Here is a 47,128-nt window from a genome sequence, read left to right as displayed (position 1 = left end):
GAGCAGACCCATGCAGTGGGATTTTAACCCTTTGAACATACATTCTTTTTTTTTTTTTCCTCCAAATGTTCTGTTTGTTATTCTTTCCTTCTTGTGCTTCGGGGCACGCAACGCAGATGAACGCAGATTTATTGCATCGATATTTATTAGCGTCCATGGCTAAATATATTAAAGGAATAAATGCTAAAGGATAGGAATAACAGTTAAAATAAGCATGAGCCATAAATTAGAAATTAACAACGAACTAAAACGAATCCGGACGAACTCCGTGAGTTCGTTTCAGTTCGTTTACGTTCGTTGTTTTTATTAAGGAAATATGTTCGACCTCCAAACCCCCAAACAACCATCTGAAGACGCAATCATAGTCCAGAACGTCTCCAAGCACTTCCGCATCCCCCACGAAAAGAAAACAAAGCTGTTCGAACACATCACCGGCGCACTCAAAGGTACAACCTCAACCTACGAAGAATTCTGGGCAGTAAAAGATATCTCCTTCACAGTAAAAAAAGGCGAAACTTTAGGTATTATCGGTGAAAACGGAAGCGTGAAGAGCACTTTATTAAAGATCATTGCAGGCGTATTAACTCCTGATTCAGGTAGCGTAAAAGTGAACGGCAAAATTGCTCCCTTCCTGGAACTTGGCGTTGGCTTCAACCCGGAACTAACAGCAGAGGACAACGTGCAGCTTTACGGCGCCATCATGGGGATGTCGAAAAAGGAGATGGAGGATAAGTTCGAGGAGATATTCGAGTTCGCAGAGCTTCCGAGGTTCAGGAACATGAAGCTCAAGAATTTTTCAAGCGGGATGTACGCCCGGCATGCAAATGAGGCGGCGGTTGTTCCGCTGGCAATGATTACTAGGGGATAAGTTAGTGGTGAGGGGGATGGATTACTGATATTATGGCACATTGTAAATCCTGTCAGAAATCGGTTTTTTTTATTTCATCGCTACTATAATGCATAATGGTTGAATGGGGTTCTGAGATCGACCATACCTATTGAATTTTAAAGAGCATCAATAGAAGCTGGCAACTTATAAATACTATTAAATCACTATAAATTTTTATGACTGAAACTACAACATTAACACTAAAATTCAAAGGAATCGAGGCACATCTTCTTAAACAGATGGTTGATCTGGGCTTATTCAACAACAAATCAGAGGCAATCAGATCAGCATTAATAAAATATGCTATAGACCTTAACCTGCTTGATAAAAAAACAATATGGCAGGAGATACAGGCAAATAAAAAGAGAAAAGTCAGCCCCGAACAACTTATTGTAGATGTTCGGAGTATACGTGATGAAGCATAGAATTTTTCTGGATACAAACGTTTTCATATTCGCATTTGAATATTCCGACTCAAATTCGAATACTATCATAGAACTGCTAAACGATGAAAAAATAGAGGTAATAATTTCAGAACGCGTAATAAAGGAAGTGTATTGTTATTTTAAAAAGTATCATGATAAAAAACTTGCAGACAGCTTCAGGAATTATCTATATAAAGCCTGCATGATAATACTTGCCAGAGACGTTGAAGATGCTATGAAAAAATACAGTGGACAAATAAAAGAAAAAGACCTTGAACAATTAGCTGTTGTGAAGAAATATGGAATTAAATATATCATAAGCCTGGACAGGGATTTCATAGGTCAGGAAGAATACAGAACACCCAGGCAATTTGTAGAGTTAATATATGGTAAAAGTAAAGAGAGTGAATTCTGAATTTATTCTTTTTACTTTATGATGAACCATTTGCTTTAGACGCATTCGGTATTCTCTGTGCACTGAGATTTTTTTAATCATGAAATTAAAAGATAAGCTTTATGAATTATGTTATCGAATAATGATAGGTCATTCTGAAAAAAACCAAACTGCAGATGAACGCAGATAAACGCAGATTTAATGCATCGGTATTTATTAACGTCTTCTGTTTATAAAAACTAAACTCATCAATGTTCTACCTCCAAACCCCCAAACAACCATCCGAAGACGCAATCATAGTCAGCAACGTCTCCAAGCACTTCCGCATCCCCCACGAAAAGAAAACAAAGCTGTTCGAACACATCACCGGCGCTCTCAAAGGGACAACCTCAACCTACGAAGAATTCTGGGCGGTGAAAGACGTAAGCTTCACTGTAAAAAAAGGCGAGACACTTGGCATAATCGGCGAGAACGGCAGCGGAAAAAGCACTTTACTAAAGATAATTGCGGGCGTACTTACCCCCGACTCAGGTTCTGTCAAAGTGAACGGCAAAATTGCTCCCTTCCTGGAGCTGGGCGTGGGTTTCAATCCGGAACTAACAGCAGAGGACAATGTCAGGCTCTACGGCGCGATCATGGGGATGTCGAAAAGGCAGATGGAGGATAAGTTCGAGGAGATATTCGAGTTCGCGGAGCTTCCCAGGTTCAGGAATATGAAACTTAAGAATTTTTCAAGCGGGATGTACGCACGACTTGCAAATGAGGCGGCGGCTATTCCGCTGGCAAGGAGTTCTGGGGTAAGTTCAAAGTGAGGGGGATGTGTTCTTGAAATAATCCACTTAAAAATCAGTAAATATGAACAGAAATGGTTTATTTATTCGTTGAACGAATTTTTCGTACATTTTTTTTCTTTGGTGGATAACGTACTGAGCTCAAATTCGCTTCTATAGGACCTTCCCATCCCTTGAATTTATCCGGATCATCATCAATTAGCTTGAGAAGATCATCCTCATCTTTTCCTTCATATTTCTTGGCTTTCATAATATTCATTTCGCCTTGTAATCATATATCTCTTTGTATTCAGAAGCTATCCTTGCACTAAAGACTTTAAGTTTGTTTCCGCCTAACGATGCTGCTATAACCATTATGAGTCTGCCAAATGCACGGCCAATTATCTGATAGCGTAATTCTTTGTTGAAATAGATTTTTCTTTTATAAATCTTGCCTTTAAAAATTTGTTCTATTTCATAATCTTTGACCCCATGTTTAAAGGCATGCTCGTCAAATTCCAGATCTATTTTTTTCCAATTGACCATAAATCATTACCTTAATGTAATGAACTATTAAAAATGGTTTCTGTCGGCTTTTTTATGGTTTTCAGATAAATTATGGCTAAATTTATAATTATTCTCCAAAGCTTATCATAAAAATTAAAGATAAGCTTTATACTGATGATATCAAATTATGGTTAATAAAATCAGAAAAAACCAAACCGTAGATAAACGCAGATGAACGCAGATTTATTGCATCGATATTTATTAGCGCCCATGGCTAAATAAAATAAAGGAATAAATGCTAAAGGATAGGAATTACAGTTAAAATAAGCATGAGCCCTAAATTAGAAATTAACAACGAACTAAAACAAACACGAACGAACTCCGACCCCATGAGTTCATTTCAGTTCGTACCAGTTCGGTGTTTTTATTAAGGAAATATGTTCTACCTCCAAACCCCCAAACAACCATCCGAAGACGCAATCATAGTCAGCAACGTCTCCAAGCACTTTCGCATCCCCCACGAGAAGAAAACAAAGCTCTTCGAACACATCACCGGCGCACTCAAAGGCACCACTTCAACCTACGAAGAATTCTGGGCAGTAAAAGACGTCAGCTTCACAGTAAAAAAAGGTGAGACCTTAGGTATCATTGGCGAAAACGGCAGCGGAAAAAGCACTTTACTAAAGATAATTGCGGGCGTACTCACACCCGACTCAGGTTCTGTCAAAGTGAACGGCAAAGTTGCTCCCTTCCTGGAACTTGGCGTTGGCTTCAACCCGGAACTAACAGCAGAGGACAATGTGCGGCTTTACGGTGCGATCATGGGGATGTCGAAAAGGCAGATGGAGGCTAAATTCGAGGAGATATTCGAGTTCGCCGAGCTTGAAAGGTTCAGGAACATGAAACTCAAGAACTTCTCAAGCGGGATGTATGCGAGGCTTGCTTTTGCGACTGCGGCGGCGACAGATCCTGATATTTTGCTGATCGATGAGGTTCTGTCAGTGGGTGATGCAGGATTTCAGAGAAAATGTAAAATAAAAATGGATGAATTTATTTCAAATAATAAGACTATTATTCTGGTATCGCATGCTTCGCAGTCAATTACTGATATGTGTAAGACTGCTTTATTGTTATCAAAGGGTTCGATGGAAAAGATGGGGTTTTCTAAAGATGTGATGGACCATTATAATACGAAAGTGCGTGCAATTGAAGAGAAGAAGCTGGAAGAGAGGTTCGGGGATAAGTCTAAAGAAGATGGGCATATTTCATCTGTTGCAAGAATAACAGACGTTAAAATGTATGATGAAAATGGTAATGAAACTAAGAAATTTTTGACTAATAAAAAATTTACTGCTAAAATTAAATATTTTTCCAATAAAAAAATTAATGACCCCATATTTGGTTTTGCGATCCATAGAAATGATGGCCTATTGATCATTGGTCCAAATACGAGAGCGCATAAGGTTTCAATACCTGCGATCGATGGGGGGGGAATAATTGAATATACGATTGATAATTTGCCTCTGTTGAAGGGATTATATGTAGTATCAGCAGGAATATTTAATTTTGTAGATGGAAATTATATTGCATTAGATTACCATGATAAAAAATACTATTTTGAGGTATTTGATAATTCAATTGAGGAATATGGATTGATATATACCAGATCCGAATGGAAAACAACTTGACTATATTACTTAACACATACTTATAGAAATTTATATTCGAAAAAAACTTTATAGATCAAAAAAAATAAAAGACAATCTAATTGATTAAATGGATTAAAATAAAAAATAGATGGAATTATGCTGAATGATAAACTCGATTTGCCTTTTGATTTATATACAAGAAATAAAATAATAAGTGATTTGATAGGCAAATTGCGAAATAATAATCAACCGTTAAGAATCTTAGATGTAGGTGGAAGAAGCGGAGACTTAAGGAAATTTCTTCAAGAAGATGATGATCTATACATCCTTGACATCAGAAATACCGAATATAATGAAAAAAATTATTTTATAGGTAATATTATAAATGCTCCCTTTAAAGATTTCACGTTTGATGTAGTTGTTTCTTCAGAACTTTATGAGCATATTGTGCATGAAAATCGAGAGAGATCGGTATCAGAAATGTTGAGAGTTAGTAAAAATTATATTATTTTGGGGGCACCTTTTTTTTCAGAGGAAGCGAAAGAAGCAGAAATAAAAGTAAACGAGTTTTTCCATAAACTTACAGGTAACGACCATCAATGGTTGGCAGAGCATATAAAAAATGGATTACCATCCGAAAAACAACTTAAAGATTTTTTGAAAATAAATTCATTTGATTATGTAGCAATAGAAACAAATAATATCTCTAACTGGGTCTTGATGCAACTTTTCATTTTTTATTCATACAAATACGGTATTCCTGAAAAAAATATGGGCAAGGTACATAGATTTTACAATGAGAATTTTTCTGAGCTAGGCGACACATTTGGTCCAACATATCGAAAAATATACTTAATCTGGAAAAACAAAACTGTGAGTAAAGTTGATATTAAATTCAATAATATAATGAACTTGTCTAAATATCATTTTCTTGAAACACTTATCTTTGAGACAATTGGACATTCGACAGATAATCTAGAAAAACAAAAATTAGAAATTATTAAATATAAAGACAATGAAATACAAAATCTCAATGCTACAATTGCAGAAATCCATAAAAGCACTGTCTGGCAATTATTATCAAAATATCAAAGATTTGTAGATATGATATTTCCTCATGCCACGAAAAGAAGGCTTGCGTATGATAAAGGAATTTTAGGCATCAGGATGATTGTAAATGATGGTTTTGGCGCGTTCTTTTTTAAACTTGAAGAGATATTCTATGAAAGTGCTCTCAATGCCTCAAAAATATCGATTGTGGAAACAAAAATAATTTCACCACAAGTTCCTTTGCCTCTTTTGAAAAGTTTAAGCGGAAGTTTTACATTTCCATCAGATAATTTAAATGAGATTAAAATACTTACTGCAACATTTATACGAAAAAATTCAGACCTTATACTTCAAATAACAGACACAAAAGGGCATGTAATACGAAATAAAATAGCTAAAGGCTATAGAATTCAAGACAATAATTACACATCATTTAGATTCAAACCAATTAAAGATAGCAAAGAGAAAACATTTTCATTTAAATTAATATCCAAAGGGGACCCTAGTGCTGCTGTTCTGTTTAATGAATCGATAACCTTGCCTGAATTAACATTATATTACGATGAAAAACCTATAAAAGGCTCAATAGGCTTTCAAGCATTTGCAGATATTGGAATAACAAACAAATATTACCTATGGATACTGAAAAATGAACCGACGTCTTCAAAACTCGAACTATACAAAAAGGAAGTAAAAAGCTTTGAATACAAACCAAAAATCAGTATTGTAACTCCAGTTTATAATCCTGATGTGGCATGGATCAAGGCGGCGGTAGAATCAGTAATAAACCAGGTATATGAAAACTGGGAACTATGTATTGCTGATGCTTCTACAAGAGATGATGTTAAAGAATATCTTGAAGCATCCACAAAGAAGGATTTGAGGATTAAAGTCAAATTCCTGACAAAAAATGAAGGAATAGCAGGAAATTCCAATGAGGCTCTATCCCTTGCCACAGGAGATTATATCGGTTTACTTGATCACGATGATGAACTTTCCCCAGATGCACTTTATGAAGTAGTTAAATATCTTCAAGCAAATCGCAATGCTGATATAATTTACAGTGATGAGGATAAAATTGATCTTAAAGGTAACCGAAGTAATCCATTCTTTAAACCGAATTGGTCACCTGATATGTTTTTATCTCATAATTATTTGTGTCATTTTACAGTTATTAGAAAAAGCCTTATAGATAAGGCAGGAAATTTTAGAGTGGGCTTTGACGGTTCTCAAGATTATGATTTGTTTTTAAGAGTCACGGAAATTAGTAAAAATATTACACATATACCAAAAATTTTATATCATTGGAGAATGGTGGCAGGGTCTTCATCAGATGTTCTTTTAAATAAGCCTTACGCATTCATGGCCTCAAAAAACGCTTTAAGAAGTGCGATTAAACGAAGAAAACTTGATGTTGAAGTTATGGATGGCCTATTCCCTAATTCATTTCGATTAAAATATAACATAATTAAAAATCCAAAAGTATCAATAATAATCCCAACTAAAGATAAAGTTGATATCTTGAAAAACTGTGTCAATTCAATCTTTACACGAACTAATTATTCCAATTATGAAATTCTAATTGTGGACAATCAAAGCAAAGAAAAAGCCACTTTTAAATATTATGAAGAACTAGAAAAGAATTCAAAAATAAAAATCGTAAATTATCAACAACCTTTTAATTTTTCAACAATAAACAATTTTGCTGTTTCCTCGCTTGATTCAAAATACATTCTATTCCTTAATAATGACATCGAAGTCATATCTTCCGAATGGATTACTGCAATGCTAGAACATGCTCAAAGAAAAGAAGTCGGTGCAGTTGGAGCAAAATTAATCTATCACAATAATACAATACAACATGCCGGTGTCGTTATTGGCATAGTTGGAAATCCACCAGTCGGCGGACATGCCCATAGACATTTTCCAAAAGAAAGTCCCGGTTATTTTGGAAGACTTAAACATATAGACAATGTGAGCGCTGTAACGGCTGCTTGCATGATGTTAAGGAAAGATGTGTTTGAAGAAGTCGGTGGTTTCGATGAAAATCTTGCAGTTGCTTTTAATGATGTTGACCTGTGTCTAAAAATCAGAGAAAAAGGATATCTTATTGTTTATACTCCTTATGCTGAACTATATCATCATGAATCGTTAAGCAGAGGTTATGAAGATACGCCAGAGAAAAAAGAACGATTTTCTAAAGAAGTAAAATATATAAGGGAAAAATGGGGGGCAGTTATTGATAGGGGAGATCCTTATTATAATCCTAATTTAACTTTGGAAAAAGAGGATTTTTCGATACGGATTTAATATGTGCTTTCATTAAGATTTAATATGGCATTGTTCTAAATATCCTATATTCCGCACATGAGGTTATAGTTTTTTAAATATCCAATGCGTATTCTTATAACTATCTAATCTCATGAACTTTGCAAGTAAAAACGTTGACCATCTTGGCATAGTAGCCGGTGTATGCCATGAAATAGGATTGGTCGAAGAAATAGACAAACTGGTAGGAACAAAAGACAAACAAATAGTAACCACAGGCGAAGCTGTTATGGCTGTGGTGATAAATGCGTTAGGTTTTGTAAATAGGCCGCTTTATCTTTTCCCGGAATTTATGAGAAATAAGCCTACTGAGCTTTTTTTTCGTGAAGAACTAAAACCGGAAGATTTCAACGATGACACTATTGGTAGAACTCTAGAAAGATTGTATGAGAATGATCCCACAAAAATTTTCATGCATATTGCCCTTAAGGTGGCCGACACACTTAGAATTTCGAGAAAGTTTCTCCATTTAGATACAACCACGATGAGTGTACATGGAGAGTATAAATTCGAAGATAACGACCAAGTTCCAATAAAAATATCACCATGTGATAAAAAAGTTCTCAAAAGAACTTTCCAAAGAGAATGATGAGGCTTATTTTGTCATGGACTCTGCCACGTACATCGAAGACAATGTAAAAGAAATCTCACCTCTTGTAAAATGGATAAGTAGAGTTCCCGAAACCATTTCAGAGGCTAAAAAGCTAGTAGAAGAGACAAGCATTGAAGAGATGAGTAAAAGTAGCATCGAGGGCTATAGTTATAGGGGATACACAAATTCGTATGGTGGTGTGGAACAAAAATGGCTGGTTATTTTCTCAGAAAAAGGTTATGATCGAGAGATCAAGACTTTAAATAAAAGTATAGGGAAAGAAAGGGAAAACATAGAAACAGGATTGTGGCATTTTATGAATACCGAATTCAACTGCCAGGAGGATGGGATTTCTGAACTTAATAATAAGGCAGCGAAGTGGAAGTATCATAAAATTAGTGATGTCAATGTCGAAGAAGTTAACAAAACAGGAAAACGGGGAAGACCGAAAAAGGATACACAGGATTTAAAAAAGGTCTATAAAATAAAAGTTGGATTTGAGAAAGATGAGATGAGAATAGGGCGTGAGAAAAACAAGAAGGGTAAGTTCATTGTCGCTACGAATGACATTAAATTGGATGATAATGAAGCTTTAAAGGAATATAAAGGTCAGCAAAGCGTAGAAAGAGGTTTTAGATTTTTAAAAGACCCATTATTCTTTGCATCATCGGTATTTTTGAAGAAACCTGAGAGAATTGTAAGTCTGGGAATGGTGATGGTTCTCAGTTTACTTATCTACTCGGTTGCACAGTTTAAATTGAGAAAAGCTCTGAAAGAATGCGGGGAAACTATTCCTGACCAGAAAGGAAAGCCTACAGCGAAACCGACGATGAGGAGGGTATTTCAGATGTTTGAGGGAATTAGCTTATTAATCAAACTTAGAAACGGGGTTGAGAGGATCGCGGGTATGTTGAACCTTAGAGAAATTCACAGGAAGATATTGGCACTTTTGGGCAAAAGTTATGAAAAAATGTATTTGTGTTAAAAGGATGTGAGGAATGTAGGTTCAATGGTTGTTTTGAACATATTTTAACTTGCGCCGCCGGTCATCAGACATTTCATGCATGCAAATTAGAGCGGATTTATTTAGACCAGATCGACAGGATTTACAGGATTTGTCAATAAAATCGTATCCTGTCGATCCTGTTCATCCTGTCCAAATGCGCTCTTTCCCTAGTTTTGTTACATTTCGCTGCTTCGGGAACATGTCTGCGCGCCCAGTATAATTATATTAAAATGTTGATAAATATTTCGCGCTTTTCACTGCAAAGAATGAAAAGCAGGGATGCTTTTTACGTTATGTATTTGCTCCGGAATGTTAATTAAATCTGCGCGCATCTGCGGTTTCAAATTGCTGAGGCACTCTTTTTTTTGCGACTACCAGGCGCGCATCTACTCGGTTGATTCCTGGCGAGTCACGATGCTTCGGACGGAAACCCGGGGACCATGGTTGTTGAAGGGGATTTATTGTGCGCCTATACTATTATTACTTAAATATGATACTTAATCTATTATCTCAGCAAGGCGCCGGTTGGTTGATCCATGCGTATCCGCACCATCCGTTTCCTAGGTCATGGTTTTTCTCTGAGCAGAAGACAGATGGAACTTTTTTTTCAACTTCTATCCTTTTCCATCCAGTTTTCAATCTTTATTTCATCTATTCTTTCAAAATGAATCGGATTGTTAGTAACAAGAATGCATTCATTTGCATATGCAATACTGGCAATCAAAATATCAAAATCTTCAATGATCTGCCCCTGCGCCTTTAATTTTGATTTAAATCGTCCAAATGCTTCTGCAGAAGCGCTACTGTCTGAATAAACTATCAAATTCTTTTTGAAGGTTTCAATTCTTTTCATATTGGCACTTACATTCCGAGAATTATATGCTCCAAAATATAGTTCTGCAAGAGTTGCATTTGATATAGAAAGGGAATAAATACCAATTTCGCCTATTTTCTTTTTCAATATTTCATTTCCATTTAAAAGATATATGCAAATATTAGTATCCAATAAGAATTTCAAAACATTTTCTCCGTTCTGCTGGTAGACTTTCTGCTGGAATAAATATCTTCTATTTGCTTTTCAACTGATCTATTGTCTTCCCATGTGCCACAAACAGATAAAAATTCAGCTGTTGCTTTTTCCTCGGAAGATCTACTTTCGATAATTTCAGATCTGAAAAAATGGATTATCTTCAATATCTTTTCCTGTATTATTTCAGGTAGATCTCTAATTTCTTTTAAAACTGCTTCCTCCTGTTTAGACCTTGTTTCCATTAATTATACTCCATTTTATATTGTTGTATCTTATAGGATAATCATATCTATGAACTTTCCCATATATAGATTACCTTTGTATTTGGTTTATTCTTTAATATATATTCCAGCTAATATAAGAGTTACTGAAGCCATCCTAAAAGAATCTACCAGCGAGACGCCCATTGAAAGCGGTAGCCAAGATTTTTTGAACTCAATGGTGGTTTTGAACATATTTTAACCTGCGCCGCCGGTCATCAGACATTTCACATGCCAATTAGAGCGGATTTATTTAAACCTTGTCAAAAACGCATTGGAAGAGCTCTGAAAACAAATAGTTTTCAAAGAGACATTACTTTTTTTGACCGGATCGACAGGATTTACCGGATTGTTACTAAAATCGTATCCTGTGGATCTTATAAATCCTGTCAGAAATCAGATTTTTGATTGCATCGGTACTGTGGAGCATGGTGGTTGCATGGGATTCTGACAGGCGCCATGGCTAAAAATATATGTATTAATAGTTATTACTTCTATCCAATAGCTGCTAATCTTACTGAGGAATCAAATTTATTGTTTTTTTCTTACCCACCTACCTTTTTCTCTCTCATTCTCATAATATCCATATTTGAAGTATCAATGAAGGTAATTAATTTAATTCTTTCGCCCGATGAATATACTATTATAAGCTTGTGACCTTTAATAGATGATCTTGCGCCTACTACCACAAGATATCCTGTTTCGATATCCAGAAACATATCGTTTGGGTTAGTATTCTAATATATCCAAATAGATATTGCTTTGTTCCCAAAAGATCCATGATGGTACAATGTCCTGCCGATAGATTTTTTTTGAACTCAATGGTTGTTTTGAACATATTTTAACCTGAGCGGCCGGTTATTAATAGATTCATTTGTTTCACCATAAATATCTTCTTTGGTTTGCGATCAGATTATTTTGGCAAGTATATTTATATACTTTCAAGTAATATACTCTAAAGTATATTATGTTTATAGGTCGAGAAACCGAACTCAAGCTTCTGGAAGAAAGAATCAACAGCAACAAAGCTGAATTTATGTTGATCTTCGGACGCCGAAGGATCGGTAAGACCGAGCTCGTCAAGAAGATAATAACCCTGCATGGAGGGATCATTTTGATGGGGCGGGAGGAATCAAAGAAACTGCAGCTTGAGCATTTTTCCAGGTTGCTTGCCGAGCATTACGATGATGATTTCCTTAAAAAACAAAGCTTCACAAATTGGGATGCTTTCTTTGAGTACGTTTATGAAAAATCCAAACTCAGCAGGACAATTATTGCCCTTGATGAGTTCCCGTACCTTATAAAAGAAGAAAAGGCTCTTCCTTCTATACTTCAGGATTACTGGGACAATAAACTGAAAAATACCCACATATTTCTGTTCATCATGGGATCAAGCATTTCCATGATGGAACGCCTTATGGGATATAAATCACCCATTTATGGCAGGCGCACAGGACAGCTCAAGCTGCAGCCTTTTCAATTTAAAGATGTTGCAAAATTCATTAAAAATACACAGAGGGCAGTCGAGCTTTACTGCGTATTTGGCGGAACCCCTGCATATATTACCGATGTTGATCAATCAAAAAATATTGTAGATAACATAAAGGAGAAATTCCTGCGTATGGACTCCTATATTTACCAGGATGTGCGGTTTGTCTTGATGGAAGAACTCAATGAGCCAAGGTATTATTTCTCGATCCTGGAAGCTATAGCAGCAGGTAACGCCTCACTGGGAGAGATAATCAACTACACAGGACTTGAGAGAAGCCTTGTCGGGAAATACCTTAGTGTTCTTATGGAGCTTGATCTTGTAAGAAGGGAGATCTCGATTACTGCGATCAAGAAGACTAAAAATGGGATATATTCGCTCAAAGACAACATTTTTACTTTTTGGTTCAGGTTTATTTTCCCTTATGAAGACTTGATCAGCCTGGGAAGAAGCGAAGAAGTTCTAAGTAAAATTTCAAGGGACTTAAATGCGTATATCGGAAAAGCATTTGAGGAAATAGCAAAGGAGTTCCTGTGGGAAACAAGTAAAGGTAACTTTTCTAAAATGGGACGATGGTGGCATAAAGGTGAGGAAATAGATATAGTTGCTTTGAATGATGAAGGGGAAGATATTTTCTTTTTTGAATGCAAATGGAGCAAACTTAATGAGCGAGATGCTTTAAAGATCCTTACAGACCTGAAACAAAAAGCAGCATTGGTACAATGGCATGACTCCATGCGAAAAGAGCATTATGGAATTATCGCAAAAGAAATCGCAGGCAAAGAAAAGTTAAGGGAAAAAGGCTATCAGGCATTCGATCTATCAGACCTTAATGAGACCTTCTCTTCTTAAAATACAAATCCGAAAAGTATCAGAGGAATTCCTGTGTCTAAATTTCCTGGCTGGGAAAGAACAAACCTGCTTCCAGAAATTCCCTTCAATTGTTTTCTTGTTTTCCCCTCACCACCAATTTCAAATATAATTTTATCGTTTTTATAGAACACGACATAATCCGGCAGTTTTTCCCCTCTTACGCTTTTCAGATAATTCATTTCCACATCAATATTCGAGAGATGGTGAACAAAAAATTCTTCCCTGATCGCTCCTATTATCTTGTCATCCTCTGTTCCTTGGGAAAAATATGATCTGAAAGGGAGTCTGTATAGGATTTTCGGCTCTCGGGTCACATTAGATCCATATGGCAGCATGACCTTCAAAAGAAATGTCTGTTCCAATAATCCGATATATTCCTGAACTTTATATTTTGTTATTCCTGTATTATGGGATATAACAGAGTAATTGCAGACATCAACCGGGGAGCGACTCATGAACCGGAGAATATTGCCGATATTAATTATATCCTCCCGGTTCAGTTTTCCATATATCAAAAGGTCGTGGTTGATTATTTTCTCGACAATATTGCGTATGGTCTGCACAAACGGGGCATCTATTGTTGACGGAAGGGCTCCGCGTATGCAAAAATCGTTAAACTCCGGCTCAAAAGTATATACTTTCAGGTAAAGTTCCCGGTATTTTGTCAAAATATCATCAAGGCTCATCTTGTCCACAAGAGTATTTTTCTTAAAAAACAGGTACTCCCTGAAAGAGAAGGGGAACATGTTTATGATCGCAACTCTTCTTGAAAGGTCATATTTGCTGCGAATGATGTCGATGAATGCCGAAGAGGTGAATACAAGCTTGATATCCAAAAAATCGTATATTTTTTTTATTTCCATCTGCCAGTTCACATGGTTGTGTATCTCATCTATCAGGAGGTATTTTATTTTATAATTGCTGCTCAGATCCTTCGCAAGCTCGAAAAGGTTTATGCCAGCGTCAAGAGCATCCATGCTTATATAAATCGAGTTCTCAAGTTCTCTTGAAAGCTGCCTGAGCAATACTGTTTTCCCCACACCCCGCAGCCCTGCAACTCCTATGAACAATCGGTCTTTTAGAACCTTTTTTATATCTTCATAGATAAACCTCTTTTTGTCAAACTTTGCTGCGCTTTCCTTTGCCAGATTATGCAATTCCAGTATCTTTTCCATCTGCATCGGTTGAATCATGTAATAATTATGGGTTGATAAGTATATAAGCATTTTGTCAAATTTATTTTCCAGAATGTATGCATTTTAGAAAATAGTTATTCCGAAATGCATATTGCTACTTCTGCTTAGTAATCCACATCAACCTCTTTCTTAAATGATCGACCAGCGAGATGCACTTTGAAAGTAGCCCAAAGATTTTTTTGAACTCAATGGTGGTTTTGAATTTTAACCTGCGCCGCCAGTCATCAGACATTTCACATGATCGACAGGATTTACAGGATTTGTCAATAAAATCGTATCCTGTCGATCCTGTTCATCCTGTCAGAAATCAGTTTTTTTAATTTCAGTCTGAAGTTCATCTGCGGCCGATCCTGAAAATCCATACCCCGTCTTTGCTATAAACAGGTTCAAGATACGGATTATTCTGTAAATTCTGCAATTTCAATTTACCCCAGTTTTTCCCTCCGAAATAAACATAGCTAACGTTATTTTCATTAAAAAACTGTATCGAAGATTCAGAATTAATTGATTCCGACGCTTTGAATATTGCTTTTACTTTTTCAGTATAATTATTTTCGTATGCTGTTTCTGTAGCAAAAACCATTGGTGGTATAATCACTTTCCTGCCTGTCAATAAAGGAATCCAGCTGCCACCGTCTATTCCCATTATAAAATCGCGGTTCCAGTCAAAGTCAATTGAATCTATTAAGAAAACCGCATCTTTAGAAGTGTTGGACTTAATCCAGGTCATTGCTTCAATATCGCCATTTTTTACAAAAACGCTTTCCGATTCAAATAATCCAGCCATTTTAATAGCAGAAAATGGAATTAAAACCAGGAGGATTATAGATAAAACAATCAAACACCTTGATTTTGTCAGTTTAATTTTATCTGATAAATATATTATAAAATAGCTGCAGGTCACAGATACAGGAAAAAACAACATCGTCACTACGGTCACAAAATCAAGGCGGCCTGAACCTGGTAATTTAATCCAATAAGGATTCGAAAAGGCAATTAATATTGAAACCCATATAGAAATTATGATAATATATTTATTTCTCTTTAAAATTCCTACGGATGCCCCGCTTAAAGAAAGAACCAGTAAAAGGGTATTAGAGTAGTAACTTCCGGCAGTTCCGATCCTTTCCAGCGAGTAGTAATTAGCCGTATTTACCCATTCAGATAATATCCGGCTATTATTCAAAAGATGAATAAACCATGGAATCAGCAAAATGATCGCTGTAATACCAATAACTGCACATCTAAAAATGATCTCTTTTTGTATTTTTAAATTTGTTCTATTTGAATATAGTTCATATAAAATATAAACCAACAAGAAACATAGAGCAGCGATAATAATACGGTAATGAGTTACAAACAATCCTGATAAGATCAGACCAGATAAGATCAATATCTTAATATCCCTCTTTTCCAGTTTAATAGATTCTATCACCAGAAGAAAAGCTATCGGAAGAATAATCATTCCTGTTAATGAAGTAAATCTTCCCCAGTTTATCAAATAGGCAGGAAATACCGATATCAATCCCACTATAAATGAACTTATTAATGCCATTTTCCGGTCTTTAAATAGCCTGTCCGCAAATAAGAAAATCGGAAGTATTGCAAAGGCATTTAAGATCTGTCCTGTGTACAGAACGAGCTTTGCGACATCTAATCCCGATACCCAGTAAATGAATGCAACTATAGTATGGAATCCAAAATGATACGTAAAAGAGCTAAGTTGAGCATACGGTTCATAAGAATGCGGGATTCCTCCATTTTCAATGATTAACTGCACTATTAATGTATGATGGTAGCTGTCGCTTCCCGGCCCTACAAGCATATCCTTAACAGGAATCAACCGGACAAATAAAGAGATTAACAATATAGCAAATAATATGAGGTAGGATAACAACTCATATTTTTCAAACGAATTTTTGAATTTTTTAAAATTGAAAAAATTCTCCTTATTTTTTCTATGTTCCAGAATGTATTTCAATAAAATTATTGCTGCTAAAATTAAAAATATTAATAATATTAAAATAGTATTTAATTTCATTCCGATCAAAGTAAAAAAATAAGTAAGAAGAGGTATGAACGATAAGCTTAGACCAGGTGATATGATCAAACGCTGGAAAAAATCCATGTTCAATTTTTTTAAAAACATATTGTATAGAAAATAACCTGGTAAAAAGAGTACTATAATAGTACTAATAACAAGTTTTAATGCTAATATGGTATCCATATATTGAACAAGCAGTGTTTACGTACGTTATTTCTTATATATCTTTATCAAAACTATATGAATATATTTAATTATTGGCACACAAAACTCTCACTGAGTAAGGTCGAAAGGAGTTCAGAATAAGATATTAATAATATTATGTATAATAGAATCATAGTGTTTATAATACGAGGAAAAATATGCAAATATATGAAGATGTGGCGCATGTTCTCCACTTGAGCAAGGAAAAATTGGAAATCGAAAGCATTAGAACCTTTCTGGAAAAGGAATTAAGAAATATTGAAGCAGAAATATTCAAGATTGGTGCAAAACATGGTATAAAATCAATTTTTGAATTGGATGAAAAGTTAAAAATTGGGGAAATCAAAGAAAAAGATATGATAGAAGACTTTATGGAACTTGATTATCTTGAATCAAGAAGAGATGACATGTTAAAGGCTCTGGAGAAAATTAATTGGCAGAAATCCTGAAGCTGAAAAGAATTGTTGATATCGAGTATAATGATATTACAATAGATTCGAATATATATCATGATAAGCTAAGAGTTTTTCTAAAAGATGGATCTGTTGCTGATATCTGGTTCTCAAATAAGATACCTGGTCGATTCTCATATCACTGGGAAAGAAGGCAAATCGATGGAAAAATGTATCGCCATGATAATTTTCCTGATCCATGTTGGAAAGAAGTTTCTACATACCCCAAGCATTTTCATAATGGCTCGCAAAACAATATTGAAGAGAGCAGAATAAATGACGATCCTATTTCAGGTATTCGTGAATTCATGAATTTTATAAGAAATATATTAGAATTGGATGAATAATTTACCATATATCTAACAAAATGAAATACAGATACATAAAACGATCAAAATATGAAACTCATAGCCATAATCCCGGCCTATAATGAAGAATCAACTATAGAAGACGTGATCAAAGCCACCTCCCGCTTTGTTGATGAGATCCTTGTGATCAACGACGGCAGTAAAGATTACACATCCGAGATCGCAAAAAGCGCCGGCGCAACCGTCATAGACAACATCGTAAACCGCGGTCTGGGCAGGACCATCCAGCGAGGCTATGATGAAGCAATTAAACGCGGCGCCGATATCGTTATCCAGATCGATGCTGACGGCCAATACGACCCGAAAGAAATACCCAAACTCATTCAACCCATCATTGATAACAAAGCCGATCTCGTCCTTGGTTCAAGGCTTGAAAACCTTAAATATGAGATGCCTTGGATCAAAAAGCTGGGTAACAAAGCTTTCACATGGCTGCTTCGCAGGTTAACTGGCGCTGATATAAGAGACGGTCAAACAGGTTTTCGTGCAACGCGCAAAGAGGTTTTTGAGACACTCAAGATACATGGGGATTTTACTTATACTCAAGAGATGATCGTAAAAGCATCCAGGGAAGGATGGAGAATAGCAAATATTCCTATAAATTTTTATCAAAGAAGCGCTGGAGATTCACGCCTGATGTCTGGCCCGCTTTCGTATGCCTGGCGCGCGTGGATAATAATCCTCAGGACAATTAGAGATTATGATCCCTTGAGGTTTTTTGGTGTCCCTGGTATTATTTTTATCGTACTCGGCATTATATTTGGAACTGCATTCGTTTATAAATACGCTTTAGTTGGATTTATTGGTCATACTCCTGCGGTTATATTGACTTCCTTGTTAATTATCGTAGGCGTGCAGATGATCTTTATGGCATTGATGGCTGATATGATGAGAAAATGAAAATATAAATTACCTATCAATGAGTAAAAAATTTGTTTTGAAAGTTTTAGCAACTATATTGCTGTTTTCTTTTGTGCTCCTTAAGCTGGATTTTTCCAAAGTGTATGAAGTAATGATTAACAGTAACATATTTTTAATACTCCTCAGTTTACTCTTTGTTCCGTTATTATATTCGATCAGGGTATTAAAATGGGATACTTTACTGCGTTCGGTAGGGATCCAATATGATTTTTTTAAACTATTTAGGGTTTTATTGATAGGCAATTTTTATGGAATGATTACACCTGGAAAAGCGGGTGAAGTGGCAAGAGCGTATTATTTGGATTCTGAAAAATCAATAACTATTCCAACAATTATCTGGGATAAAGTAATTGATGTTTTTGTGTTGATCATATTAAGTATATTGTCTATATTATTTCTTTTTAAGGATACTAATTTATATTTAGCATCTGTTTTTTCATTTTTTATTTTTATTGTTTTAAGTGCTATTTTTTTAAATAAAAAAATAATATCTTTTTTGCTAAGTTTAATGAATTTGAAAATCAGTTCTTCAAAACAATTCATATACACTATTCATTTTATTAAGAGCGATATTAGACTTTTATCTAAACTTATTATCTTGTCGATATGCTATTATTTAATAAACATAATTCTGGCAGTAATAATACTAAAAGCTTTGAGCAACGGAGCAAATCCATACATCGCATTCACATGGCTAATAATTGTGCTCATTGGGAATATTCCGATCACTATATCCGGGCTTGGATTAAGGGAATATATTGCCATTATGAGTTTCAAGGCATTGGGTGAAAATGCAGAGATAGGATTTTCTTTTTCAACATTACTTTTTTTAATGATCACTTTATTTCCCAGCTTAATTGGATATTTATTCATTTTAAGATCCGGGCATGAAAAGAAAAACACATAATCCTAAAAGAATTTTGGATTATTATTTTGGATTGTTTTTTATTTTAAATGAAAAACATACATTTTCAGTGTTTAGATCGATAATTTTATTTATTTCAATTTCATTAAAATTCTTAAATGTCTTTGACAAATGAGGTTTCAATTCATTTTGATTAAAAAATTTGGATGAAGGAACATATCTTAGAGAATAACGATCTGCAAAGGATAATTCTTTTATTTTCTTTTGTGAATCTATAGAATCATTGATTTCTATGGAATCGTCTTTAAAAATAACTTCCCTGTTAAAAAGTATGTCAGTTTTCTTATTTCCCTTAATTAACTGGTCCTTCAGCATCGGTATTAACCGATGTCCCATTGAAAATGATGCAATTCGTAATCCGATATGTTTCAACGGCGTAGGTTCAAGGAATCTGGCCTGATGAAAGTGACCATTTATCTTGATGCGATTATCTTCGACATTAACAGCCTGGCTGCTATCGATCCAGTTTGTTACATAAATATTATCATCATCTTTTATTCTATAACCGCAATCACAGGCGAGTTCTTTATCTTTTTCATCCTTTTTAAAGATTTTCAATAATCCACCTTTAGATGTGGAAAGGATAGAATAATACTTTTCAGAACTATTTATAAATAAATCAGCATTTTTAAAATATTTATGAAATTTTGATTCGTATGGTAGAGCAATATTATTGTTATTTCTTTTTTTATAAAATATCAGCGCATTGATATAAGAAGGCAATATAAAATGATTTAAATAACGATCATCAATAGAATGATGAAATATTGGTGGATTTTTAAATATTTTATCTGCAATTACACCAGCAAGTGGAATTCTGGTGGCGAGAATTTCAAGCCCGGCCGGCATGAAATATTCAGTATTCCTGCTTCCGTATTCTCCCCCAATGCTTCCATCAGGATGGACAAAATACTGAATAAAATCAAGGATTTTCTCCAATGGACGGGTCACATTCTCATTTCCGCTTAATGTATAGTATTCAGCCAGACATGCAAGAGAAACACTTAGATATCCAATATCAGCTCCCCCATATTCTGGAAAATAGCCGTCCCCGGTTTGAAGGGAGAAAATATTCCTGATATTCTCATTTAGTTGATTGAGTATCCACTTTTCCCGGGTCAAGAGATATGCACTATACATTGCAGCAATAGCCGCAATATCTTGATTCAAGGCGCCATGACTTCTCAGCTTTGAGATGAATTTACATGATCTTAATATCGCCTCTGTAACATCAGGATTAACAATATTGAGCAATCTGCAGGTCTCAGATACACTATAGAGGGAAAATACTGTTGGCGGGTAACCATGTTCAAAAGGATAATATTCATTAAAAGACCCATCGCTTAACTGTACGCGCTGCCAAAAATCTACGGCACCAGCTGCCCAATTGCATATTTTTTCATTTTTAAAATAAATATTACCTTCAAAATTATTTGAATATAACCGTGCTAAAGAAAGACATCCCTGCTGCAGTACTATTGAAGAGAAATCTCTTATCTTATAATGCCAGAAGTCCCTGTCAAAAGAGCCATAAGTTGGTGAATCTTTATCCCGGTCAAGTTGAGTTAACATTCGAGGAGTATTTTCAAGAATAAATAACCTATAAGTCTCATAAACCATAATTCTGAACATAAGTAATAACTATTTAATACTTATGATTATCAATAGATAGATTTGTAGCAATTCTAAATTTAGATTTATTGAGGTATTTATATTACAGTAGAAAATCCAATATTCGATATAATTAAAACCAGAAGAAGTGTAAGATCTTTTTTACCCATAAAGATACCTGATGATTGTTTGAATTTGATTTTAGAAAGTGCTCAATGGGCACCTTCTGCCTGCAATCAACAATTATGGCAATTTATCATTATAAAGGATAATGATCTGAAAATAAGATTGACCACGGAAGCTGGTGCTTCAAAGCTTATTTTGAAAGCACCTATTGCAATTGCTGTGTGTTATCATTCAGGAAATATCAAAGAAGGGATACAAAGTGCATCTGCTGCTATTGAAAACATGCTCCTCGTGGCGACTTCATTGGGGATTGGTTCACTATACCTTAATAGCTTCGGAAAAGAGATAAAAGTCAAACAAATACTGAATATTCCAGATGAGCTTTTTATAGTGGCCTTCATACTGCTGGGATATCCTGAAAAACAGCTACCTCCACCAAAAAGAAGAGCACTTGAAGAAATTGTACATCAAAATTATTTTTCTAAATATAGCAAAGAGACATTCTCCCATGATGCCAATAAATGGACACTCAGTTCAGTGAGAGATTTCCAGGAACGTTATTGCAGAAAAACCGATCTTGGAACAAGAATGGACATTGTCAATGAAATGGAAATAAAATTAATTCAAAATATACTTTCAAGAGAAAAATATGATAATATCCTGGATATATTTTCTTATGACGGCTCATTACTTAATAATTATCCTGACATGAAGATTTTTAGTTTAAACCTCGGAAGCGAAACATCACTGTTCACAACATATGCTGTTAATAGAAAAATCGAACCGCTCATTTATGATGATTTTATTCCATTAAAAGATAAAAGTATATCTAATGCGATTTGTGTTTTCAAACTTGAACGAATTCCGCCCCAAGCTTATGATAAACTATTTTCAGAGATCAAACGTGTTCTCGAGGATGATGGTAGATTCATAATTGTTTTCAGGTCCAGGAATTCTCTTTATGGATTGATTCATAGATTAATTAAAATAAAATTTGATGATGATATTCGAAAATCCGGGATATATTCTTTTTTTGGCCCATATAGTCCTCTTAAATCCGCAGATATAATATCCAGTCTAAAACAAGCTGACTTTTCTTCTGTTAGTCAGGAGAGATTTTTTGTAATACCACCGTTGATCGATGATTTTTATCAATTATTCCTCCATTATTTTACGTCCGGGGGCGGAGCTTTTTATCATAGGGAAAAAAGAAAATCAATCGTTGGAAATCTAATTCATAAAATAATTAGGCTACAAAAAGAATATAATACAAAATTTGGATCGGTTATTGTTTTAACCGCAAAAAAATGAAAATAAAGTGAATAATAATTCACTTTATTGTCCGGCTATTCCTTTGAACATACCCATTTTGCTTTCTGTATCACTTGCGAAGCTTGCTGTAACACTGATCCTGTCTGTTGCTTCCACAGTCACTGAACCTGAAGGTTCTGTTGTATACGAATTCCAGGCAAGATATGGCGATCCTTTCGCAGGAACACTAAAACCGGTTTCAGTTCTTAGAAGTCCTCCAGTGGCGTTATAGAATTTGATAGTAGCAGTTATTGGCGAATTCCCTGGATTTGCAATCTTGAATCCACTTCGCTCACCGCCTCCAAATTTCAGGTTAATGAGGCCAGCAGTCTTATTTCCATTAATTTCTACACCCTGATAGAAATCAATAAACCCTGAAACTTCACTGGCCTGGCTTTCTACCACATATATAGGTGTACCATTATTTGATACTACCCTGACAGTGCCGTCGCTTGCAACATTTCCGCTTGGAACAAATCCATATGTATACCAATCAAAGTATGGTGATGCTTTTGGTGATACAATTCTGTTGACAGTATTTATCAAAGTGCCTGCAGAATTATAGAAATACATAGTTACATCAGCATCAACTGAACCAATGTTCGCTACTTTAAAGCCTGATCTCCATGCTGGATTATACCATAATTGACCTGTAACAAATACATCAGTTTTCTGGTCATTCATATAAATGCCGTTCCAGAACCCAAATTTCCCTGCGGTTTCACTTGCCTGGGATGCGGTTACACTGAGGGGTTGAGCATTGTTAGAGACGATAGTAACAGTACCTTCAGCTGCTTGTGGTGAGTTACCGCTTGCAATTAACCCATATGTATTCCAATCATAATATGGCGCAGCATTTGGGGGTATTGTTCTGGTTATTGTGTTTATCAATTCACCGGTTGAATTATACCAATACATAGTCACATCCGCATCAACGGTTCCAAGATTCAGAACTTTAAACCCTGATCTCCACTGGCCAGAGAAGATCATACCTGGCATAAACCATTGGGTTTTTTCGATGTTCAATGGTGTTCCTTCAAAGAATCCTATTTTACCTGCTGAACTACTTCTCTGTAAGGTTACTGTATCAATTAACTGTTCAGAAGTTATTGTTCCTGATCCTTCAATAGCACCTGCTCTATCAAACCAGGTGTAATCTTTTGAGGCCATATTTGAAATTACATCCTCTGAATTATTCCTGGTGATACCTGACAAATCAATAAAGTTAACATCTAAGGTTGTATCTTGGGTCCCCAGATTACCGACTATGAAATTAGTTCTCCACTGGCCCCCGTATATCTGGCCAGCCGCCGTGTATTTATAACCAGGTATTAATTGAATGTCTTTAGTCGCACTCGCTCCGTTAATAAAAACGGTGGTAGTATTTAGAGCATATCCGGTCGCACGAGTTCTCATTGTATAGGTCGATCCTCCTGCTATTGCATCATACGGCACATTATTCAATGTATATTCCCCAAGTGGACCCGTTGATGTAGCATTATACTGCGGATAATCCACAAGCTTAATGAATGCTCCGATTATCGGGTCGCCACTGACTGCGGTAACGAATGATGTTGCCATTGTTCCGCCCGGGATCAATGCGAAGTACATTAATGTTAAAAATGCCACTATTGCTATTCCTGACGCTATCTTCCGATAGCCGTTTGTCATATTTTCAATTATTTTCATTAAACTCTCCTATCCTAAAGTGGATAAAATATCTAAGATTCATTATCTTATATACCTTTCGTTCTTAATTTCATATAGTATTCTTACTATATTATACATATATATATATATAATATATATCTTGTTGTTATTCCAGGGTGCCCGGCTGTTATGCCAGGCCTCCCGGAATTGCCTTTATTATTCGCACCGTTATCCGCTGACAGTCCCTGTTATATTCCCCGTAGGTTTCAATTCAAGTTCGATATCCTGTATCGTAACAGCTCTCAATTCTGTTGACACCGATACCGAACTGTTAGTATAGTACCCTGGCTCAAGCATTGCCGTAAGGTCAAACGAGCCTGAAGTAAGGGACAGTGAATAGAATCCTGTTTCATTCGTCATTGTTGAAACTAAGGTATTGGTGGTCACTGTTACACCAGAAATGCCGTTTGTGGTGCCTTTTTCCATTACTGTACCGTTAATGTACCTTTCTGCCGGAAGAATTGTGGCTGCTGTATGCGTCCTCAGGGTCGCATTTTCAGTGCCATTGATATCCACTGTTCTTGTACCGATAGTGTATGTTGCCTGTTCCAGGCCAGTAGCGTTGTAATACATCACTCCTTTTGGAACCTCACCCTGCGGGACACCATCAAGATACACAAGCACCTTTTCGAAATCCTCATCTGCCGGGTCAGCCCATGTCCAGTTGATATAATCAAGGGCATAGCTTACATTCTGAAGGTTATCCACAGACGCCGGAGGTATCGAATCCACAGAAAATGAAACCGAACTTGAACCCCAATTGCCTGTTGAATCCTGTGCATATACGACCAGGTTATTCTGTCCCTGTGAAGCTGTTATAGTGATAGGTGGTGTGAATGTGACATTAACTGCACCATTCAAGCTATATTGCCATAAACTGATTACTTTATCTGCTGAAACAATTAATGGAATATCAGTTGTGTGGTAAAAGATATTTTCAGGCGAAGATATTATAATCGTACTGTACCCGGACACCTTACCTGTTATCGTTCCTGTTGGCTTCTTAACAAGTAAAATGTCCTGCTCCACAACAGGATTTGATACTGTCGAAACGATTACCGAATTATTCGTATAATACCTTATATCAAAAGTCGCCGTAATTTCAAATGTACCTGGCTCTACCACGAAAGAATAGAACCCCATTGCATCGGTAATAGTTGAGTTGCTGTTATTAAGAGATACATTCACCCCTGCAATACCCATTTTAGTAACACTGTCCCTCACCGTGCCGGTAATGAACCTTTGCGTTGGGAGTAATTTCGTAAGCGGCAGGAAATCTTTGTTGGCAGAATTGATAATGTATGGTGAATCGCACATCCCATAAATATTATTGACCGGGCATGTCTGGCTCCAGCCGTTACCGCCCGGGTCTGCCCAGAAGTTGCCTCCCATATAAGAGCCATTGATAATGTTTTTTCCCGATAGTTTTGTTGTATTCCAATAATTTACACTTGAGTCAATTATAACATTATTTGTATTGTTAAAATAATTGTTATAGATAAAATTATTGCTGGAATTAAACAATTTTATCCCATTTGAGTTATTTGAGGCATTGTTGCCTGTGACATTATTATCAGATGAATCCTTTAGATAAATTCCAGAGTCCCACCGGGTAACGTTCACATTTTTTACAGTTACATTTATAATAATGCTTGCCGGATTATTTACGTAAACCCCGATCGTACCAACCTCTGCTGAATTGCCAATAATATAATGGCTTTCACCATCAAAAACCACATTGCTTGAGGTTATATTAATGCAAGACGAAACTGCCATGTTCCCTGTGCTCCAGATATCCTGGCCAAGTACGTAGTCCCCTGATGAGTCAATATTGCCGCATTGAGTTATTGTTGCACCAAGAGCCCCGCCATATCCCAGGATCAGGAACAAAATAGTTATTCCGATCGCGTTTCTTAAGACTTTCCACCGTTTATTTTTTTTATTTTGAATCATTTCTCCCTCTCATGGATTTCTGAAAAAATATAAAACCTCATTATCCTATTTTAACACTTCCGGATATTGTTCCTGTAGGTTTTAATTGAAGTTTAATGTCCTGCACCACAACAGTTTCCCCTGTCGTTGAGACCGGGATCGAGCTATTGGAATAATATGTGGGATCTAATGTTGCTGTAAGGCTGTATGAGCCATCAGGAACCGCGAACGAATAGAAGCCTGTTGCATTCGTTGTGGTTGTTTGGCTGCCTATAGTGATGGTCACTCCAGGGATGCCAGCGAGGGGATCAGGACTTTCAAATACTGTGCCGTTGATGAACCTTACCAATGGAAGTATCGTGGTTGCAGTATGCGTCTTCATGGTAGCATTGATATTTCCTCTCTCATCAACTGTTTTTGTCCCGATGGTGTAAGTTCCTGGAGAAACTATTGCATTGTAGAATTGAACTCCTATTGGGACTTCACCCATTGAAACCCCATCCAGGTATATCAACACTTTTTCAAAATCCAGATCGGCTGGATCAGTCCATGTCCAGTTGATATAGTTCGTCGCATAGCTCATATTCACAAGGTCTGTTACACTTGCGGGAGGGGTGAGATCAACGGGAAGCCATGGATCATAAAGGACATTGATGCTTACATTATCTCCACTTCCCGGTCCAACATGTCCGGGGCCTGAATCGCTGCCCCACCAGTTGAGTGTGGCGTCAACAGTTGCATTTGTGCTGTTTACACCTTCACCATTGCCAGTGAGATTATTATAATGCGCAATAACTGTGCTTGCATCTGCGTCATTGTATCCAACCGCGATGCCGACAGAGTTATTGCATATATTATTGCCAGTGATCGTGGCAGATGTTCCGGGGTTATAATAAGTCGTTACCAGAATGCCTGCTGATGTCGATCCGTCCACGGTTGCAACGCCTGTACAATTACAGACCGTATTATCGGTAATTGTGGCATTCCCTCCTCTTCCCACTTCAATTCCGTAGTCGAGCCAGTTGCCATTTCCTTTACCAGTATATGTATTTCCGCTGATCACCGAGTTCGTAACACCTGAGCCTACGTAGATGCCGATCCTGCCAATGTTCGATAATTCGTTGTTTCTTATCAACATATTAGCATCAAACGTAACAATGCCCATGCCTTTGTAGGCAGTTGAAGGATTATACCCCATATTCTTTATAATATTGTTCTGGATCGTCCCTGAACCATGCGAACGAATAGCCTGGGATATATTCTTTCCATCACCATCCAGAGTCACATTGCTTAGATCAAAAGTAACTCCCGGATCAATAAGGAACCATCCGTTGACATCATTAGTTGTAAGTCCGACTCCTGTATCAGCCGAAGGTTTAATTATTGTTGTAGTTTTATCCGCACCCACTATCGACAAATCCTTGCTTATCGAAATCTGTGGACCGATCGTCGATGGTTCCGTATACGTCCCTGGAGCCACGTTAACTGTGCCGCCGATGGGGACTGCATCAATACCGCGCTTGATAGAGCCGCTGGCAGGAGTAACATAAACATTGTTCGGCTTGATCGTTACCAGGCCAAGAGTTAGGGTTGCATTATCGATTTTATGGTAGATCATGTCCTCGATGGCAAATAGCTGGGCATCTGTGGCGCTGCTTGCTGCAACTCCATCGAATGTGTTGCCAATGCTTGCATCGATATTTTCACTTGCGTAAATATCTAACTCAACATTTGAGAATACGCTATTAGATATCGAATCCGGACCACCTACGAAACCCAAAATTCCTGATGCTTCATTGTCTGTGGGAGTATAATCTAAATTAGAAATGCTCACTCCATTGATGGAACCGCCAACTGTGCCCCCGGCGCGTTCCCAGAAGAGAATACCATTCTGGGCTATCCTATCGGTTGGACCAAAACCCGTTATACTCCCACCATTTAAGTTCACTATAATAGTGCCAGGACTGGTTCCCCCGTTTCCATCTACTGCATCAATGCCGTTCTTATTAAACCCGTTGATCTGAACATTTGTCAGGTTCAGGGAACTTGTCATGCCTGAACTTGCATCAACTGCTACCCCCTGCCCTGTCTGAACCCCCGTGATAGGAGTCGTATCCGTTATCCTTGCGTCTTTGATCTCCCCGCTTGCTGCATTCCAGAAAACTACTGCATTGGGGGCAAGACCGCTTCCTGAAATAGTCACACCCTGAATTGTCAAGTTCGTTGATCTATTCACAAATAATGCAACACGCATATCAGTATCATATTTATGTGCCACACCTGCAGTCTTTAGAACATTCGGCTGGATGATCGTTGAACCGATCCCGGCCCCTGTTATCGTAAGGTTGATTTTATTTGAAATAGTCAAATTTTCATAATATGTACCTGCTGTGACTATAATTAAATCCCCGTCACTTGCACCGTCTATAGCACCTTGAATTGTGGGATAAACAATGCTTTGTATTCCTGACCCATGATTTGAGTTTACCTCAAGAACAGCTGCATCTGCACTGCTGACCATCAACATGATCAATAATATTGCTATTCCAACCTCTGTTCTGAGGTGCCCTCTGTAAAAGTTATATGATACCATTTTTACCACCTATCCTTCGGGTCATCACTCTAAAGTTTCTACCCGTTCTGGATTTGAGAGATATCTGCAAGTATTTAAAACTTTCTTTTTTATATTAGGGGCATTATTATAATTACTATTAGTATCATAAATTTTCCATCTAACATACACCGGCATCAGAGTGTGTAAAACTCAAAATTTCAGACTTCGTGAGTTCGTATAGAGTTAGCTCGAGTTCTCCAGCACATATACAGTCGGGAGCGCCTGCCTATCATGCCAGGCATCCCGGAATTGTCTATGCTCATTAAACATTTACACTGACAACCCCTGTTATATTTCCAGTTGGTTTCAATTCAAGTTCGATATCCTGCGTCACACTGGTGAATCCCGTTGTGGATACGGTCACAGAGCTATTTGTATAATATCTGATATCATACGATGCGGCCAATGGATATGATCCTTTATTGACAACAAGTGAATATTTTCCGGATCCATCTGTAACTGATAAAATTCCGCCTGTTGTTGAAACTATTACTCCTGCAAGTGGTGTATGTGCTGGGACGCTATCGATGACAGTCCCTGAAAAGTCAGTCACATCATAAGTAACTGTGTGAGGTCCGAGTACGTTCGTATTGACCGGAAGACCTCCTGTTACGATGGATGAAGTAAGGTCACCATCAATATTGTCCTGTGCAGTTGCCCCGGCATCGGTATATACTGAACCTGCTTCGACGGTCACCGAACTTAGACCTGTTAACGTAATTACGGGTGGGGTTATATCAACCGCTTCAGTATAATATATTCTTACAGGAAGATAGGTAAGACGTCCTGAAGTAGAACCAATCCAATTTGCCTGAACTCTAAGATTATTCACTATCTCGTCTCTTGTCCAATCACGACCCCACTTATTTGTCTGGCCTCCGGCAATATGATTCGAAATGGTAGTTGTCTAAAATGAAGATGCAGTATTGATATAACTTGTCCAGGTCGCCCCGCCATCATAGCTTAGTCGCAATCGCATATAACAACTACTACAACCAGAAGATTCACGTCCTTTTGCGTTTACTTCAATACCATCTATAATACTCCCGGAAGGAATTGAGGATAAGGCATAACCATACCAGTTCCAATAACCATTGTTGGAGAAGGATGCATATAAAGTATTATCAATGTGAGCATTTTGTGGATTTGACACCCCTGATCCACCTGTATTTGCGCCCGGAGCCACCCAGCCTGTGTCCGCAGCGTTTGCCACACTGGTTAAAAGCAATATCGACAAAATTAATAAAATTCCTGTTTCGATCGTATTTTTCATTTTTGAAAAATCTCAGAAACAGGAAAAGATATCTCAAAACACTAGAATGAAGTCATGGAATAGAGAAAAACCATTTGTTTAGCTATTATAATCAGGATTCTGAAGAATAGCTCAAATATTCACTTGGCATAATACCATAAGCTTTCTATATCTTTTCAATTCAAAAGCTCTTATTTCGCTGTATTTTAATTCGGTTTTGTGGAGCTATTAATTCTGTCGATTCGTTAATTCCTTCCAGGATGATGTCGTGAATGATAGTCTCGGCTCCTGATTTGTCCACATAGTAGTATTATCTCGAACTCTTGCTCTTCTGGAAATAGTCAGGAATCATCTTAATTTAAACCATATAACACCTGGTCATTATTGCGAAAACAACTTCAAATCCAGAAGTCTTTTCTGTGGAGCACCAATGCTTTCTCATTTATTCCTGACAGTTCCACTTATATTTCCCGTTGGTTTGGGAGTGAGAATAATATCCCGATTTACCGTAGTATACGCTGTCACCGTAACTACCACGCTGCTGTTAGAATAATATTCGGGCTCCTTGCTTGCGGTTAATCGATACGTTCCCTCTGGCAGGCTCAATGAGTAAGCCCCATTCTGATCTGTAGTTGTAGAAACGCTGGTATTTGTGGATACTATTGCTCCTGCGATTTTTTTGTCAAGGATACCATAAACCGTGCCATTACCATATCCTTCTGGTTCTTCCACTTTAAATTGTGCACTATAAACACCACTACTCCATTGCCCATTCATCGGATAATAAGGGAGTGATGGATTCGTCTTATAAGCTGAAGCCATCCCTTTGACATATACCGTGTAGGTGCCTTTCAGGTTCGATGTGATTATATTCGAAGAAACACCCTGTGTCGATAAACTAAATCTTCCTCCGACTGGAGTCATGTTTGTCCATGGAATTATTTCCCCTGAAGCATCAGTAACTCGATATTGTGCTGCTGCTATCTGCATATAATCATCCTTTATTGTAGCTTGAACTAGAGCGGGTGTTCCTGATGTGACTGGCGTGGTTACTGTTAAACCTGAAATGGTTGGAAGAGTCCCTGCATTTAAAGGAGTGACCCTGTGAGGATCGGAATTCTGGTGGCAAAATTCACTACAGTCATCTGTAGTCGTGGTTGAATGGCCTTCTCCAGGTGCATGGAATGGCAGGTCAGGAAGATTGCCAGATACATGACAGGTTAAGCAATTCTGTCCAGCCGCAGTTCCTTTAGGTCCATTGGGATGATATCTCAATGTTTCATTTTCATTAATTAATGGTCTTTGTAGAGGGTCCCCCGCAATATGACACCATTTACAATCTGTTGAACCATGGCTAACAGATTTTAGAATTGTTGATTTGAGAGGTCCTGATCCACCTTCAGTGTGGCAATCATCACAGAACCAGGTGTTACTGTGATTTGCAGCACCAAGACCCGCATCCGGGCTCATCATAATGTCTGATGATCCAAAGTGACAGGTCATGCAGTCTGCATCTGTGACATTATTTGGACCGCCTGATGCATTCACATTGGCATGCTCTCCAAACAAGCTTGTGTTGACATAGTATCGCGTGTCTGAATTAGAGTGACAGCCAATGCATCCTCCACCCGCCATGGTCACTTCGTGAGGATCACCGTGGCAAGCGAGGCATTGAACTTGAGTATATTGGGAAAATGCAGGTTCAGCTATTGGGTGGCCGGTCGGTGCCGTGGTGTGGCAGTTAAGGCAGGCTTTGACCGTTATGTCGTGCATTGCATTGTGGCACATCCTGCACTGGATGTCTGGAGTTCCATCATCATTTACATCGGTATGTGCAAATCCAGGATTCCAATTTGGAATTGGATCTTTTGCATATGTTTTGCCTGTAGAATCAGAATTATGACATTCATTACATTCCGGTATTTTTATTATTGGTTTTCTTTCAATAGGATAACTGCTAGTTATTGTATAATCTACAACCCCTTCTTGTGTCGAATATAACTTGACTAACCATGTTCCAGTATATGGACCTGCTACATTTACGTTGATCGGTGTGGAAAGGCTTTGAGTCATATAGTAAGGATTTCCATTCTGATCGGGTCCCTGTATAGCAGTTGTAGTGTTATCTACCGGGCCTATAACATATATAACAATAGAATTTGTAGAACCATCATTAGCATGCACATCTATCGTAAGATTATCAATTCCATTCACATCTACTGCATAAGTATCCGTAAATGATTCAGAAGACGTAAAAGAACGGTTATTATTTCCGAGTTTATTTGTTATACTATATTGATTATGTGGTATCTCAGGATAATCTAATGTCCCATGACATTGCTCACATGTCAAACTGTTGTGTGTACCAGAAGAAAAAGTTATATTTGTACCGTATAATGTGTAATTTCCAATTTTTGCAGTATCGCTTCCTGTATTGTCATGAATGAACGATGTATGACATTGTACACAACTTACTTCAGTTACATGTGAAGGAACATTATATGGAGGCTGAGGATAATATGCACCATCCAGATATCCCCCCTGATGCCCGAATTTCATTTCGTGCACATGTATCGGATTTGCGGGAAGAGGCGGCCCCATAAATGCATTGTCATATAAGCCTCTTGATCCGCTGTGACATAAATATTCACATGATTGCATTCCGCCACCGTCTGCATGAACAAAGCTCGTTTCAGCACCATTATAATTCTTATTATGGCAATCCTGGCAACCAAATATAGTAGTATCAAATGTTGTACTTCCAATAACCAGTTCCCCGTTTATTATAGTATCAAGATTTACTGTATATCTTCCTGAATATTGGCTTGCAAATGGGTCATATTTAAAATATCCGGCATATGTACCAGGATGCCCAATATCCTCATGTAATTCTACTCTTTGGATATATTGGTTATACTGCAATGTGCTTGCACCTGTCAATGGATCTGTTGGATTCAGTATGGCCAGACGGGGATATGTAACATTGACACTTAGAGTTTTTATTTCAAGAGGAGTTTCTGCATCATCGCTGAATCCCCCGGTAGCAGTTATATCATCTATATACATCCCCTCTTCATTGACCGCAGGGTCTGACACAAATCTGAATCCGATCAAAACCTTTTTTCCAGCATATGGTGTCAAATCCATCGTTTCCTGCACCCATATTCCACTACTGTTACCGGTTATTCCATTTCCAAGGTTATTGCCATTAGGATCTGTGTTTGTAGTTAGTGTTCCTTGAAGATTTGTCCAGCTATTTCCATCAGAGGATATGGCAACATATCCATAATCCCAATCTGTTTCCATCGAAAACCATGTCCAGAAATTAAGATTTGCGCTGCTCAGTCCGCTTAAATCGATCTCCTTAACCATCCAGAATTCGCTGGCATCCGGATAATTTTTCTGAATATCTATAGGAGAAGGAGCATTATCTGCTTTGTAGCTATATGCCCCATTATGATATCTAAAACCCGCCTGTGGCCATGTTGGCCAGGATGTCAACCCCTGGACAGGTTTTAAACTACCTGTAGTATTATCAAGTATTGAAAGCAAGATGAGATTCTTCTGTTTTTCTGTTCCCCAGTTATCACTATCCAGCCAGCTCCAACCATTAGCTCCACTGCGGAAAAATGGACCAAGCTGGTAAGGTGTTTGTCCGAAAGTAAGGATTGCGGTATAATTTTCCCCAACTTGAAGTAATGAATTAATACTTGTTTTGGGTGCATTTTCGATCAGTAGAGGCTTATCCAATTGATTCAATCCTGGTTGGAATTGTGTTTCTTGAGTGGGATGACAGATAATGCATTCCAAATCCGTTATATTTCCAGTAATATTATGACTCTTGATATTCGATATTGCCTGGGCTGTATTTATAGTAAATAATAACGATACAAACAATGTCAAAATTAAAAATGCGTTGATTATATGATTTGCTCTGCTATGCGAATTTAGACTATCTCCTATCCAATTCATATTACTTCTCCTATCCAATATTAATATTATTTTATTTTTAAATGTATCTCTATGATACTATAAATCCTAACCCGTTTTTCTAATGAATAATTAAAATCTCTTTGCATATAATTGTATCGTTTTAGCTCTGAGAGCCTCAAGGTACTTACAAAATTGAAAAAAATGAAGAGTGAAAAGATTCACTCTAATATTTATTATCTCTATCTTACTTGTTCGTAACTCTACCTGCTATATTACCTGTTGGTTTCAGATCGAGAATGATATTCGTGGTTATATTCGTACGTGCCACTATAGTTACTATCACGCTGCTATTTGAATAGTATTCCGGCTCCTTGCTTGCTGTCAACCGATAGGTACCATTTGTCAAGCTCAAAGAATAATATCCGGTTTCATTAGTAGTCGTTGATACGCTATTATTGGCAGATACTATCGCACCTGCTAAACCATTACCCAATCTTCCACTCACAGTTCCATTATTATACCCGGTGGGTTGGTTAACAATAAATTGTGCACTGACGATACCGCTCCATTGACCGTTCAATGGATAATAAGGTAATGCTGGAATGGTCTTGTATGCTGAAGCCATGCCTTTAACATTGACTGTGTAGGTACCCAGGAGAGCTGAAGTATCAATACTGGTGTTCACGATTTCACTTGATGAATCAAATCTTCCATCCTTTGGAGTCATATTTGTCCAATCAATAACTGTGGTTGTACCTTTCTTGACCTGATACTGGCCTGCTGCTATCTGAGTCATATCATCCGCTACCGCAGCTTGAACATGCACTACATTGCCTGCAGTAACTACTGTAGTAACGGACAAACCTGAAATCGATGGTGGAGTGTCAGCGTTCAATGGGCTAACAGCATGATTATTTGTTTGTGAATGACAATAACCACAACTCTCTAAATCAGAAGAATGTACTATTCCAGGTGCATGGAAAGGTAGATCCGGGAGATTGGAACCATGGCATGTCAGGCAGTTCTTTCCGGCAGCAGTTCCTCGAGGCCCGCTGGGGTGATATCTTAAAGTAGTATCTAATGGCCTTGGAAGAAGAGCTCCTGCAATATGACACCATTGACAATTTGTTGAACCATGCCGCAAACCATCTTTAATAAGGTTGGCGTCTGTTGGATGGATCGGTCCTGCGCCTGCTGATGTATGGCATGCGTCACAGAAGTATGTGTTACTGGAGTTGGCTGCACCCAACTTCATCGGCATCGTCCCATCTGCAGTACCAAAGTGACAGGTCTTACAATCATCATCTGTTACGTTATTCAGGCCACCTGTTGCATTAATATTTGCATGTCTTCCAAAGAGGCTTGTGTTTGCATAATACCTGGTTGCATTATTTGAATGGCAGGGTATGCACCCGCCAGTCGCAGATGCGGATACGCTGTGAAGCTTTTGCCCCTCAGTGCCTGATCCTGATGTATGACAGTTACGGCAATCTTCTGCGACATAGCCTGTAATATCATGCGAGGGAGTAGGAGCGTCGACAAACTGTGAAGGTTTCTGGACATGGCATATGAAACAGTCTGCCTTTGCCGTTCCATTATATACATCGCCTAATTCAGTAGTAAGATCATGGAATGATGTAGAATTATTAGCCAGAGGGTCGGCCGGAACACTGGAATTTGAATGACATGTTCTGCATGTGGCATTTCCGTTCCAGTCCGTATTATCATGGTTGAACGCTGAAATAGTCTTGTTTGTTGCATTGAATGGAGAGCTTGGATTCGGCCCGTGGCAATAATCGCAATACTTTTCACTTAATACAGTGGGTCTCTTTAGATAATGGGATGTTATATTTGGAATTCCTGCTCCAGGATCAACGATCACTTTGCTGTGGCAATCCGCGCATGAATAATTTGTTATTTTTACACCGGATATATGAGTTTTTATTTTTGGCGCCAGCGAGGCTTCTGGCTTGCCTGTGCCTGTGTGACAGTCATTACATTGCCAGATGTTACTTCTATTCATATCTCCGTTATAGTGGCATGTCAAGCAATCAGCATTATTGACTGCTCCTGGTCCACCGGAAGTATTAATATTAACATGTACTCCCTGGCTGAATGCTGTTCTGTTAACACCGCCTGTTGCCCCATCAATATGACATGAGACACAATCCCCGAAAAGATTTATTTCGTTCCTGTAGTATTTAAATTGTGTTCCACTGGTGTGGCAACCTGTACAATAAAGGTCACCACCACCTCGATTGTAATCGTCGCTTCCAATATATCCAAAAGTACCATTTGTATCAGAACCATACGTAATCCCCAGATCATTTTTGGTCATTTTGGGGTAGTTTGTTCCGTGTACGTTATGACAGGCCGGACATGACTGGAATGAATCTATTGTCCCATCCCTGTTCGAGTCAAATTTTCCAATAATTCCATAATTCGTACTCCCAAAGGCATCCAGATGATTCCAATGAATATTAGTGGGTATATCCGGTACTAAATTTGGAGGAGGACTACCATTATGATAACCTAAGGGATCCATATTAATAAAATTAGTACCTATGCTTTGAACAGTTATATCAGGATTTATATGATAAGCCGAAGCGATAAATCCAGGTGCCATTCCTACTACTTTCCCCTCTTCATGACAATAATAACATAGAGAGAAATTTTCGGAACTATAATTTGTTGTTAATGGCCCTGTAATTTTACTTCCATTCAATTGCCTTATAAAATCACCATGATCAGAACTTGAGTTATCTATAGAATTTACATGGCACTCGACACACTTGATTATTTTGTGGGGATTGGAGTCATATAATGCGCGGTCAATCGTAGGACCAGAAGAGCTATGGCATGCACCGCCAAAACACGCATCGTTTGGAGATTCTGCAAGAACTACCGGAATAAAAAATCCAAAAACCACCAGAAATAATGCAACTCCTATCCAATCGTTTTTTTGTGAAAATATTCCATATTCAGACATGTCCTATCCTATCCAATATTGTTTTATTCTATGAATATACGATACAATAAAGCTATCTATTTGATTTTTAATTTCTCAACTGATTAGATCATTATTCATAGAGTCTTACTGGAAATCATTCATTCTAATGAATGTCCCAGTAAGATCTCCAGTTACTTTACTGTAACTATTCCGCTTATAGTTCCTGTTGGCTTCCTATTCAGGATTATATCCCTGGTAATTGTTGCTGGCGCTGTTACTGTTACACTTACACTGCTGTTGATGTAAAATTCCGGTTCCTTTACTGTGGTCAATTGATATGTACCATTTGTAAGACTCAGGGAATAGAAACCATTTGCATCACTGATCGCCGTAACTCCTGTGTTTGTAGTAATTGCAGCACCTGAGATATTAACTGAATTATTTCTTACGGTTCCGTTAATATACCCTTTAGACTCTGTAACGATAAGCTGGGTACTGCCAATCGAACTCCACTGGCCATTGAGTGGATAATATGGCTTTGAAGGATCAGTCTTGTATGCTGAAGACATACCTTTAATGCTAACTGTATAAGGACCAATTAGATTTGATGTAGGTATTGATGCAATAACAGTTTCAGTTGGTGAATTAAATCCATCCAAGGGTGTCATATTTGTCCATTGAATGACCGTTCCTGAGGTATTTGTTACCTGATACTGGGCAGCTGCTATCATCACCATACTGTCTGATACTGTAGCCTGGATCTGAGCAGGTGTTCCGACTGTTACCGGGGTAGTTATTGATATGCCTGAAAGTGTTGGAGAGACAAAATTGTTTAATGCTGTAACTAAGTGGTTGTTAACACTGCCATGGCATTCACCACAACTATTGATGTCTCCTAAATGTGTTATTCCCGGAGCTCTAAATATATCTTGAAGATTAGCACCGTGGCAGGTGGCACAATTAGCTCCTGTTGCTGTACCTGTTGGCCCTTGCTGCGATCCAAGATTATTTGAATGATACTTAGAGGTTGGCTGATCGCCTGCTGCATGACACCATTTGCAGTCGATTTTTCCATGACTTACTGATGATAAAATACTCGGTTTAGGATATCCTGTTCCTTCACTGGTATGGCAATCCTGACAATAGTATGTATTGCTGCTATTAGCTGCACCAGTGCCAGCTCCCGCAATCATTGGGATGCTGGCCGCTCCAAAGTGACATGTCTGGCAATCACTGTCTTCAACTGCGGATGTGCCGTTCAAGTTTGAATGGAGGCCAAGACTTACAGTACCTACATTGCTGTGACATCCTATACAGCCACCTGCCCCAAGCTGTACAGATGCGTTGTGGAAATCAACGTCATCTAGAGAGACTACACCATCGCTGTGACAAGTGTCGCATTCGCTTGTAAGCGTTTCTGTATGCGGTCTCATGGTGCTTGTGCTGATATTGGCAGGGTTGCCCCAGTTCGGATTGCTTGTATTAGGGCCATTGTGGCAGTCAATACAGTTCGAAGTATTGATAGGACCCAGATGCTGGTACGGTGTTGTTGACGTGTTGGTCACGTCTTTAAGGTAATGCGTGATAGCTGTTGTTGTACCGTTCGTTCCACTATTGCTCAGGTACATACCGTTATTATCATGGCATGTGGTGCATGAGGCTGTTGTAGTTACATCCTGGCCGTTCTGGTTGTGTTCCGCTACTAACGGAGCACCGAAGTTGCCTGCTCCGGTATGGCAGTATGTGCATGTCCTGGCTGGATCAGTTGTGAACGAATATGTATCCATGTTAGTATTTGTTGCACCTGCATGGCAATTATCGCATGCCCTGTCCTTATGAACACCAGTTGCTATTACTGAGGCATCGATCTTTTTAGGTGCCATTGTCGCCGTAGTCTTGTGGCAATCCAGACATGTAACTGTTGAAACTAAGGGTTTTACAAGTGTCTTGTTATGGAAGTTGATTGCAGAGTTGTGGCATGTGTAGCATTCTTCTGTGGGAGTATTTGAGATCGAATGCGGGAATGACGGGCTGCCTGCAGGGTCAAGTGCATTGCCCCATGTGGTCCCATTTACACTGTTCTTGTGACAATTGGAACAATCCTGGGTGGCGATAAGATTGGTCTTGGTTGCATAATGGCTTACTGTTGCATTGTTTGAATATGCAAAACTGCTGTTTACACTGTTATTGTGGCATGTGGCGCATGATGCTCCTGTGCTGATGTTTACACCGTTCTGCCTGTGGTTATCTATTACCTTTGCTCCGTACTGGCCAGAGCCGGTATGACAATCCGAACAGACCTTTGTGGGTGTTGTCCAGCCATTATTATACATATTGCTAATATCTGTATGACAGGTCTTACAGTCATCGTTTGTAGTAACATTGTTACCGCCTGTGGTATTGACATTCTCGTGTTTGGTGAATGAGGCTGTATTGATTGCTGCATAGATTCCGACCGCATTTTGATGACAGCCTATGCAATCGTCTGCAGGGGCACGTTTAATTGATTTATTATGGAAATCAACGTTGGCTAGTGTAGATACATTTCCGTCGTTATGACATGTATCACACTGGCTGGTGAGTGTCTCTGTATGAGGTCTGATCGTACTTGTGCTTATATTGGTCGGGTTGCCCCAGTTCGGATTGCTTGTATTCGGGCCGTTATGACAGTCGATACAGTTCGAAGTATTGATCGGGCCAAAGTGCTGGTATGGTGTTGTTGATCTGTTGGTGACGTCTTTCAGGTAATGTGTGATAGCTGTTGTTGTACCGTTCGTACCGATATTTGAAAGGTACATACCGCTGTTATCGTGGCATGTGTTGCATGTGGCATCGGGTGTAGTCGCATCCTGGCCGATCTGGTTATGTTCAGCTATCTGCGGTGCTGCGAGGTTGCTGCTGTTTACATGGCAGTAGGTACAGGACTTTGCAGGATCGGTTGTGAACGAATAGGTATTCATGTTGCTGTCTGTCGCGTTGACGTGGCAGTCTTTGCACGCCCTGTTCTTATGGACGCCTGTTCCGAATACGGTCGCATCGATCTCTTTGGGTGCCATTGTCGCCGTAGTCTTGTGGCAATCCAGACATGTAACTGTTGAAACTAAGGGTTTTACAAGCGTCTTGTTATGGAAGTTGATTGCAGAGTTGTGGCATGTGTAGCATTCTTCTGTGGGAGTATTTGAGATCGAATGTGGGAATGACGGGCTGCCTGCAGGGTCAAGTGCATTGCCCCATGTGGTCCCATTTACACTGTTCTTGTGACAATTGGTACAATCCTGAGTGGCGATAAGGTTGGTTTTCGTTGTGTAATGGCTTACTGTTGCATTGTCTGAATAGGCAAAACTGCTGTTTACACTGTTATTGTGGCATGTGGCGCATGATGCTCCTGTGCTGATGTTTACGCCGTTCTGCCTGTGGTTATCGATTATTACTGCATTTGGCACACCTGTTCCTGTATGACAATCAGAACATACTTTGGTGGTTGTGGTGAACCCGGTTGTCATCATATTAGTGATATCAGTATGACAGGCCGTGCAGTCGCTGTTTGTAAGACCGCCATCTGTATTGTTAACATTCTTGTGCTGTGTGAATGAAGCAGTGTTGATTGCCTTATAAATATCGCCTGGGCCTGCGGCTGATATATGGCAGCTTATGCAGTCTGTTGCATCTGCAAGTTTTATCGAAGCATTATGGAAATCCACATTTGCAAGGCTTGAGACAGTTCCATCTTTATGACATGTGTTGCACTGGGCTGTTGTGGTTTCAGTATGTTCTCTCTTTGTGCTTGTGGAAATATTCACAGGGCTGCCCCAATCCGGATTGCTGGTGTTGGGCCCATTGTGACAGTCAATACAGTTCGAAGTATTGACAGGACCCAGATGCTGGTACGGTGTTGTTGACGTGTTGGTCACGTCTTTAAGGTAATGCGTGATAGCTGTTGTTGTACCGTTCGTTCCACTATTGCTCAGGTACATACCGTTATTATCATGGCATGTGGTGCATGAGGCTGTTGTAGTTACATCCTGGCCGTTCTGGTTGTGTTCAGCTACTAATGGAGCACTGAAGTTGCCTGCTCCGGTATGGCAGTATGTGCATGTCCTGGCTGGATCAGTTGTGAACGAATATGTATCCATGTTAGTGTTTGTTGCACCTGCATGGCAATTATCGCATGCCCTGTCCTTATGAACACCGGTTGCTATTACTGCGGCATCGATCTTTTTAGGTGCCATTGTCGCCGTAGTCTTGTGGCAATCCAGACATGTAACTGTTGAAACTAAGGGTTTTACAAGTGTCTTGTTATGGAAGTTGATTGCAGAGTTGTGGCATGTGTAGCATTCTTCTGTGGGAGTATTTGAGATCGAATGCGGGAATGACGGGCTGCCTGCAGGGTCAAGTGCATTGCCCCATGTGGTCCCATTTACACTGTTCTTGTGACAATTGGAACAATCCTGGGTGGCAATAAGATTGGTCTTGGTTGCATAATGGCTTACTGTTGCATTGTCTGAATAGGCAAAGGTACTGTTTATACTATTATTATGGCAGGTAGCACATGATGCTCCTGTAGTGATGTTTACACCGTTCTGCCTGTGGTTATCTATTACCTTAGCTCCGTACTGGCCAGAGCCGGTATGACAATCCGAACAGACTTTTGTGGGTGTTGTCCAGCCATTATTATACATGTTGCTAATATCTGTATGACAGGTCTTACAGTCATCGTTTGTTAGATTATCCTGACCATCTGTGGTATTAACATTCCTGTGTTTTGCAAATGATGCGGCGTTGATGGCTGCGTATATTCCACCCGGACCTGTAGCCTGGGCATGGCAAGTCATACAGGAACCTCCGCCACCTCCTGGTGCTACATTGTGGGTGAATCCAACCATATTCTCCCCGCCAACAAGGTTGGCATCATGGCAGCTTTTGCAATCATTATCTGTTACGCCATAGCTTGAGTGATCCACTGCTCCGCTTGATGGATAATTCGCACCTGGTTTATTTGCAGGTGGTTTCGGAGAAAGTGAATTCACAATATTATAGTTGCTATCATCCTGGTTATGGCAGCTTGAACAAACAGTGCCTGAACCGATCGGGTCACCGACTTTATCAGTACCAAGCGCACTGCCAGCTGCACCTATCGCAGATGTATTATGCTGCGTTTCACCATGGCAGTAGAGACATGCATCGTTGAGCGTTGTCCAATAATTACCCCATTTCTGGCCGCCGTTATCTGAAGTATGGTTCATATTGGCATTTACCGTTGGCGGCAATGAGCCAAACCTGGTCTGTACGACACTGCGTACTGCAGAGTTTGTTCCATCATGGCAGTCAACGCATTTCACCGCTGTTATATTAGATGTTGAATATGCACCATTTGGTTGTAAGAATTTAATGTCGTGGAAATTGGCATTGTCATGACAAACTGTACATGCAACACTGCCATTATGCCTGTTATGCGCAGGTGTGGCAGGTGCGAAATTTGTAGAATACGCTGCACTGTCAACTGTGGTCAATGAGCCAAAGAATGTAGCTTCAGGACCTGATGCATGACACTGTTCACAATCAGTTGTCAAAGATGTAATCGCATTCGTCGAACCCAGGAATACATAGGAAGGCTGGGAAGTTGCCGTTTTGCTGAGCACCGTAATGTTATGAGCATCCTGCGAATGGCATGCTGTACAATAAACAGGATTATTGCTTGAATGTTTCAGGGATTGATGACACGTGGTGCATTGTGTATCTTCAGTAATTGTGTTCTTTGCTACAGTGTTGATATTGGGTTTTGTCACATTGTGCATCGGCCCGTGGCATACAGTACAGGGGATATTCTGGATTGCGGCTGAGGTATGCGCTCTTGCTCCTGTCAGCGGATTTGAATTGAAAGTTGCTGGTGTTGGAATATAAGTTGGAGAACCAAATGACCTGATACCCAAAGTTGCATCAAGACCAGAATAATTTACATATTTATTTGGAGAAGCTGCTGTAACTGTTTCAGACCCTATATGAGAATTATAATCTGTTGCACCTGCGTGACATCCTGTTGCATCGCATGATTTAACGGTCTGGTCAATTCCGGCTGAACTTGTTCCTATTATGCTATGGCACTGGGCGCATGCTAAATTCGTATGTACCCCATATGTTGAAGGTGCATCTTTTCCTGCATATGAATTACCATTGACATCTTTTGCCTGTCCTAAATTCAGGTCTTTATCATAGGAATTGTGACATGCCCAGCATTCTCCCTCATTTAATCCGTTGCCAGAACCTGCAACGTGGTCGTTGCGGTACATCGTGGCATGGAAATCCCTTCCTGTGATATATGGTGAATATGGGTCGTATCTATTAGAGGTTCCTATTCTCGATGTATAACTTTTACTGCTCCCGGAGCCAGAGTATGGGCTTCCGTGGCAGTTCTGGCATCCCCACCAGTTATAAACGAAATTAGAGGTTGAACTTACAGGAGTCCCGGCTACTGTTGCTGTGGCAGCTATTTCCCATCTCCCGTATTGCTGCTCATTGTTAAGATCAAAAGGAACTGTTGCAAGACCGTAAGCATTGGTCACATTTGTCTTGCTGTTCGTATCGCTCTTAAGTGTTCTTGGTGCTCCATCATCCCAGTCCAGAACCGAGAATGTAACAGTCACACCGCTTGCTGGAGTACCATCGGCATTGAGGACGAGAGCAACGCCGCGAATGGTGGTGGATTCACCTTTCCACGCATCCGTACTCCAGCTTCCCGGTAAACCAAAACCAGTTTCTGCATTTGCGGTTACACTTAAATAATTTCTATTTGGGTCATCAAGAATGATATACCTGTTCGTTGTAAGTTTTATCTGCGGATTAGCCGCCATAGCTGCCGGTATAAAATATATCGAAACTATAATTAAAATTAATAATATATTAAAGACGCTGTTCAAACCTTTTTTATTGTTCCCTTTTTCAATGGCCATATCATTCTTTCCCTTCATTATTTTAGCTGTTTTCCTATCCTCTTAGAGGAACTTTTATCCTATCCATATAGAATTTCCTATCCTATCCATATGAAATATTAAAAAATAATTAACCTTATCCCTTATAAATTTTTCTATTAATATATGTCGTGATGATTAAAATGATTAGCATCATTATTATGTAATAAGTATCATGATGATCTTTTCAGAATTACAATTAAAACGAAAATCAATAGGGTCAATGATCCTAATTCTATTCCAAGCTCATTGCTTTTCCTTTCAGGGATTGTTCTTATGATATTTTTCGTATCGTTTTCTACTGTTATTCTGGTGTTATTGAACTCCACCTTTCTGGTCTTTGAGAAATTCAGATCAGGAGTTCCATTCATCAGCCATATTCCCCGTCCAATTTTTGCAGAAGTAAAAGCATAGATATAGTTTCCACTCCTGTCCTGTATCATGGACTTATAATCGGTCTTGAAATATCCTTCAATACTATAATTTGACAATAAAACTGAGTCCGTCCATTCAGTACCGTTCATTGATCCCATGATCCCCAGCTCTTCAGACCCTGTAACACCGGTCATGTGAGGGACCCAGAATACTCCATCTTTATCCTGCATGAAATAAGGATAGTTGATATTATAGCTCAGGTTTGTTATTTCACCTGCATCTGACCATCGAATCCCATCAGCCGAATATATTAAGAATAAGTCATATTTATTTAATAAAGGTTTATGCCTTTCACGAGTATTCCGGGAAAAGAGCATCCAGTATTTTCCATTATTATCCTGAATCATAATTGGAAAAATATCACTTTCAGAGGAATCTGTTATCCTTATCGGTTGTGACCACTCGAACCCATCATCAGAATATTTCAAATAAATATCAAGATTATTTGATGCATTGCCGTAAGTGGAATATGTAATAAAATATCGCCCTGTTCTATCCTGCATAATATAAGGATACGATTCTATGAATGGGCTATTCGTAATATTAACAGGTTCGGACCAATTAATTCCATTATCAGAATGGGCAAGTTTCAGATCATAATTGAAATTCAATGTTCCTCTGATCTCTATAAGAGAGGAAAAAAGTATCCAGAACCTGCCTTTATTATCCTGGATTAAATTCGGTTCATAATCTGTAAGATTTGAGGCTGTAACCTGATAGAAATTCGTCCAATTAATGCTATCATTAGAATTCATTATCCAGATATTTTGAGGGTTTGTATAGGAATTAAAAGCTATCCAGTATGTCCCATTATTATCCTGTATTATAGAAGGACGGTCAGAATCCGGTAAAATAAAATATGGCTCATTCCATTTTGCGGATGCCATTCCAATTATTGAACTTACTGCGAACAAAAAGATAAATAGTTTTATTAATTTTAATTTCATATAAGCCTTCTCTGAGGGTTGTGTAATTATAAGATTAACGGAATTAACTTCCTCATAAAAAATCCACCCTTAAATATTGTGGATTTTATTTAGGGTTTGAATCCTTACCAGGCTACTCTTCCCAGTCATCGTACATATTATTAGATGGTATCTGCAAAGTTGGCTCAGACTCATAGTTCGGAGGATATTTCAATATACGTTGAAGTAAAGACAATGTATTATTCTTCACCCTGACTGCTTCACGAGATTTTTCAATATCGCGATAGCTTGTTATGGTTCTTTCTTCAGGTATGTCCCGGAATTTTTCTACCTCTCTGGTTGGCTGTTTTACCTTATATGTAACATATGAAAAAAGACCTGTAAATCCATGTTTGATCTGATAAATCCCACCTGGCATCAAAAATATACTTTCTGTTGTGAAATCGGAAGAACCATTCGTGGTTTCAACATGAAAAGTAACCCAGAACTCCCCGCTGATATTATCGATATTCTTTAACGTTGCAATCAAGTCAAACTCATCTTTATATCGATAGTCAGTAATATACCAGTCCAGGGTCGTATTAATTTTCAACGGTACACTGTCTATATATGATTCCTTTTCATAGTATGTTTGAGTAAGATTATACGGTTCTTGTTCCGTGTAAAATTCCTTTTCCGTAAAAGTTTCCTTAGTCGTATAAGGAATATTTAATGCAATTAATAGGATTATGATAGCTATATATAGTTTCACCCAGCCATCAATAATTTTTCTCTGGTTCATTGTGTCCTCCGGGGCGCAGGGGTAGAAGATACCCCGTATTTCAATACGGGGAGGGATCGTACCCCGCCCCAAAATAATACTTTCACATCGCTATCATAATGGCTATATAATCCCTTATTATAATGGAATCTTGAATGGAAAGAACGATTAAACTGAAACTGGAATTGTCTGAGGAAAATAAAGAAACGCTTAGACAGACAATGGCTTTGAGCAATCAGGTTTTCAATGAAATTGCCAGATACGGTTTTGAAAACCATACTTGCAGCAAGGTATCTGTCCACCGTGCCACTTATTACAGTATCCGGGAAAAGCATCCTGAACTTCCATGTTCTATTCTTCAAGGAATCAGAGATGTTGCCTGCGAATCTCTCAAGGGACTCGAACTTAAAAAATGTCCTGCAAGCAAACCATTCTCTGCTATTCGGTATAATAAGCGTGTGCATAGAATCAATCTTATCAAACAGAATGTTAGTCTTTCTTCGGTTAAGGGGAGAGTGACTGCAACATACTCCATTCCTGAATATTACAGGCAATATCTTAATTGGGAATTTAAAACGTCCACGTTGAGATATAACAGACAGAAGGATACTTTTTATTTGCATGTGGTTATTCATAAACTTTCTCCTGAACCCGTTGGCGATAAGGTTCTTGGAATTGATCGGGGGATCGTTAATATCGCCGTGACTTCCAATAATAGATTTTTCAATAGTAAACCTATCAAGAACGTGAGGGCAAAGTACGCATATCTTAGAGCGAAACTTCAAAGCAAAGGCACTAAATCTGCTAAAAAACTTCTCAGGAAGATGAGCGGGAAAGAGCAACGGTTTGTTTCCGGGGTCAATCACTGTATCTCTAAGGGAATTGTGGCGATGCCTTTTGATATTTTTGCTATTGAAGATTTGACCAGTATAAGAGTTCAGAGCAGAACTAAAGGAACAGATTTTACTCGCAAACTCAATAATTGGGCGTTCTATGAACTTGACCAATTTCTCAGATATAAGGCTGAAGCTATGGGTAAATCTGTTGTAACTATTGACCCGCGGTACACAAGCCAGAAATGTTCTGTTTGCGGACATATCTACAAAGGAAACAGGAAAGGACATTCTTTCAAATGTGTTAAGTGTGGTTTTCAAATACATGCTGACCTCAATGCTGCTCGGAATATTGCCGTTCTCGGTATATCTGGAAACGGCAGGCTGCCTGTAACTCA

General features: G+C 38.4%; 33 protein-coding genes. 15 read left to right on the top strand and 18 right to left on the bottom strand.

Annotation, left to right across the window (positions count from 1 at the left end):
* Positions 1–316 precede the first annotated feature (316 nt).
* The 4 genes from CL181_RS00395 to CL181_RS00380 all read left to right on the top strand — a co-directional run bounded on the left by CL181_RS00395 (position 317) and on the right by CL181_RS00380 (position 2,520).
* On the top strand, positions 317–868 hold the full coding sequence (locus CL181_RS00395; protein WP_097297274.1) for an ABC transporter ATP-binding protein: 552 nt from the start codon (positions 317–319) through the stop codon (positions 866–868).
* Between the two features lie 197 nt (positions 869–1,065).
* Complete coding sequence (locus tag CL181_RS00390; RefSeq protein ID WP_097297273.1) at positions 1,066–1,314, top strand: hypothetical protein; 249 nt, start codon at positions 1,066–1,068, stop codon at positions 1,312–1,314.
* Positions 1,304–1,729 (top strand): PIN domain-containing protein, encoded by a 426-nt coding sequence (locus CL181_RS00385; RefSeq protein ID WP_176504982.1) that lies wholly within the window; start codon positions 1,304–1,306, stop codon positions 1,727–1,729. The genes CL181_RS00390 and CL181_RS00385 overlap by 11 nt, the downstream gene beginning before the upstream one ends.
* A 392-nt stretch (positions 1,730–2,121) precedes the next feature.
* On the top strand, positions 2,122–2,520 hold the full coding sequence (locus CL181_RS00380; RefSeq protein ID WP_303740876.1) for an ABC transporter ATP-binding protein: 399 nt from the start codon (positions 2,122–2,124) through the stop codon (positions 2,518–2,520).
* Between the two features lie 58 nt (positions 2,521–2,578).
* On the opposite strand, the gene CL181_RS19945 is transcribed toward CL181_RS00380, so the two are convergent.
* Both CL181_RS19945 and CL181_RS00370 read right to left on the bottom strand, forming a co-directional pair.
* Positions 2,579–2,749, bottom strand: coding sequence for a hypothetical protein (locus CL181_RS19945; RefSeq protein WP_176504981.1), 171 nt, complete (start codon positions 2,747–2,749; stop codon positions 2,579–2,581).
* Between the two features lie 5 nt (positions 2,750–2,754).
* Positions 2,755–3,024: a hypothetical protein gene (locus tag CL181_RS00370; protein ID WP_097297269.1), complete on the bottom strand. Its 270-nt coding sequence runs from the start codon at positions 3,022–3,024 to the stop codon at positions 2,755–2,757.
* 398 nt (positions 3,025–3,422) lie between these two features.
* Here CL181_RS00370 and CL181_RS00365 point away from each other — a divergent pair, with 398 nt between their 5' ends.
* The 4 genes from CL181_RS00365 (at position 3,423) to CL181_RS00350 (ending at position 9,589) form a co-directional block, all read left to right on the top strand.
* Entirely contained in the window at positions 3,423–4,673 is a 1,251-nt protein-coding gene (locus tag CL181_RS00365) for an ABC transporter ATP-binding protein (protein ID WP_097297268.1), read from the top strand.
* A gap of 117 nt (positions 4,674–4,790) precedes the next feature.
* Entirely contained in the window at positions 4,791–7,994 is a 3,204-nt protein-coding gene (locus CL181_RS00360) for a glycosyltransferase (RefSeq protein ID WP_097297267.1), read from the top strand.
* Positions 7,995–8,106: 112 nt separating this feature from the next.
* Positions 8,107–8,601, top strand: a complete 495-nt coding sequence (locus tag CL181_RS00355) for a DUF4277 domain-containing protein (RefSeq protein WP_097297266.1) — start codon at positions 8,107–8,109, stop codon at positions 8,599–8,601.
* Positions 8,561–9,589 (top strand): IS1634 family transposase, encoded by a 1,029-nt coding sequence (locus CL181_RS00350; protein WP_141398740.1) that lies wholly within the window; start codon positions 8,561–8,563, stop codon positions 9,587–9,589. Before CL181_RS00355 ends, CL181_RS00350 begins: the two co-directional genes overlap by 41 nt.
* A gap of 628 nt (positions 9,590–10,217) precedes the next feature.
* Here CL181_RS00350 and CL181_RS00345 read toward each other — a convergent pair.
* From CL181_RS00345 to CL181_RS19940, 3 genes are all read right to left on the bottom strand, one after another.
* Positions 10,218–10,628 carry a type II toxin-antitoxin system VapC family toxin gene (locus tag CL181_RS00345; protein WP_097297264.1) on the bottom strand — a complete coding sequence of 137 codons (411 nt, stop codon included), beginning with the start codon at positions 10,626–10,628 and terminating at the stop codon, positions 10,218–10,220.
* A complete protein-coding gene (locus CL181_RS00340; protein WP_097297263.1) occupies positions 10,625–10,882 on the bottom strand; it encodes a hypothetical protein in 258 nt (85 codons plus the stop codon). The genes CL181_RS00345 and CL181_RS00340 overlap by 4 nt, the downstream gene beginning before the upstream one ends.
* A gap of 563 nt (positions 10,883–11,445) precedes the next feature.
* Entirely contained in the window at positions 11,446–11,619 is a 174-nt protein-coding gene (locus CL181_RS19940) for a hypothetical protein (RefSeq protein WP_176504980.1), read from the bottom strand.
* A 248-nt stretch (positions 11,620–11,867) separates the two neighbouring features.
* Between CL181_RS19940 and CL181_RS00335 the strand changes: the two genes are divergently transcribed.
* Entirely contained in the window at positions 11,868–13,241 is a 1,374-nt protein-coding gene (locus CL181_RS00335; RefSeq protein ID WP_097297262.1) for an ATP-binding protein, read from the top strand.
* Here CL181_RS00335 and CL181_RS00330 read toward each other — a convergent pair.
* The gene (locus tag CL181_RS00330; protein ID WP_176504979.1) at positions 13,238–14,455 is read right to left on the bottom strand and encodes an ATP-binding protein; all 1,218 of its coding nucleotides are present in this window, start codon (positions 14,453–14,455) and stop codon (positions 13,238–13,240) included. The two genes, CL181_RS00335 and CL181_RS00330, sit on opposite strands and share 4 nt — an antisense overlap.
* Before the next feature lie 337 nt (positions 14,456–14,792).
* Complete coding sequence (locus CL181_RS00325; RefSeq protein WP_176504978.1) at positions 14,793–16,685, bottom strand: DUF6541 family protein; 1,893 nt, start codon at positions 16,683–16,685, stop codon at positions 14,793–14,795.
* Between the two features lie 179 nt (positions 16,686–16,864).
* Between CL181_RS00325 and CL181_RS00320 the strand changes: the two genes are divergently transcribed.
* From CL181_RS00320 to CL181_RS00305, 4 genes are read left to right on the top strand one after another with little or no spacing between them, the layout of a single operon-like run.
* The gene (locus CL181_RS00320) at positions 16,865–17,155 is read left to right on the top strand and encodes a hypothetical protein (protein WP_097297259.1); all 291 of its coding nucleotides are present in this window, start codon (positions 16,865–16,867) and stop codon (positions 17,153–17,155) included.
* On the top strand, positions 17,140–17,505 hold the full coding sequence (locus CL181_RS00315) for a DUF6516 family protein (RefSeq protein ID WP_097297258.1): 366 nt from the start codon (positions 17,140–17,142) through the stop codon (positions 17,503–17,505). Before CL181_RS00320 ends, CL181_RS00315 begins: the two co-directional genes overlap by 16 nt.
* Positions 17,506–17,556: 51 nt before the next feature.
* A complete protein-coding gene (locus CL181_RS00310) occupies positions 17,557–18,426 on the top strand; it encodes a glycosyltransferase family 2 protein (RefSeq protein WP_097297257.1) in 870 nt (289 codons plus the stop codon).
* A gap of 37 nt (positions 18,427–18,463) precedes the next feature.
* Complete coding sequence (locus tag CL181_RS00305; protein ID WP_217993035.1) at positions 18,464–19,354, top strand: lysylphosphatidylglycerol synthase transmembrane domain-containing protein; 891 nt, start codon at positions 18,464–18,466, stop codon at positions 19,352–19,354.
* Between the two features lie 21 nt (positions 19,355–19,375).
* On the opposite strand, the gene CL181_RS00300 is transcribed toward CL181_RS00305, so the two are convergent.
* Complete coding sequence (locus CL181_RS00300; protein ID WP_097297255.1) at positions 19,376–20,992, bottom strand: hypothetical protein; 1,617 nt, start codon at positions 20,990–20,992, stop codon at positions 19,376–19,378.
* An 87-nt stretch (positions 20,993–21,079) separates the two neighbouring features.
* Here CL181_RS00300 and CL181_RS00295 point away from each other — a divergent pair, with 87 nt between their 5' ends.
* Entirely contained in the window at positions 21,080–22,420 is a 1,341-nt protein-coding gene (locus tag CL181_RS00295) for a nitroreductase family protein (protein ID WP_097297254.1), read from the top strand.
* 24 nt (positions 22,421–22,444) lie between these two features.
* Here CL181_RS00295 and CL181_RS00290 read toward each other — a convergent pair whose 3' ends face one another.
* The 10 genes from CL181_RS00290 to CL181_RS00245 form a co-directional block, all read right to left on the bottom strand.
* On the bottom strand, positions 22,445–24,109 hold the full coding sequence (locus tag CL181_RS00290) for a hypothetical protein (protein WP_097297253.1): 1,665 nt from the start codon (positions 24,107–24,109) through the stop codon (positions 22,445–22,447).
* A 189-nt stretch (positions 24,110–24,298) separates the two neighbouring features.
* Positions 24,299–26,083: a NosD domain-containing protein gene (locus CL181_RS00285; protein ID WP_097297252.1), complete on the bottom strand. Its 1,785-nt coding sequence runs from the start codon at positions 26,081–26,083 to the stop codon at positions 24,299–24,301.
* Positions 26,084–26,123: 40 nt separating this feature from the next.
* Complete coding sequence (locus tag CL181_RS00280; RefSeq protein WP_097297251.1) at positions 26,124–28,655, bottom strand: right-handed parallel beta-helix repeat-containing protein; 2,532 nt, start codon at positions 28,653–28,655, stop codon at positions 26,124–26,126.
* Positions 28,656–28,938: 283 nt separating this feature from the next.
* Positions 28,939–29,508, bottom strand: coding sequence for an immunoglobulin-like domain-containing protein (locus tag CL181_RS00275; protein ID WP_176504976.1), 570 nt, complete (start codon positions 29,506–29,508; stop codon positions 28,939–28,941).
* Positions 29,509–29,583: 75 nt separating this feature from the next.
* A complete protein-coding gene (locus CL181_RS00270) occupies positions 29,584–29,949 on the bottom strand; it encodes a hypothetical protein (protein WP_097297249.1) in 366 nt (121 codons plus the stop codon).
* Positions 29,950–30,366: 417 nt separating this feature from the next.
* Positions 30,367–33,900, bottom strand: coding sequence for a carboxypeptidase regulatory-like domain-containing protein (locus CL181_RS00265; RefSeq protein WP_097297248.1), 3,534 nt, complete (start codon positions 33,898–33,900; stop codon positions 30,367–30,369).
* 205 nt (positions 33,901–34,105) lie between these two features.
* Positions 34,106–36,850, bottom strand: a complete 2,745-nt coding sequence (locus CL181_RS00260; protein WP_097297247.1) for a carboxypeptidase-like regulatory domain-containing protein — start codon at positions 36,848–36,850, stop codon at positions 34,106–34,108.
* Between the two features lie 152 nt (positions 36,851–37,002).
* Positions 37,003–43,758 (bottom strand): multiheme c-type cytochrome, encoded by a 6,756-nt coding sequence (locus CL181_RS00255; protein WP_176504975.1) that lies wholly within the window; start codon positions 43,756–43,758, stop codon positions 37,003–37,005.
* A 191-nt stretch (positions 43,759–43,949) separates the two neighbouring features.
* Positions 43,950–45,158, bottom strand: a complete 1,209-nt coding sequence (locus tag CL181_RS00250) for a sialidase family protein (RefSeq protein WP_097297245.1) — start codon at positions 45,156–45,158, stop codon at positions 43,950–43,952.
* 112 nt (positions 45,159–45,270) lie between these two features.
* Complete coding sequence (locus tag CL181_RS00245; RefSeq protein ID WP_097297244.1) at positions 45,271–45,918, bottom strand: hypothetical protein; 648 nt, start codon at positions 45,916–45,918, stop codon at positions 45,271–45,273.
* Between the two features lie 134 nt (positions 45,919–46,052).
* Between CL181_RS00245 and CL181_RS00240 the strand changes: the two genes are divergently transcribed.
* The coding region (locus CL181_RS00240; protein WP_141398739.1) for an RNA-guided endonuclease TnpB family protein at positions 46,053–47,128 on the top strand (1,076 nt) is incomplete at its 3' end.

This window comes from Candidatus Methanoperedens sp. BLZ2, assembly GCF_002487355.1.
Classification (GTDB): domain Archaea; phylum Halobacteriota; class Methanosarcinia; order Methanosarcinales; family Methanoperedenaceae; genus Methanoperedens.
The sequence above is the reverse complement of the archived record's forward strand: the minus strand, read 5'-3'. Positions and strand labels throughout refer to the sequence as shown.

What these genes read in the sequence shown, in the direction of transcription:
- CL181_RS00285 (WP_097297252.1), bottom strand. Translation starts at nt 26,083, where the DNA reads ATGATTCAAAATAAAAAAAATAAACGGTGGAAAGTCTTAAGAAACGCG.
- CL181_RS19945 (WP_176504981.1), bottom strand. Translation starts at nt 2,749, where the DNA reads ATGAAAGCCAAGAAATATGAAGGAAAAGATGAGGATGATCTTCTCAAG.
- CL181_RS00245 (WP_097297244.1), bottom strand. Translation starts at nt 45,918, where the DNA reads ATGAACCAGAGAAAAATTATTGATGGCTGGGTGAAACTATATATAGCT.
- CL181_RS00330 (WP_176504979.1), bottom strand. Translation starts at nt 14,455, where the DNA reads ATGATTCAACCGATGCAGATGGAAAAGATACTGGAATTGCATAATCTG.
- CL181_RS00250 (WP_097297245.1), bottom strand. Translation starts at nt 45,158, where the DNA reads ATGAAATTAAAATTAATAAAACTATTTATCTTTTTGTTCGCAGTAAGT.
- CL181_RS00365 (WP_097297268.1), top strand. Translation starts at nt 3,423, where the DNA reads ATGTTCTACCTCCAAACCCCCAAACAACCATCCGAAGACGCAATCATA.
- CL181_RS00370 (WP_097297269.1), bottom strand. Translation starts at nt 3,024, where the DNA reads ATGGTCAATTGGAAAAAAATAGATCTGGAATTTGACGAGCATGCCTTT.
- CL181_RS00335 (WP_097297262.1), top strand. Translation starts at nt 11,868, where the DNA reads ATGTTTATAGGTCGAGAAACCGAACTCAAGCTTCTGGAAGAAAGAATC.
- CL181_RS00255 (WP_176504975.1), bottom strand. Translation starts at nt 43,758, where the DNA reads ATGGCCATTGAAAAAGGGAACAATAAAAAAGGTTTGAACAGCGTCTTT.
- CL181_RS00300 (WP_097297255.1), bottom strand. Translation starts at nt 20,992, where the DNA reads ATGGTTTATGAGACTTATAGGTTATTTATTCTTGAAAATACTCCTCGA.
- CL181_RS19940 (WP_176504980.1), bottom strand. Translation starts at nt 11,619, where the DNA reads ATGTTTCTGGATATCGAAACAGGATATCTTGTGGTAGTAGGCGCAAGA.
- CL181_RS00290 (WP_097297253.1), bottom strand. Translation starts at nt 24,109, where the DNA reads ATGAAAATAATTGAAAATATGACAAACGGCTATCGGAAGATAGCGTCA.
- CL181_RS00355 (WP_097297266.1), top strand. Translation starts at nt 8,107, where the DNA reads ATGAACTTTGCAAGTAAAAACGTTGACCATCTTGGCATAGTAGCCGGT.
- CL181_RS00265 (WP_097297248.1), bottom strand. Translation starts at nt 33,900, where the DNA reads ATGAATTGGATAGGAGATAGTCTAAATTCGCATAGCAGAGCAAATCAT.
- CL181_RS00270 (WP_097297249.1), bottom strand. Translation starts at nt 29,949, where the DNA reads ATGAAAAATACGATCGAAACAGGAATTTTATTAATTTTGTCGATATTG.
- CL181_RS00390 (WP_097297273.1), top strand. Translation starts at nt 1,066, where the DNA reads ATGACTGAAACTACAACATTAACACTAAAATTCAAAGGAATCGAGGCA.
- CL181_RS00310 (WP_097297257.1), top strand. Translation starts at nt 17,557, where the DNA reads ATGAAACTCATAGCCATAATCCCGGCCTATAATGAAGAATCAACTATA.
- CL181_RS00385 (WP_176504982.1), top strand. Translation starts at nt 1,304, where the DNA reads ATGAAGCATAGAATTTTTCTGGATACAAACGTTTTCATATTCGCATTT.
- CL181_RS00360 (WP_097297267.1), top strand. Translation starts at nt 4,791, where the DNA reads ATGCTGAATGATAAACTCGATTTGCCTTTTGATTTATATACAAGAAAT.
- CL181_RS00325 (WP_176504978.1), bottom strand. Translation starts at nt 16,685, where the DNA reads ATGGATACCATATTAGCATTAAAACTTGTTATTAGTACTATTATAGTA.
- CL181_RS00280 (WP_097297251.1), bottom strand. Translation starts at nt 28,655, where the DNA reads ATGGTATCATATAACTTTTACAGAGGGCACCTCAGAACAGAGGTTGGA.
- CL181_RS00260 (WP_097297247.1), bottom strand. Translation starts at nt 36,850, where the DNA reads ATGTCTGAATATGGAATATTTTCACAAAAAAACGATTGGATAGGAGTT.
- CL181_RS00320 (WP_097297259.1), top strand. Translation starts at nt 16,865, where the DNA reads ATGCAAATATATGAAGATGTGGCGCATGTTCTCCACTTGAGCAAGGAA.
- CL181_RS00395 (WP_097297274.1), top strand. Translation starts at nt 317, where the DNA reads ATGTTCGACCTCCAAACCCCCAAACAACCATCTGAAGACGCAATCATA.
- CL181_RS00340 (WP_097297263.1), bottom strand. Translation starts at nt 10,882, where the DNA reads ATGGAAACAAGGTCTAAACAGGAGGAAGCAGTTTTAAAAGAAATTAGA.